A 57,671-nucleotide genomic window follows, 5' to 3' on the forward strand; every position below is an offset into this window, starting at 1 on the left:
AGGAGCCGGCATGATAATCTTTAACCCCCTCGTTCTTTTCGGCTTCGCGTCCATAATTGCGGCGACCGCTTCGGTGATATGGTCAATCAGGCGTGATCCCGGCAATCGAGAGTGAAAGTCCCCCTACTCCGCGGCCATCGCCGCCTCTCGTCCCGCGCGCACCAGGCGGCCTGGGCGCGCGTCGGTGACCTCATCGTCGCGCACCACGATTTCGCCGTTCACGATGGTTGCGATATAGCCCCGGGCCCCCTGAAGGAGGCGTTGTCCGCCGGCGGGGAGATCCTGCACCAAATGGGGCGGTTCCAGCTTCAGGCCGTCATAGTCGATGACGTTAAGGTCGGCCTTTAGACCAGGCTTGATGCGGCCGCGATCGGATAGCCCGAGATAGTCGGCGAGATCGGCGGTGAGCATCTGGATCGCGCGCGGCAGGGCAATCTGCTCACCACGCGTGCGGTCGCGCGTCCAGTAGGCGAGCAAATAGCTCGGAAAGCTGCCATCGCACACCGTGCCCACGTGCGCCCCGCCGTCGGACAGGCCGAGAATGGCGTTCGGGTGCTTCATCATGGTCAGCACGTTGTCGTAGCTGAGTTCGGTATAGTTATAGATGGGCAGGTAGATCATTTCCCGCCCGTCGCGGGCGATCACCGTATCGAAGAGCTGTTCCCAGACCGACACGCCGCGCGCCCTGGCCTTGGCGGCAATGCTCTCTTCGGGCGGCTGCTCGTAATCGGGGTCTTCGGACAGGGTGAAGAGCTTTTCCGCCACGAATTCCATGTTCTCGACGAGCAGGTCGGCGATGGGCGGGACGCTGGAGCCGGGACCGGCGAGCTTGTCCGATTTCTGCGACAGGATTTTGTTGCGGAAGGCCGGCGTCTTCATCACCGCGACTCGTTCGTCCAGGGGCAGGTGCGCGATCTCCTTGTAGGCCGGGAAGCCCATGAAGGGGTGGAAGGTGCATTGCAGGCCCAGGAAGACGCCGATGGCGCGCGGGGCGACCTGGACACGAGCATCGAAGCCCTGCGCGTTCAGGTCCTCGATCCCGGCGAGGATCTTCTTCCACTGGTCGGGCGCGAAATCGCGCTGCATCAGCGACATCGAGAAGGGACGGCCGCCTCCCGCCTTCACATAGGATTCGATGACCTCCCACTCGCCCGGGAAGCGGTCGCCTTCGCGCTCGAGATCGAAGTCGGAGACCGCCTGAAGAACGCCGTGGCCCATACCCTGGAAGGCGGACGCGATGCCGGCGAGCTCCTTTGCGGTGGCCTCGCTGGCCGGGGTCCACTCCCCGTCCGCCGTGCGGTGCAGGTCCGAACGACCGGTGGAAAAGCCGATGGCTCCCGCCTCCAGTCCCTCTCGTACCAGATCGCGCATTCTGGCGATCTCCGCGTCGCTGGCCTGCGCGTCGAAGCTGGCGCGTTCGTCCATGACGTAGACGCGAAGCGGGTCGTGCGGGATGAGGGCCGCAATATCCATGGTACGCGGCGTCTTCTCCAGCGCGTCGAGGTAATCTGGAAAGCTTTCCCAGTCCCAGGTCAGGCCTTCGGTGAGTGCCGTGCCGGGAATATCCTCGACACCTTCCATGAGACGAACCAGACGCTCGTGATCGCTCTCGCGCACGGGAGCGAAGCCGACCCCACAATTGCCCATTACGGCCGTAGTGACACCGTGCCGGATGGAGGGCTCCAGCCGGTCGTCCCAGCTTGCCTGACCGTCATAATGCGTGTGCACGTCCAGAAAGCCGGGCGTGACGATCTTGCCCGACGCGTCAAGGGTTTCGCGCGCCTCTCCCGGCGCCTCCCCCACAGCGACGATCCGCCCGCCCTGGACCGCGACATCGCCAGTGAAGGGTTCCGCGCCGGAGCCGTCATAGATCGTGCCGCCGGTAATCTTCAGATCATACATGCCTGTCTCCTCCCATTCTCTTTGGTCTTGCCGGCATTGTGCTGCCGGTCTGATAGGCGGGGCCCGGCCTACTCGGCCGCCTTGAGCGCTGCCCGGGCCTTGCGCCCGTCCCAGGCGCGGAACGCTCCGGCCAGGGTGAGCCCGCTGACCAGGTGCCAGATCGACCACGTCCCGGTCATCGCAACCGCGCCGCCGGCACCGCCGAACACCGCGATGACGATCATCAGGCCCAGGCCCGCATTCTGGATACCGACCTCGAACGTCATGGCGCGGCGGCTGCTGTCATCGAAGCCGAGCGCGCGTCCCACCCCGTAGCCGAGCAGAAAGGCGAGCGCATTGTGCCCGACGGCAATGGCGAGCACGACCAGGCCGGTGGCCATGAAGATTTGCGGGTTGCGCGCGACGCCCGAGGCCACCAGCACGATGATGATGGCCAGGGCCGCAACCATGAAGACCGGCCGGATGCGCGCCGCCCAGACCGGGTGATAATGGGCGAATGTCATTCCGGCCGCGATCGGCAGCGCCAGCAAGGCACCCATCCCCAGGATGAACGGTCCGGCCTCGATCTCCACCGCATTCACGATCCCGGCGGCAGGCGCGTACAGATTTGACCAGAACAGGATGGAAATCGGCGTCACCAGAGCCGCGGCCAGGCTGGATGTGGCCGTGAGCGAAACCGAAAGCGCCGTATTCCCGCGCGCCAGATGTGTCAGGAAATTGGACGTGCTGCCCCCCGGACAGCAGGCCACGACGATCATGCCGAAGGCGATCGATGGCAGCGGGTTCAGGATATGGACCAGTATCAGGGTCATCAGCGGCAGGCCGATGATCTGGGTGGCCGCCGCCCCTGCGAACCGGGCCGGGTACCGCCTGAGAAAGGCGAAATCCTCGACCTTCAGCGCCAAGGCAACCGCCAGCATCATGGTGACGAGCCCGATGGGCATGAAGATGTCGAAACGCGGATCGAGGGAGATCTGCCAGCTGTCGAGGGTGGTCATATCCATGGGCAGATGCGGCCTTCGCGATGTGTGAAAGAGGGTCATTGTGAACAGGCGCGAGGGCGCGTGTCGACCCCCATCACGCGGTGACGCGAGCGCGAGCCTTGCGTTGACGCGCCCGACCTGCACAGTAGCGCGCATACACGATCCTTGAGGGAGACATATTTCATGCAACGCTTGCTCTATCTTACAGGCACTGCGCTTGCCGGTCTGGCTTTGACCGCATGCGGTGAACCTGTACCGGACGAAACCGACACCGGCACCACCGATGCCGCGACCGGCGAATCGCAGACCGCGACCGGCGCGATGGCGAACGGCAGCGATGGCGGCGAATGGCCGGTCCATGAAGAGACCGCACCCGCCATCACCGAGGCCGATTTCGCCTACCGCATCTCCACGCTGGCCGATGACCGGTTTGGCGGCCGGGGCCCAGGATCGGAACGCGGAGAGCCCGCGGCCGACTGGATCGCCGAAGAAATGGACATGATGGGCCTTGAGCCGGCCGGCGAAGACGGCACCTGGTTCCAGGATGTGCCCCTGCTTCAAATCACGCTCGACGAGGAGGCCTCCAGCTTCGACGTCAGCGTCGGCGGAGAGCCGATGGGGCTCGAGCTCGGTGCGGACGCGGTCTACTGGTCGCAAAACCCCGAAGAGACAGTCTCGCTGACCGAGTCCGACGTGGTCTTCGTCGGCTACGGCATCGTGGCGCCGGAGTATGACTGGAACGACTATGAGGGCGTAGATGTCGAGGGCAAGACCGTCGTCATCCTGGTCAACGATCCCGGCTTTGCCGACCCCGATAGCGGCCTGTTCAACGGCGAGTCCATGACCTATTACGGGCGCTGGACCTACAAATACGAAGAGGCGGCCCGCCAGGGCGCGGAGGGCGCGATCATCGTCCACCAGACCGAGCCGGCCTCCTATCCCTGGGAAGTGGTCTTCTCCAGCTGGACCGGCGCGCAATCGGGTCTGGTGCCGCCGGAAGATTACGACTTCGTCGACGTTCAGGGCTGGGTCCAGCTCGACGTCGCAGAGCGGCTGTTCGAAAGCGCCGGCCTGAACTTCAATGAGCTCTACGAGGCGGCCGCCAATGCCGACTTCGAAGCGGTGCCGCTGGAGAACACCACGCTGAGCGCGGAGCTTCACCAGACGTTCGAAGAGACGGTGTCGCGCAACGTCGCCGGCCGCCTTCCGGGCACCGAGCGCCCCGAAGAGCACGTGCTGTTCATGGCGCACTGGGACCATATCGGCGAGCGGCTGAACTTCTCCGGCGAGGACCAGATCTATAACGGGGCGGTCGACAACGCGTCGGGCACTTCAGCCATGCTGGAAATCGCGCAGCGCTATGCGACGGCCGAAGAGCAGCCCGATCGCAGCGTGATCTTCGTGGCGGTGACCGCCGAGGAGCAAGGCCTGCTGGGCTCGGCCTACTACGCTGACAACCCGCTGGTTCCGCTGGATCAGACCGTGGGCGGCTTCAACTTCGACGGCATGCTGCCTGTGGGACCGACCGAAGACGTCGTGGTCATCGGCTATGGCGCGTCCGAGCTTGAGGACATCCTGGAACAGGAAGCCTCCGCGGACGGGCGGTATCTGAGCCCGGACCCGAACCCGGAAGCGGGTTATTTCTACCGTTCCGACCACGTCTCGCTCGCCCGCAAGGGCGTGCCGATGCTGTACGCGGACGGCGGCTCGGTCTCGGCCGAACACGGCGCCGACCATGTCGCCCAGATCGAGGCGGCGTATCGTGCGGACGCTTACCACAAGCCGGCCGACGAGTATGACGAAAGCTGGGACCTGTCCGGTTTCGTCGAAGACGCAACCTTGATGTATCGTGTCTCGCGTGAGCTGGCTGACAGCGATCGCTGGCCGAACTGGTATGAAGGCAACGAGTTCCGCAGCCTTCGCGACGAGATGATGGCCGAGAGCGAAGGCTAGCCCCTTCTCTCACCCGTCTGGACATGAGAAGGCCGCACCGGATCTCCGGCGCGGCCTTTTCTCTGCCGGGGTCGCTTGGGGGGGGCGAGGGCTAGCGCGCGATGCGCAGCTGGTTGATGTCGGAAGCGATCGCGTCAAACGCGGACTGAATGTCGGTGTTCTCCACGTTGTAGAAGGTCTCCGCGCGCGAGGCGCAATTGCGCATCAGATCGCGATTGGTATTTCCGCTGAGCTGGAAGGCGATGGTGTAGACGACGACACCGCGATCCTTTGCGTAGGAGCACGCCTCGATCATCTTCTCGCGGGCCGTGCGGGCGGAATAGAGCTCGTAGGCCGACCAGCTCCAGCTCCACCAGCTGCGGGTGAGTTCAGTTCTTTGCTGAGCCGTGGCGGCACCGTCGGTCATGACGACCAGAACCTTGACCGTGTCGCGATCGCCAAAATCAACCGGACGCGGGCCGAACTGGCCGCCGAGACGGCCCCGCCAGCTTGGATCAAGGGCCCGCACGCCCCAGCCGGTGGCGACATCGAGGCCGGTATTCCCGCTCGCATCCAGGCCGCCGATCAGCGATTTCAGCTGCCCCGGCGAATTGCGCAGGAAGATCGATTCCATGTGACGCTGCGGGCAATGGCTCGAACTGCGATGGCCGGTCATCTCCTCGCCGGTCCACTCCAGAGGATTGATCGTCGGCAGATCGCCGAACGGGATGACCTGCGAATGGTCCTCGCCCATGTCCGGGCAACCGGATTCGTCGAAATCCTCGTTCAGCTCTTCGTTGACATAATCGGGCAGGCGCACGCCGCCATTATACGGGATGACCGAAACGCTGGTCCGCTCCTGGCGTGAGTCGTCGAGAACCACGTCGATGAACTCGCTGGCCGCATCGCGCAGGGCAGAAATCTTCGAGCCCCCCATCGAGCCGGACACGTCGAGCACGAGCGAAATTTCGATATCGCGCACTTCTTCCACCGCTTCGCTGGTGCGCGAGATGGTGAGATTCCGGACGCCGATCAGGCCCAGCATGAGGGTGGGCGTGTCCACCGAGGCGGTGGCCTGGACACGGCGCGAATTGAAGCTGGTCGACGAGGTCACATCGAGCCGGAGCGCGCCGACCAGATCGGGGTGGTCGCTCAGGGCGGCCTCGACATAGGCACGAACAACGGTGTCCGGGTCGCGGTCCTGCGTGAGCGAGGCCGCTGCCAGCACACCGGAGTCCAGCGCATTCTGGATCTCCGTGCCCAGCATCACCCCGCGCGTATAGTCGAGCGCGCCGCCGATCGCGGTCGTGATCGGGGCGAGCGCCAGGGCATAGCTGATCGCGATATTGGCCGCGGTCGCGCGTGGAAACGCACTCAAACGCCTCGCCAGAGCCGCAATGACGCGGGCCAGGCCGGGCGTCAACGCCTTGATCGAAAAGCCGAGATTGATGCGCATGGCGAATGTTCCAAAATGGCAAAACTGCCGGGATCACTGCACTCTATACGCCAATCGGCTAAAAAAGTCATTAATTAACAATGAGTTATTGGTAAACGCGCGGTTAACAGCGCCCTCCCATCAGGCTGAGAAGAAGGGCTTGAGCTGGCGCGCGGCCTGACGAATCCGCTGTTCGTTCTCGACCAGGGCCAGGCGGACATGGCTGTCGCCGCGTTCGCCAAAGCCCAAGCCGGGTGCGACGGCCACGCCGGTCTTTTCCAGCAACAGCTTGGAAAACTCGACCGAGCCGAGATCGGCAAAGCGCTCGGGGATGGGCGTCCAGGCAAACATGGTCGCGGGCGGAGCGGGGATCGGGAAGCCGGCCCGGGTGAAGCTTTCCACCAGCACGTCACGGCGCACGCGATAGATGCCGCGCGCCTTCTCCACATTGTCCTGAGGCCCGTCGAGCGCAGCGATGGCCGCGACCTGAACCGGGGTGAAGGCGCCATAGTCGAGATAGGACTTGACCCGTTTGAGCGCATCGACGAGACGCGCCGATCCGGCGGCGAAGCCGATCCGCCAGCCGGGCATGGAATAGGTCTTGGACATCGAGGTGAACTCGACAGCAACATCGCGTGCGCCGGGCACCTGCAGGATGGAAGGCGGCGGGTCGCCCTCGAACCAGATCTCCGAATACGCAAGATCGGAGATGAGGACCAGGTCGTTCGCCTTGGCCAGCTTGACCGCCTCGCGATAAAAATCGAGATCGACGACCTGGGCCGTGGGGTTGGACGGAAAGTTCAGCACCAGCGCGGACGGGGCGGGAATCGAGCGCCGGCAGGCATGGGCGGCTTCGCGCAGGAAGTTCTCCGGGTTCTCGAACGCCACCGGCCGTACGGCCGCCCCAGCGATAATGAAGCCGAACATGTGGATCGGGTAGGACGGGTCCGGTACGAGGATCACGTCGCCAGGCGCAGTCACGGCCTGAGCCAGGTTGGCGAGGCCTTCCTTGGACCCGAGCGTGACACAGACTTCCCGATCAGGATTGAGCGACACATCGAAACGACGCGCATAGTAGCGTGCCAACGCCTTCCTGAGTGCGGGAATGCCCTGGCTGGCCGAATAGCGGTGAGCGCGCGGATCGGAAGCGGCCTCCTTGAGCTTGTCGATGATATGGGGAGCCGGCGCCAGATCGGGATTGCCCATGCCGAAATCGATGATGTCGCGGCCTTCATGGCGATAGGCCAGCTTCATCCGGTTCACCTCGGCGAACACGTAGGGCGGCAGGCGGCGCTCACGGTAGAAGGCGGTCGACTCAGTCATGGCAAGGCTACTCCGATCAAACCATTAGCCTATCGAAGCCGCAGGCTTTGTCGTCAATGGGGCAGGGACAAGAAATTGTGCGGCGCGGCAGTGATTTGGCTCAAAAGACGTGTCCGGGGGCAATGGCGGCCTTCAATAAGGTCGAGCGAGACCGGTGATCGGGCATGAGCCGGTCCAGCAGCGCGTAGAAGCGAGGCCCGTGATTCATCTCGATCAAATGACAGGCCTCATGGGCGCAGACATAGTCGATCAGGGTCTCTTCGAAGGCGATGAGGCGCGCATTCATGCGGATCGATCCGTCGCTCGAACAGCTGCCCCACCGGCTGGCATTCACCCGGATACTCACTGCGGGCGCTGGCCGGTTCAGCTGGGCCGCATAGTGGGCCAGGCGCGGCGTCATAAGCTCGAGAGCCTGGCGTCTGCGCCAGCGCTCGACCGCGCGCCTGACCGTTGCGTCGCGCAGAGAACCGGAAAGGGTGTTGTCGACGCGGACGGCGATCGCGTTCTCCTCAAGCCCGACAAGGGTGCGCGCCCGGCTATGCCCCACGACACGCAGCGTCAGGGTCCTGCCCAGATAGCCGACACCCTGACCGTCCGCACCAGTCAGCTCGGGAATGGATCGGCGCTCGGTCCACTTGTCGAGCTTGGACAGTATCCACCCGCTCTTTTCGTGCAGCGCCGACTCCGCCTCTCGGACCGCCACCCGGCGAGGCAGCGTCACGCTCAGCCCGTCCGCCCCGACGCGGAACCCGATCGTACGGCGCCGGGCCGAACGTTTCAGCGTATATCCGACCGTCCGGCCGCCCAGGATGATGCTGCGCGATTCCATGGGCTGAAGACTAGCAGGACCTACGCCCGCCCTCTTCCACAAAGATCACTCGAGGACGACGCCATGACAGGAGCGATTGACAATCGTTTGCAAAGACGACATATGCAATTGCGAACGAGTTGCCAAAGGCAGAGTGTCTTGCGGCGCCGTTTTTCGGATCGGTTGCGACAGTTACGAGCCCGCCATGTATGTCTGCCTCTGCAACGCACTGAAGTGCCGCCAGTTCAAGGACGCTGCGAAAGCAGGCGCACGCGACGTGCCCAGCGCGTTCAAGGCTTGCGGTGCCAAACCGCGATGCGGCCAGTGCTTTGAGGAAGCAGCCCGGACTATGGCCAATGCCATGCAAGCCGACACGATGGCCGTAGCGGCCGAATAGCCACCGCCCGGCCTCAGCGCCCGCGGCGCTCCAGCTCTTTCTCGATCGCGTTCAGGCTGTTCTTGTGAGCCTTGAATGCGAAGTCGAACAGATCACCGAGCAGCGGAATTGACCCGAACACGGTGTCTACCCCGGTGTAGAAGGCGATCTTCAGCTTGGTCCAGGTCGACAGACCGAGACGATGCGCGGTGAACAGCATGATGGCTCCGCCGATCAACGTCACGGCATCGCCCGCAACCGGGACCAGCCCGAGCACGCCGTCCAACCCGAACCGGAAATTGGCGATCTTGAACCGGGAATCGAGCAGATAGGCCCACTGCCGTGCGCGGTGCAGCTCGGCGGGAATATCGCCCTGACGGGTAGGTGGGCCGGGATCGTGTCTTGCCATGCACGATCCAACACCACGATGAGGCCGCCTGTTCCCGGCTCAGCGCGCTAAAGCGCTTTGGCCTTGGCCCGCCAGCACATTTCCGTATGCTCGTGGCACGCAACTCTGCGAAGCGCGCGATGGAGAATTTGTCGATGAAGGGCGATGCCGGCGTTATCGAGCATCTGAACAAGGCGCTCAAACTCGAGCTGACCACGGTGAACCAGTATTTTCTGCATGCGCGCATGTTCAAGAACTGGGGCTTTCAACGCATTGCGAAGATCGAGTACGATGAATCCATCGACGAGATGAAGCATGCCGACATGCTGATCGATCGTATCCTCTTTTTCGACGGCCTGCCGAATGTTCAGGATCTGGGCAAGGTGATGATCGGGGAAACCCTGGTCGAGTGCCTGCAATGCGATCTCGAAGCAGAACGGCGTGCACATCCGATCTATCTGGACGCGATCGAGTATTGCGAGAAAGTCCGCGATTACGGCTCCCGCGATCTGCTCGAGCACATCCTCAAGTCGGAAGAAGAGCATATCGATTTTCTTGAGACCGAGCTCGCCCTCGCCGAACAGATCGGTCACGAGCGCTACATGCAGACGCAAATCAAGGCTGGCGACGACTGATCGGGCCAGCTTCAGGCCACAAGAGCCTTGCCTTTGCGTCTCTGAGGCGTTAGCTGGACACGGCTATGAAATGTTATAATGTAACGCTTTGTACCGCATGGCGCTCCTGCCATCGCATCCAGGCTTGATCGTAACGCCGTGACCGCAATCTTGTTTACTCTGGCATTCGGCCTCGGCGCCGCGATCATCAGCTTCATCGCGCTGCTTGGTGTTCGCTTTGCCAGCCAATTCACGCGGGCGAACGAGCCGCTCTTTGCCGCTTTCGCGGCGGGCCTCGTCATCGCGATGGCGATCCTGCACCTGGTTCCTGAAGCCGTTCAGATGAGCGAACGCGCGCCGGTCTGGGTGCTGGCCGGCTTCGGCCTGGGCTTCGCAATCCAGCGCGGGATAGAGAGCTGGCCGGGCAAGGCCGCAGCCGGGCACCCCGGAATGGCGATCGCATTGGCACCGGTGCTCGCGATCGGCATGCATTCGGCAGTCGACGGGCTGGTCTACGCCGTGACGTTCTCGGTAGATTTCTTCACCGGCCTCTCAGCCTCGCTCGGTCTGATGGTGCACGAATTTCCAGAGGCGATCATCTGCTTCGTGCTACTCCAGCGCGCCGGGTTGAGCGACACCCGGGCCTTTCTGTTTGCCTTCGCCGCCGCCGGGCTGACAACGCTTGTCGCGGCGGCCATCGCCGCGCCGGTTGCCGCTACGGTGCCTGACGCGGTTCTGGGCAACCTGTTCGCCCTGGTCGCCGGAATCATGCTTCATGTGGGAGCGACCCATCTGCTGGCTCATGCTGGAGAAGCAGGCTGGCGCAGGGCCAGCCCGGTGCTGGTCGCCGGCGCACTGACCGGTCTGCTGATAACGACATTCCAAGGCAGCGGCGGTCATGTTCATGCCCCACTTGCCACGCCTACTATCGCCTTTACTGAGCCCTCCCCTTAGAGAGTGGGCCTCCGACCGAGCTGCCGCCAAGGTTTTCTCTGACGCGCCATGACCCGTTTGATCCTGATCTGCGCCTTTATCCTGTCTGTTCTGGCCGCCCCGGTTCAGGCCCAGTCGTCGGACTATCGCGAACTCGCCTGGTCCGACCTGCTGCCCGAGGGCGAAGCGGCCAACATCTCGCGCCTCATGGAAATGCAGGCACGCCAAAGCGGCTTTGACCATTTCGGCACTTCCTCCATGCCCCAGATCCAGACGTTCAACACGGTCGATGCCCTCGACGGGCAGCGAGTGCGGATCCCCGGTTATGTGCTGCCATTCGATATGACCGGACCTGGCGAAGTGACCCGCTTTCTGCTCGTGCCCTATGTCGGCGCGTGCATCCATGTGCCCCCGCCCCCGCCCAACCAGCTGGTCTATGTCGAGACAGACACAGCGGTCGAGCTGGAAGGGATGTGGGACGCGGTTTACGCCGAGGGTATCCTGCATACCCGGCGCGAGGACAACGATCTTGGCGACGCGGCCTACACGCTGGAGCTGACCTCGCTCAGCCCCTACCGGCCCGGCGGCTAGCTGAACGCCGGCTGAACGAGCACGCCGCTGCGAAGCCGCATACGCGGCAAAATTGCCCTGATACGGCAATAATATAGCCGTCCTCGAACCTCATCTTGAGAGTTGTCGAGGCGATTCTTCTTCCCGTCGAAAACGCTCCGACCACCTGCGCGGGGGCCGGCATGGCTCCCCTTGCACCTGGCCCCCGCGCAGCCTGACTTCCTGTCTCCCGGTGACGTATTGCACGCTACTTGCGTCATCGGACCCGGGGCTCGCTTCGTGTGTTCCGGCGCGGCACACTCTTCGCACTGAGGGGGGCGATGGGCGCCAGCGCGGACGCCGAAGCGAGTCCCACCAAACCGCAGACCCACTCTCGGCCGGTCCTTCATTCAGGACCGGCCGATTTTTTATGCGCGCTGACGCCAGCTGAAGACCAACAGCAAGGGCATGAGCCAGGGCACGATGCGCTCGAACGGGTCGCCCGGGGTTGCCGCCAGGCGCACCATGAGACCACGCAGGCCTTCGCCGGCGGTGGCAGGGTCGACCTGGCCGAACGAGTAGAAGATCACGGTCAGTCCAAACCCGAGCACGATTGCGGCGATGATCGCCCCGCCGGCCGGCTCGACCTTGCATACCCGCGCAGCGATAACCGGCCCGAAGGCCGCCCCGAGCGCGGACCATGAGAAGAGCACGCGGTCGAAAATCGTATTGTCGACGGTGAGGGTCAAAATCACCGCCAGCGCACAGATCAGGGCCATCACGCACCGCCCGATCAACACTTCTCGCCCCGGCAGCACGCGGGTCAGGCGCAGATCGTGCGCGGCTGCCGCCGATGCTGCCATAAGCAGGGAATCGACCGTCGACATGACGGCCGAAAGGATGGCGGCGATCACGATGCCCGCCAGCACGGTCGGCAACAGGGCGGCGGCCATCGCGTAGAAAACCGCTTCGGGATCATCGAGCGGCGCCAGCAGGGCACGGGCCGAGAGCGCCAGGATTCCCATGCCGGTGAACACCAGTACGCCCCAGCTCATGGCGATGGTGAAGCCGGCTTTCCTTGCGCGCTCGTCCTTGACCGCCATCAGGCGGGCCATGAGGTGGGGCTGACCGAGCGTGCCCAGCCCGATTGCCGCTATCCCGAAGGCAAAGGCCAGGAAGGGGACCAGGGTGCGGCCTCCGGTCGGGTGCAGATAGGCCTCCGGCATGGTCGCTGACAGGGTCTGCCAGACGCCCCCCGGACCGCCAGCCGCCATCAGAGCGCCGATGGGCAGGATCACGGCGACCAGCGCCATCACCGCGCCTTGCAGAGTATCGGTCAGCGAGACCGCCCAGAAGCCGCCGAGCAGCGCGTAAATCAGGATCACGACGGCCCCGAAAAGCACGCTTTCCGTGTGGCCGAAATCGAGCTGGCTCTCGAAGGCGACGGCGGCCGCGCCGAACTGGGCAGCGATGTAGAAGACGAAGGTGAACAGGACGAGGCTACCGGCCAGAACCGCGATGACCGACCGCGCCGCGGCGCCAGTGCCTGCGGTCATGAAATCGGTCACGGTGACATGGCCGCGCCGCTCGGTCTCTTCACGCAGGCGCGGGCCAAACCAGAGCCAGACCCCGACATAGCCGGCCCACACGCCGGGAACCATCCACAGCGCGGACACCCCGGCCGTGTACACAAATCCGGTAAAGCCGAGCAGGACCCAGGCCGAGCTGGTCGACGCGGCATAGGACAGGCCGGCCACCCAAGGGCCGAGGCCGCGCCCGCCGAGGAAGAAATCGGATTCATCCCGGTTCAGCCGTGCCGCCCAGATTCCGATCGCGATCAGTCCCAGCTTATAGGCGGCCAGCGTCGCCAGAATGACCCAGCCTTGAGTGCCTATCGTGTCCATCTGCCTCGCCTCCCCTTTTCGCCCATCTCATCAGATGGCCGCGAGCATCTCACCTGTGATGGGAAAAATCTCTATCTATCATGTCGTTAGCCGGAATGTCCGCCACCTTGCGAAAAATTTATATTGTTTTTCGATAAATTCTTATTGCAAACCGATAACTCCCTTGGTACATAAATTCTCGAGACGGCGGCCAGAAAGAGCCCCGCTCACCGGCGCCAGAGCCCACTCCCCAAAACCGGGACCGGCGCCACGGTTGGTCGAAACACTCGTAATGGAGACAAGAAATGGTCAGGTCCTTTTTCAATACCGGTTCGAGCCTGGGTGCGGTCGTGCTCAACGTGGCCCTCGTGGTCACCGTCATGGCAGGCATGTTCGCTTCGATGTCCGGCGTCATCGCCTAAGAAGCAGCAGAATGCGGGCCGGCCTCCCCTCTGGCCCGCAGACATGAGGCCCCCTCCTCTATCGCTGCTCATTGAAAGCCTCACGGCTCAGACATCCCTCGCTCGATCCCTGTGTTCGCGGCCTCCCCTCTCCCCCGGGGCGAGGCCGTGAGCCGTTCTGCCACCCCCGGCGCCTAGCTTCGTCCACCCGCAGCGAAACCTGCCAGGCCGGCGAGCACATTCTCACCGAGGCTCGCCGTGGCATAGCCGCCCTCCAGAACGATGACCGTCGGCAGATCCAGCCCGGCGATCCGCTCGCCCATCCGGGCGAAATCATCGCGCGAGATCTGGAAGGTGGAGAGCGGGTCGCCCTCGAACGTATCAAAGCCCCACGACACGACGAGCGCCTGCGCACCGAATTTCGCGATGGCCCGGCAGGCTTGACCCAGCGCGGCGGAATACCCGCTCCAGTCCGTGCCGCGTGCCAGGGGCAGGTTCAGCGTTGCGCCCTCGCCGGCGCCCCGCCCGGTCTCTCCGGCCCTGCCGAGGAAGAAGGGAAATTCGTAATCGGGATCGGCGTGGATATTGACCACCAGCACGTCGCCGCGCTCATAGAAGATCGACTGCGTGCCATTGCCGTGATGATAGTCGATATCGAGGACAGCGACCTTGCGCGCGCCTGAGTCCAGCAAGGTCTGGCCGGCGACGGCGGCGGTGTTGAGGAAACAGTATCCGCCAAACTTGCCAGCGGCGGCATGGTGACCGGGTGGCCGCGTCAGGGCGAAAGCCGCCCGCTCCCCGCCAGACACACAGGTCGCGGCCTGCGCCGCACTCGTCACGGAGGCGAGCGAGGCCATCCATGCTCCGGCGGTCAAGGGCGTCCCGGTGTCCATGGCATAGTAGGACAACTCACCGTCGATGACGGATGGCCTGACATCTTCAAGCGTCCGGACCGGAAAGATCAGCGGAAAGGCGTCGGGCGTCTCGCCCCCGTTGCCGGCGCCGATATGCGCCTCCCAACGCGGCCACGCGCCCTCCAGGAAAGCCAGATAATCGCTATCGTGGACCCTTGCCAGAGCGGACGGGACCGCCCTGGACGGCTCCTCGAAGACGAAGCTGCCCTGAGCCGCCAGCGCGTCGCGGACCAGCTCGGCGCGCGCCGGACTTTCGCGTGCCGGTATCATGCCACCGTGCTTCATTTCAGAGCGCGGGACATGAGCCAGCACATCGTCGCTGTAGAGAACACGCATGCGGCCTTTAGTCTCCGGCCTGCCAGACGACTTCGCCGTCGACGATCGTCATGACCGGGCGGGCCTCGCGCAGCTCGGCATCAGGCACGGTCATCAGATCGCGATCGAAAACGGAAAAGTCGGCCAGCTTGCCGACCTCGATCGTGCCGAGCTCGTCCTCGCGGAAGGAGGCGTAGGCCGGCCAGATCGTGAACATCTTCAACGCATCCTGGCGGCTCACGGCTTCTTCGCGATGCCAGCCCTCGGCCGAATAGCCGTCCAGATCCTGACGGACCGCCGAGGCATAAAACTCGATGCGTGCCTCGCCGCGTTCCACCGGCGCGTCCGATCCGCCGGCCACGATGGCTCCGCTATCGATCATCGACTGCCAGGCATAGGCGCCGTGGAGGCGCTCCGCACCCAGCCTGTCAGGCGCAAAATGAAGATCGCCGATGGCGTGGGAGGGCTGCATGGACGGGATGACGCCGAGCGCCGCAAATCGGGGCAGATCCTGAGGATTTACGATCTGGGCATGCTCGATACGCCAGCGCGGATCGGCGATCGCGCGCTCATCTGGCGGGACGGCTTCGAAGGCCGTTTCCATCCAGTCGAGGATGAGCCGGTTGCCCCGGTCACCGATCGCGTGAATGGCCAGCTGCACGCCGTCACGCAGCGCCGCCTGCATCATCGACACCGCTTCCTCCTCACGCGCGATCATCAGGCCTCGGGACTCCGGGGCATCCGAATAGGGCTCCAGAAGAGCTGCGCCGCGAGAGCCGAGCGCGCCGTCCGCGTAGAACTTCACCGCCCGGACGATGACGCGGCTATCCGCCGAATACGCGTCGAGGTGAGCGGCAACGTCGTCATAATTTTCGCTATTGGCCGCGACATAGTTGCGGATGGCAAACCGGTCCGAGCCAGCCAGAGATGTCATCATGGCAACCGTGTCGTAGCCGACGCTCATGTCGTGAACGCCGGTCCAGCCGTAGGACGCCATCACCTCGGCGCCGAGTTCGAGCATTTCCCGCTGAGTGCCGGCATCCGGCTCCCCGACCAGGGCCATGGCGGGCCCCATGGCGGTGTCGATCAGCATGCCCGTCGGCTCGCCGTCGGCATCGCGCAGGATTTCACCGCCTTGCGGGGCCTCACTCTGAGAGCTGATACCGGCCGCCTCCAGCGCGGCCGAGTTGACGACGACTGCATGCCCGTCGGCGCGCATCAGCACGACCGGACGGTCGCTCACGACCGCATCCAGGTCCTGGCGGTTGGGGAAACGGGCTTCAGGCCAGTGTGTCTCGATCCAGCCCCGCCCGGATATCAGGCCTTCGCTGTCCTGCGCGGCGGCCTGCAGACGAGCCTGCAGGTCGGCAACCGACGTGACCGCTTCCAGATTGAGCGAACGCTCCCGTTGACCGATCCCCATCAGATGGGCGTGCGCATCGGTGAAGCCGGGGAACATGACGGTGCCGTCCAGGTCGATCTGACGGGTCGTTTCGCCGATATAGCCGGAGCCGTCCTCGGCGCTTCCGGCAAAAACGATGCGGCCATCGCTGACCGCAACGAGCTCGACCTGAGGGGCGGTCTCCACCCCGGTGTAGATAGTGCCACCGGAAATCACGGTCTCCGCAGGGACTGGATCAGCCGATTGAGCGGTAGATGCCGTATCTTGCGAGCAGGCCGCCAGAAGCAGTGCTGCCGCGCCGAAACCCCAATAGCGCATTGCGCCCTCCCCGGTATGATCATCGTTGGCAGGGACGCTAGCGTGGTCTGGGGCAAATGAAAACGCCCGCTGGCTCAGCCAGCGGGCGCAATCGGTCGGGACGATCGTCGGTGGAAGCTCAGGCGGCGGCTTCGCCGGCCTTTTTCAGCTCACGCTTGATCTTCAGCGCGGCCGGAGACAGCACATCATTCTTGGCCTTCAGCAGGAAGGCGTCCAGCCCGCCGGCATGGTCGACGCTGCGCAGCGCCTTGGCGGCAACGCGCAGACGGAAAGACCGGCCGAGCTGCTCGGACGCCAGCGTCACTTCGCACAGATTGGGAAGGAAGCGGCGCTTCGTCTTGTTGTTGGCGTGGGATACGTTGTTCCCGGACACCGGGCCCGTCCCGGTCAGTTCGCAGCGGCGCGACATGGCTTCGTTCCTGTATCGGTCTTACGAAACTTCAAAACGCCGCGGTGGACATGCGTCCCCACGGCGCGAGAGCGGGCGTGTTACCGGAGAGCGTATATACAGTCAAGCACGCGACGTTCATGTTGCAGCCATCAACACACCTATCCCATATGGAAGAGTTGCAGAAGCCGCATCGCGGCCAGATATGTGAGAGTTCCATGTTCGCATCGATCGCCAGCCTAGCGCTTCACGCCGCGCTTGCCGCCCAGACCGCGCCGGCCCAAGCCGCCGACGCGGCCGCGCCGGTCAGCGTGCCCGAAGAGATCACGTTGAACTATTCCGGGTCGGTCTGGGTGTTGCCCGTGGCCGAGATTGCCGTCAACGCAATCTATCCCGATGGCACGTATTCAGCCTCGGCCCAGTTTGAGAGCGCGGGACTGCTGCGCTGGTTCGACGACACCAATATCGAGGCCGGGGTGACCGGCTATCGCATCGGGTCGAGCCTTCAGCCCTATCGCTACAGCCACGTGAACCATGCCAGCAACAAGGGACGCGTGGTGGGGATCGATTTTCCCGATGCCGTCGCGACGCCGGATGTCCAGCCGCCCTTCGGTTCGATGGGCGAGCCGCCCGCTGATGATGAAGAACGCGCGGGCGCGCTCGACCCCATCTCCGCCATGCTGGGTCTTACCCTGGGCATGCCGGTGGACACGCCGGGCGTCTGCAGCGGACGCCTGCCCGTCTTCGATGGCAAGGCGCGCTACGATCTTCGTTTCGAGCAAGCTGGCACCGAGCGGGTCCGTACGCGCGCCTGGAGTGGCGACGCGCTGGTGTGCGAGGCCTATCTGGAGCCCATCTCCGGCTATGACCCCGGAGACCGGCCGAGCGAAGAGGAAACCCGGCGCCCGGTCGTCATCTACCTGGCAGACTATGATGGCATCTACGTGCCGGTCCGCTTCCGCGCCAATACCCAGATCGGATCCATCAACATCCAGGCCACACGGATCTCGGTTCGGTAGCCTCGACGCCGCGGTGAAGCGCCAGATGCAGCGCGCCGCTGAACACGACGCGCAACTGGACTAGTCTTGACCCGGTTCCTTCAAGGAGGCCGCCCATGGCTCGCCTCAATACAGAGCCCGGCCAGATCACGGCCGTGCTCGGCCCGACCAATACCGGCAAGACGCATCTGGCGTTGACGCGCATGATGGCGCACGTCTCGGGCGTGATCGGCCTGCCTTTGCGCCTGCTGGCCCGCGAGATTTACGACAAGGTCGTCAAGGTCAAGGGCGAAGGCGCCGTAGCCCTGGTCACTGGCGAAGAAAAGATCGTGCCGCCCAAGGCCCGCTATTTCGTGTGTACCGTCGAGGCCATGCCGATGGATTTGCGCCCGGCCTTCGTCGCCATCGACGAGATTCAGCTGTGCGCCGACCCGGAGCGCGGACACATCTTCACCGATCGCCTGCTGCATGCACGCGGCACCGCTGAGACGATGTTCCTGGGCGCTGCCACGATGGCTCCGATCCTGAAGCGGCTGGTCCCTGAGGCAACGCACGATTTTCGCGAACGCTTCTCCGAGCTGACCTATGCCGGGTCGAAGAAGCTGGCCAAGCTGCCGAGGCGCTCGGCCATCGTCGCCTTCTCGGCCGAGGACGTCTACTCGATTGCCGAACTGGTCCGGCGCCAGCGCGGCGGCGCCGCTGTCGTGATGGGCGCGCTGAGCCCGCGCACGCGCAACGCGCAGGTGGAACTCTACCAGTCGGGCGAAGTCGACTATCTGATCGCGACCGATGCGATCGGCATGGGATTGAACATGGATGTCGATCACGTCGCGTTCGCCAGCTACACCAAATTCGACGGTCGCCGGCGCCGGCGGCTTTACCCGCAGGAGATCGGCCAGATCGCCGGGCGGGCCGGCCGTTTCCGTTCCGATGGCACGTTCGGAGAAACCGCCGACGCCCGGCCGCTGGATGCCGAGATCGTGCACGCAGTCGAGAACCACGAATTCGAGCCGGTCCGGCGCCTGACCTGGCGCAATGGAGAACTGGATTTCTCCAACCTCGATGCGCTGCGTAACTCACTCAACCGGCCAAGCCCCGACCCGGTTCTCAATCGAGTCGTGACCGCCAGCGACGAGCAGGTTCTGGATATCCTCGCTCGTGACAATGATGTCCGCGACCGCGTGCGCAACCGTCCTAACCTGATGCGGCTCTGGGATGTCTGCCGCACGCCGGACTTTCGCAAGGTGACAATCGACGAGCATGCAAGGCTGGTCTCGCGCATATTTCACTATCTGACCAGCGGAGACAGCTATCTGCCCGGGGCCTGGCTGGAGGGCCAGCTGGAGCGGGTGTCCAAAACGGCGGGGGACGTGGACACGCTCTCCCAGCGACTGGCCCATGTGCGCACCTGGTCCTACGCAGCCAACCGGCCGGACTGGACGCGCGATCCCGAATTCTGGCGCGCACGCACGCGCGAGGTGGAAGACCAGCTTTCCGATGCGCTGCACGAGCGGCTGATGGGGCGCTTCATCGACAAGCGCACGACCAGCCTGATGAAGGGGCTGCGCGAGAAGGATTCCCTTGAATCCGGCCTGGATGCCCAGGGCGAGGTGACGGTAGAGGGTCATTATGTCGGCCGCCTCACCGGTCTCAGTTTCAAGCCGGACCATTCCGGCGGACCGCTCGCCCAGCGCGCCGTCGCTCACGCGGCCCTCAAAGCCGTACGGCCGGAGGTCAACCGGCGGCTCGGCGCACTCGCTCGCGCTGAGGACGCCGCCCTCACCCTGACCGATCTCGGCGTGATCGAATGGGAGGGCGAACGCATCGCACGCCTGGCGCCGTCGCCCGATCCCTATGCGCCGGCAGCGGTGCTGATCGGCGGCGAGCTGGGTGCATCCGAAGCCCAGGCACGGGCCGAGCGCAGGCTGGAACGCTTCGCCGCGGCCGAGGCCGAGCGCATGCTGGGCCCGCTTCTGGCGCTCAAGCGCGATGCGGGCAGTACAGGCGCACTTGGCGGTCTGGCGCGCGGCATTGCCTTTCGCCTGGTAGAGAACGCAGGGGCCGCGCCGCGAACCGCGCTGGCCGAGGACATCGACCAGCTCTCGGTGCAGGAGCGGCGCCAGCTTCGCCGTGCCGGTGTGCGCATCGGGGAGCACGCCGTCTTCATGCCCGCATTGACAAAGCCCGGGCCGGCCCGGCTGAGCACACTGCTCAAGGCGACCGCACGCGGAGACGCGCAGGGTGCGTTCTCGCCGGCGCCCGGACGCATGTCCCTGCCGGCCGAACCCGGCATCGACGATGCAGATTATGCGGCGGCCGGATTTCAACGCTGCGGTCCGCTGGCCGTACGCCTCGACATTCTCGAACGCCTCGCCGACCTGATCCGCGAAGCCCGTCAGGCTCATCCGAAACGCCAGTTCGAACCCGCTCCGGCCATGACCAGTCTTTTGGGCTGTTCGGTCGAGGACTTGCGCGGCGTGCTCAAATCATTGGGCTACAAGCGTGTTCAGAAGGGCGATGATCCGGCGAAAGCCCAGGGCGAGATGTGGGCCGGCCGTTCCCGGCGCAAGCCGGATCGCGCGCCGCAATCACGGACGCAGAGCGCGCCGGTCGCCGACACGCCGTTTGCAAAACTCGCAGAACTGGATCTCGACCGGCCCGCGACAGCGCGCGAAACCCGGGCCCGGTCAGAGCGAAAGGCGAGGACCAAGCCGACCAGGTCCGGTTCTGAAGCGGAGCCAGGCAAGAAGGCGCGCAAACCCAGATCCCGCAAGCGCTCGGCATCCAGCCCGGCCACCGGAGACGGGAAGGCGTGAGTGAGGCGGGACTTGATAAACCGAGCAGCCAGCGGTGCGATCTCTGGCTGTTCCGCGCCCGCTTCTTCAAGTCGAGAGCCGCGGCGACCCGCTTTGTCGATGCCGGACACGTGCGCGTCGACCGCTTTGGCCAGATCCAGCGCATCGAGCGAGCCAGCTTCGCGGTGCGCCCGGCGGATATCCTGATCTTCGTCATCGGGCAGACCGCGCTGCGCCTGCGTGTCGAGGATCTGGCTGACCGCAGGGGTCCCGCTCGCGAGGCTCAGGCCCTATATGAACGTCTAGACCAGACCATGTAAGGATTTTTGAGCGATGTTCGATTCCCTCAAGTCGCTGTTTTCGAGCGATGCAGCCGAGAAGCCGGCCGACGAGACGCTATCGGCCCAGACGGCCACCGCCGCCCTGATGGTCGAGGCCGCGATGGCGGACGGTGTGTTCACCCAGGACGAGGAAGCGCGCATTCGCCGGCTGCTGGCCAGCGGTTTCGACCTGAGCGCGCAGGAAGCGGGCCAGGAACTCGACCGCGCCAAGGCGCTGGCCGACACGGCGGTGGATCACCACAAGTTCACGCGTGTCGTCAAAAACCTGCCCAAGGACGAGCGGCTGAAAGTCGTCGAGGATTTGTGGTGCGTCATCCTGGCCGACGACGAGAACACATCCGAGGAGGATTCCCTGATGCGTCGTCTCGGACCGCTTCTGGCCATTACCGACCGCGAGCGCGGTGAGGCGCGACACCGCGCGCAAGCCCGCCAGCATTGACAAACGCGAGCGCAGGTCTCATGTCCGCTGCGCCCAATTCGATCTCCCAGTTCAAGGACCGTTCCGGCCGATGACCTACATCGTCACCGATGCGTGCATTCGCTGCAAATTCACTGATTGTGTTGAAGTCTGCCCGGTGGATTGCTTCTACGAAGGCGAAAACATGCTCGTCATCCATCCCGACGAGTGCATCGACTGTGGCGTGTGCGAACCTGAGTGCCCGGTGGAAGCGATCGTCCCCGACACCGAGGATGATCCGGACGGCAAGTGGCTCGCCCTCAATTCCAAGTATGCGGAAGCCTGGCCGAACATCACGGTCAAGAAGGACCCACCCCCCGATTACCAGAAATACGAGACCGAGACCGGGAAGCTCGAGAAGTATTTCTCGCCAGAACCGCCCAAGGGCTAATTAACCAGCGGTTTACGGATTCCGGCCTGTCCAGACGAGCAAAGCAGGCAACATTTGAAATATTGTCAGTGTTGTGATAGCTTTATCGTCTTCGAACCCGCGTGTGCGGAACCCTGAGACGGACCTGCTCTTGATCTGACAGCTTTCTCGACGGCGTTACTTTCGCCCTTCCTGCCAAGGGCGGGAGACAGCTGTGTTGCGTGCGGTCAGAGCGGCAATCGAACCGGGATGGACGAGAGGGTGTATATGACCAAGAAAACAGCCAACGATAATGTGAAGTTCAAAAAAGGCGATCACATCGTCTATCCGGCGCACGGCGTAGGCCGCGTCATCGGGGTGGAAAAGGAAAGCGTGGCCGGCTTCGACATCGAGGTCTATGTCGTTTCGTTCGAGCAGGACAAGATGACCCTGCGCGTCCCGACCGCGAAAGCCGTCGCCTCCGGCATGCGTCCGCTCGCCAGCGACACCGTCCTGAAGGACGCGCTGAAAACCCTTACCGGCAAGGCCAAGGTCAAGCGGACCATGTGGAGCCGCCGGGCACAGGAATACGAAGCGAAGATCAATTCCGGCGACCTGATCTCGATCGCCGAAGTCGTTCGTGACCTGTATCGCCACGAAGATCAGCCCGAGCCGTCCTATTCCGAGCGCCAGCTCTACGAGAGTGCGCTGGACCGGATGGCGCGCGAAGTGGCTGCCGTCGAGAAAGTCGATCGCGACAAGGCGATGGAAATCCTGTCCGAAACGCTGCAGTCGAAAGCAGCCTGATCTGATTTGAGATTTTCACGGCCCGATACAAAACGCCCCGCCACACCGGCGGGGCGTTTTGCGTTCGGATCGCGCCGTCTGAAGAAATTGTGGCCGAAAGGTGAACCAGCGACAGCCCCGGCGCGTAGACCGAGGACAAGCAAGTCATCGCTGTCTGGAGCTGCTTCCATGCCATCCGCCTCCCCCCGCCGTACCGCCGATCCCGATCGCCGCTATATGAAAACGGCCATGGATGCGCCGCTGCTCGAACGCGAGGAGGAGCTGGCTCTGGCGACCGCCTGGAAAGATCATCAGGACGAGGACGCGCTGCACAAGCTGACGACCGCCTATATGCGCCTCGTGATCGCGGTCGCGGCGAAGTTTCGCCATTACGGTCTTCCCTTTCCCGATCTGGTTTCTGAAGGCAATATCGGCCTGATGCAGGCTGCCGCGCGCTTCGAGCCCGAGCGCGGGGTGCGCTTCTCCACCTACGCCAGCTGGTGGATCCGATCGTCGGTACAGGACTATGTGCTGCGCAACTGGTCGATCGTGCGAACCGGTACGACCGCGTCGCAGAAATCGTTGTTTTTCAACCTGCGCCGCCTGCGCGCCCTGATCAATGACGTCTCGTCGGGCGCCCTGACGCCGGAGAACCGCGCCTATGTCGCCCAGGCCCTGCGGGTCGGGGAGGACGATGTCGAGCGCATGGCCGCCCGTCTGGCGGCGGTCGACCGGTCCTTGAACGCGCCCTTTACCGAGGAAGGCGATGGCGAGTGGCAGGACTTGCTGCCGGCTGAATCGCCGACGCCCGAGGCCGAAGTCATGAAGGGCCGGGACGGCGAACGCCGTACCGCCTGGCTGCAGGACGCGCTCTCGACCCTGTCAGACCGCGAACAGCTGATCATCCGCGAACGCCGCCTGCGCGAGGACAGCGTCACGCTGGAAAAGCTCGGTGAGCAACTGGGCATTTCCAAGGAGCGGGTCCGCCAGATCGAACATCAGGCCTTGGGCAGGTTGAAGAACGCCTTGACGGAAAAGGTCGGCGATCCGGCAGACGCGGGGCTTATTCCGGCGGGATAATCACAGCGATCAGTCGAACTGCTCGATGGCCTCGGGATGATCGAGCGCGATCATCGGACCGTTTTCCCGGTAGAGCCATCCGCGCACGCGTACTTCGTGTCCGGCCAGCGCCATCGGATCGAGCCCGGCTTCCTGGAACCGCTCCAGGTGGGCCGGACTGATCGACACGGTAAAGTCGGTTCGCCAGTCCAGGCCGAAATTGAGATAGACGCGCCCATTGCGCGCCGCGCCTGTATCGATGACGCGGCCCCGAACGATCTGGTAGCTGTCCAGGTGCTGAGCCAGGCCGTTCGGATCGGGATCGCGCACGACAAGCTGCCCACTCGCCCACAATCCACTCCGCATAGCCCGGGCGCGCTCCTCGAGTTCGAGTAGCCGCCCGATGCGCGCGCGGCTGTCCGCGCGCCCGGCCGCCATCAGCCAGCCTGCTGAGACCAGCTCGCCCTGGATCCAGACCCGCCCGGCCTCGCGGTCGAACTCGGCGTGCCCGACATGGCGGCCATAGCGGTCTTCCCCGGTACCGGTCTCGATCAGCTCCAGATTTGCGCCCGCTTCCTCCAGCAGAGCGGCAAGTGCCGCGCGAGTTCTGCGGCGGGCGGGCTCGTCGTTGGGAGCCTCCACTTCGGCGAGCCGGATTTCGAACGAACCCTCAATGGTTTGAAGGTGAAAGGAGACCGGACTGTATGTGGCCAGCCCCTCTCCAGTCCGCGTCGGCGACACGGGGACGCTGTCCGAACCGCATGAGAACAAGAAGAACGAAATAAGAAAAGTAAATACTACCCGAAAATTGTAATACATATATCAAATTTTCCGCAATAAAATTTTTTATATTCCAACTATTTTAAATAGAAATATATTTCTATATTTCTTTTGTTGAAATACATATTTCTTACATATTGCGAATTTGCGGCCACGTGCTTTCATTTTCATGACTCCTCGCCTAAGATCGAGCCATCCAATTGATGATGGCTTCGAGAGGGACCGGCTGCACCCAGCGCAGCGCTGTCTTCGTGCGGCCCGGTTCCGCTCGAATGTCTCGCAAAAGGGCAGGACGTAGATTTATGACCGACACACAACCCACCGTAGCAGACGGATCTCCTGCGGGCACGCGAAACGAGACGGAAGATCCAGCGAAAATACGCCGGACCGACCACTACAAGAAGGAATATGTGCAAGCCTTCGTGGAGAAGTGGGACGAACTCATCGACTGGGAAGGCCGGGCCAAGAGCGAGGGCCGGTTTTTCATCGATCTCCTCAAGAAGCGCGGCAAGGTCCTCGTTCTGGATGCCGCGACGGGCACCGGATTTCACTCGGTCCAGCTGCTCAAGGCCGGGTTTTCAGTCACCAGTTGCGACGGGTCGGCGGAAATGCTCGCCAAGGCCTTCGAAAACGGGCGCCAGCGCGGTCTGATCCTGAACACCGTTCACGCCGACTGGCGCTGGCTGAACCGCGATCTGGCCGGCAAGTTCGACGCGATCCTCTGCCTCGGCAATTCCTTCACCCATTTGCACGAGGAGCGCGACCGGCGGCGTACGCTGGCCGAGTTCTATGCCGCGCTGAAGCATGACGGCATCCTCATCCTGGACCAGCGAAATTACGACAAGATTCTCGACGAGGGCTTCTCCACCAAACACAAATTTTATTATTGCGGAGACCAGGTCAGCGCCGAGCCGGAATATGTCGACGAAAGCCTGGCGCGCTTCTGTTACCGCTTCCCGGACGGATCCGCTTACCACCTCAACATGTTTCCCCTTCGCCGGGACTACACGACCGGCCTGATGAAGCAGGTCGGCTTCACCAGCGTGAAAACCTATGGCGACTTCACCGAGGATACCGGGGACGCTGATTTCCTGATCCACGTTGCGGAGAAATCTTATGGCGAATGACTATCGTGCCGCCGCCAGGACGGCCGAGGATTATTATGACAGCCCGGACGCGGATGCGTTCTACGAAGCGGTCTGGGGCGGCGAGGATATCCATGTCGGCCTGTACGAGACTCCGGACGAAAGCATCAAGGACGCCAGCGCGCGCACCGTGCGCGATATGGCCGGGCGCCTGCCCGATCTGACGCCCGAGACCGGCGTGCTGGATCTGGGCGCGGGCTATGGCGGCGCGGCGCGCTATCTGGCGCGCACCCATGGCTGCCACGTCACCTGCCTGAACCTGTCGGGCAAGGAGAATGCGCGAAACCGCGTGCTGAACGAGGCCCAGGGACTGGTCGACAAGATCGAGGTCGTGCACGGCTCGTTCGAGGACATTCCCTTCGAGGACGGTCTGTTCGACGTGGTGTGGAGCCAGGATGCGATCCTGCACTCTGGTGCGCGCAGCCGGGTCATCGGCGAAGCCGCGCGCGTGCTGCGCCCGGGCGGGCATCTTATCTTCACCGACCCGATGCAGACCGACACCGTCGAGACCGAGGCCGACCGCCAGGCGCTGCAGCCCATCTACGAACGCATCCACCTGCCCGATCTCGGCTCCATCTCGTTCTACCGGGAGGTGGCGAAACAGGCCGGACTGGAAGAGGTCGCGATCGACGCGCGCCCCGACCAGCTTCGCAACCATTACAACCAGGTGCGCACCGTGCTGACCGAGGAGCGCGAGACACTCTCCCGGCGGATTTCTCCAGACTATATCGACCGCATGATCGCAGGCCTGAAGCATTGGGTCGACGGTGCCGATGCCGGCCGCCTGACCTGGGCCATCATGCAGTTCAAGAAGCCGGGCCAAGTTCGTTGACAGGGGCTTACTCGCCCGCGACCGGGTGATAAAATCCTTGAATTCCGGCGCCCGGACTGGCCATCTGCACCCTGACGTCCCCGTAGCTCAGCAGGATAGAGCATCAGATTCCTAATCTGAGGGCCACTGGTTCGAATCCAGTCGGGGACACCAGTTTCGTGCCGGATCGGCTTGCGCGGCAGGCGTGGGCACGACTGGCTGCGATCCCGGCAGTAGATCTATGCGCGAAGACCGCTATGTGCGGTCAAGTTCGCATCAACTTTGTGCGCATTTCCGCTAATATTTGCGATGTGACGACTGGACCGCGATCCGGCTCGATTTCGAGGCGGAGGCGGCCCGATTGCGCCCGGTTGCGTCCGATTTATCCCCGGGCGTGCGGACCGGGTTATTCTGGCTGGAAAGGATCTGCTCATGGCCCGCCTCGTGACATCGGCTTTCGCCTCGCTTCTGACCCTGGCCGCGACCGGGCTGGTCCTGGCGGCGTGTTCGCAGCCCCCCGCCGGACAACAGCCGGCCGCTGAGCGGGCAGAGACCGCGCAGACACAGGTCGCCCCGGCGGTGACGATCACGCTGACCCCGGTTGCCGCCGGACCGGGCAGCTTCGAGACGGTTCGCGTGGCGCTGCGGCTCGAGGGCGTGAGCATTGCGGCCGGCGAGGCCCTGCTCGGCCTGCCGCTGGTAACCGGCAATGTCGACACGGTGGCCACGGTGCTGAGCGGTCTCACCGCGCGCGACGAGGACGGCGTGCTGAGCCTGGAAGCGCGCGATGCCGCCCCGGCGATGGAAGACGGGTATGGCGACGACGCGCAGGCGCGCGAATGGGTCACGAACCGCGCCACACGCGGCACGATCGAGGTCGAGTACTCCGTCCCGGCCGAGGCCACCCTGCCGCCGCGCGGGCCGGCCCCGCCCTATTCCTTCCTGCAGGACGGGGGCGGTGTCTCCGCCGCCGGCCATGTCTTCCTGCTGATGCCGCCGGGCGACACCCAATACCGCACCACGATCGACTGGGATCTGAGCGAGGCCACGCCGGACAGCCGGGCGGTCAGCTCGCTGGGCGAAGGGCGGGTCGAGGCCGGCGATGCGATGACCGCAAACACGATCCGCAGCGGATTCTACATGGCCGGCGATATCGAGACCTGGCCCGAGGACGTGCCGAGCGGCGGCTTCTTCGGCGCCGTCCAGGGCACGCCGCCCTTCGACGCGGCCGAGCTCCTGTCCTGGTCCGGCGACCTCTATGAGCAGTATGCGGAGTTTTTCGGGCAGGAGGATATTCCCCCCTATGGCGTCTTCCTGCGCCACAATCCGGTCAATGCCGGGGGCGGGGTCGGGCTGCACCGCTCCTTCGTCACCACGTTCGACGAGGACAGCACGCCGGAAGGGCTGAAATCGACGCTCGCCCACGAGATGTTCCACACCTTCCAGCCGCGCCTGGACGAGCCGGGCGGGCTCGCCTCCTCCTGGTTCACCGAGGGGCTTGCCGTCTTCTACCAGAGCCGCCTGCCGCTGCGCTTCGGCCAGGTGGCGCCGGAGGACTTCCTGGAGGATCTGAACTCCCACGCGGCGCGCTACTACACCAGCGCGATGGCCGAGGCGCCCAATAGCGAGATTCCCGCCCGCTTCTGGGCCGATACGCGCATCCGCACCCTGCCCTACGATCGCGGCATGCTCTATTTCGTCACCGTCGATCACGCCGTGCGCACCGCCTCGGAGGGGCAGCGCTCGCTCGACGATCTGATGCTGGAGATGCTGCGCCGTCAACAGAGCGGCGAGACGCTCACCCCCAACGACTGGGAGGAGGTTCTGCGCGCCGAGTTGGGCGAAAGCGCCGTGGAGGATTTCCGCTACTTCATCGACGGGGCGAAGCCGGTCCCGGCCTCTGACGCGTTCGGCCCGTGCTTTACACGGACGACCGAAACCCTGCGCCGCTACGAGCTGGGCTTCGACCCGGCCGTGCTGGCCGAGCCGGTGCGCATCGTGCGCGGGCTCGACCCGGACTCCAACGCCGCCCGGGCCGGCGTTCAGGACGGCGACGAGATCGTGCGCCCCGTGCCCCAGGACTCCATCCAGGGCCAGCAGGACGCCGAGCTGACCTTGCTGCTGCGCCGCAACGGGGAGGAGTTCTCTGTCACCTATCTGCCGCGCGGCGAGACGGTCGAAGCCTATCAGTGGGACCGCGTCGAGAGCGTGCCCGCGAGTGCGTGTGGGTTGTGATGCGGGGCTCTTCGGGAGGCCGTCATCCGACCCTTCGAGGCTCGCTAGGCTCGCACCTCAGGGTGAGGGGGATGGGTGACACCAGGGTATTGTTTTTAAACTTATAATTTTATCGGACGTCCAGCCCTTTCCCTCATGCTGAGGCGGCTGCGCAAGCGGCCCTTTAAAGCATCGGAGGGCGGGCGCGCACCTCTCGCACCAGGCCCCGGATCGGCCTTCGGCGTCCGGGGTTTCAGCTTCTTATTTCAGCCAGCTGCCTGTCCTCTCTGGGTTCCGGGGCTCGCTTTGCTCGCCCGGAATGACGAAGGGTTGGGGTTATTTCTAAGCATTGAAGAGTTCGTCATCCCGGACTTGATCCGGGATCCAGAGAGCGTGGAGCGGTGTTACCGCCCCGTCCTCTCCTGGGTCCTGACTTTCGTCAGGAAAGAGACGCAGGCAAGCTGTGGGCCTCGGCTCTCCCCAGAACAAAAAAGGCAGGGGAGCGTGCGCTCACCTGCCTTTTTCGTTGCCTTGGGGAGGCAGTTTAGAAGGTTTAGAACGTGTAATTCACACCCACGAAGTAACGGCGGCCGAGGATGTCGCCGTGGCTGAGCGAGGGGTAGGAGGGCGGCTCGTCGGTGAAGTTGACGATGCCCGCGCGCACGCTGAGATCCTCGGTCACGTCGTAGATGCCCGACAGGTCGTGGGTGATGTTCGCATCCAGAACCGGGTTCGGGTTGTTCTCGATGGTGGCGCCTGGCGCGGCGAGCACCTCGTCGAGATAGTAGGCCTGGTAGGTCAGGCGCATCGGACCGCGCTGCCAGGCTGCGTCGAACCGGCCGACCCATTCGGGCTGCTGGATCGTGCCCTGGGTCTCGATGAAGGTCGAACCCGTGGCCGAGGTGCTGAGCAGGCTGGTGTGGGTGGCCTGGAGGCCGACCACGAGCGAGCCCGGATCGAAGCTGGTAAACCAGGCATCGATCGGAACCGCGTAACGGGCGTGGTAGACTTCGCCCTCGAAGCGGATCTCGCCGGCATTGACCGTCGTGGTGCGTCCCTCGACCACCGTGCCGGCCGGGTTGCCGTTCGTCGGCGCGGCCAGGCGGGTGAAGGCCGAACAGATGTCGGTCGGCTGGGGATCGCTGTCATAGCAGGTCGCCATGAAATCGGCCGTGGTGAAGGCGGAAAGCCCATCGGTCAGGTCGATCTCGATGCGGTCTACCGTGACCGTCAGGCCGGGAATGAATTCCGGCTCGAACACGATGCCGTAGGTCCAGGTTTCCGAGACCTCGTTCTTCAGGTCCGGATTGCCGCCCACCGTGACCTCGGTCAGGGTGAAGTTTTCGGCCGGGTTCTGGAAGGTGGCCAGGTCGCCATAAGCCGGGTTGGCCGCCCATTCCGCTTCGCAATTGGCGCGGCGGATGGCCGGGTTCGGGCCGGCATTGATCCGGTCAGCATCGCACGGATCGACACCGGAGTTGGACAGGACGGTATTGGTCGGCGCGAAGAGCTGGGTCAGCGTCGGAGCGCGGAAGTTCCGGCTGCGCGAGGCGCGCAGCATGACGCTGTCATTGACCCGCCAGCGCAGGCCGGCGCCCCAGACGCTTTCCGCCTCGGTGATCGAGTTGTCGACATAGCGGTAGGAGCCGGAGAACTCGACTTCCTGGGCCAGCGGCAGGGTCACGCCATTGCCGAGCACCGGGACCAGGACCTCGGCGGAGAATTCGTGCGTGTTGTAGTCGCCCGACTGGGGTTCGGTGGTCGAGCCGGTGCCGACCAGACCGAGCTGATTGGCCTCCAGCGGCGTGAACTCGGCCGATTCAGAGCGGTGCTCGTAAGCCAGCACATAGTCGATCGGTCCGGCCGGCAGCTCGAACAGCGTGCTGCCGAGCGTGGCCAGGATGTCGACCTGTTCGTTAGTGAAATTCTCACCGGTGCGCACCGAGACATAGTCCCGGGCCGCGTCGGAGACATTGCCGAAACCGAACGGGTTGAGCGGCGCGCAGGCCGGATCGTCATTGGACGGATCGCCATCCACATTGATCGAGCAGACCGCATTGCCCGAACCGTCATCGACGGCCGCAAGCGCGTTGTTGAAGTGGGCGTTGTGCGCACCCCAGGAGCGGACCTCGCCCTCCACCCGGGCAAAGCTACCCGAGAGGTTCCAGTAAAAGTTGCGGTCGCCGGCCGCGAACTCGCCCTCGGCGCCGAGCAGGGCGCGAAGCGTCTCGGTATCGTGGGTCTGGGTGTCGGACGGGAAGAGCTGGCCGTCAAAATGCTTGGACAGCCACATCGGCGCGCCAAAGGCGAAACTGGGATTGGCGGTCGTCAGCGAGGCGATGGCCGCATCGGTCAGGAAGGGGTTGTTGACGTTGAACATGATCGGGCCGGCACCGCTGGCCGCGCTGTTCAGCACGGTGCGCGACGCGCCCTGGGCGCGCTCCTCGGCCTGGGTCGAGCTGTACATCAGCTCGGCGTTCAGGCGGACGGTGTCGCTCACGTCGTAATGGGCGATGGTGTTGACCGTGAACCGGTCGACCCCGGTGCGCAGACCGGCAAGCTCGCTGTAGCGGAAACCCTCCCCGCCCTCGGCAAACGGGATGCCGAGGATATTGCCGGGATCGTAGGGCGTGATGTTGCCATCTTCGCCGAACTGGATCGGGCTGCCATTGAGGCGGGCCAGGAAGTTGGGCGGCGGGGCGGGAATGGAAAACACGATGCCGGACGTGTTGAAGTTCCAGAAATGGGCCGGAATGATTTCACGCACCGAGGGGATGCCGTCATTCGGGCCGGTATCGGCCGGGTTGCCCTGGGTGATGCGCGCCAGGTTGGAGCGCTCGCGGTCGGAGAATTCCAGACGCGGCGAGGAGGACCATTCGGCGTTCAGCGCGACATTGCCGCGCCCGTCGGCGAAATTGGTGCCGGCAGTCAGGCGGATGGCCGGCTGCTCGTAGTCGCCATGCTCCAGCGAATTGCCGTATTGCAGGTCGATCTCGACGCCTTCGAAATCGTCTTTCAGGATGTAGTTGACCACACCGGCAATCGCGTCCGAGCCGTAGACGGCGGCGCCGCCGCCCTGGACGATTTCGACGCGCTCGATCAGTCCGGTCGGGATGATGTTGGCATCCACCTGCGCATCGCCAAGACCGCTGGAGGTCGTCACGAAGCGGCGTCCGTTGACCAGGGTCAGGGTGCGGCCCGTGCCGAGGCCGAACAGGGCGGGGTATTGCTGGCCGGAGCCGCTGGACTCCCCGCTGCCATCGGCCTGGTTGAGCTGGGGCGCCATCGAGGGCAGGTCGTTGAGCGCGTCGGCGGCGGTCACGTAGCCGCGGTCCTCGATCTCCTGCTCGCCGATCTCGGCGACCGGGGCCGGCGTGGACGACACGGAGCGCCGGATGCGCGAACCGGTGACGACGATGGTGTCGCTCGACGCGGCGGCGGCAGGCTCCCCTTCAGCCTGCGCGAACGCGCCGGGCGCCGCGGCGAACAGCGACGCGGTGACCATGGCGGTGGTCGTGTACAGTCTTGTCAGCGTGGTCTTTCTCATGACTTTTCCCCTGTAGGCCTCTGTGATGCCGGGCTGCATGTTGTTCTACTAGCCAGGCAATCGGATCCTCATGCTCTGAATTTTATGCATTCCGTCTGGATATTTTTGTTCTTTTCATGGGCAGTCTCAGGAGAAGGCCATAAGTTTTATGCGGGCTATTCCTGAGTTGCGCATTTTTCGTTCGCTCGTTTTCAAGGGCCTCACTCGCCGCCCGTGACAAAGGCGCGCAAGTCCTCGCTCAGCGGCCGGGCGCTGTCGTCGCCGAGATAGGGCATGTGTCCGGAGGGGTAGCGCCGCGAGATCACGCGGTCCTGCGCGAGCCCGCCATGGCGCACCAGATAGTCGGCCGAGCCGGTATGGGTGACGAGGTCCATCTGGCCGGTCGCCACCATCACGCGCAGATCCCGGTTGGCGCGCATGACGCCGGCCAGCGCCTCGACCGCATCGGAAGCGGGCGGACGGACCGTATAATCCCAGGCGCTGTTCACCCCGAAGGCGATGGCTTGGTAGGGCGCGCCGATGGCCACGCCGGTTTCGTCGAGATACTGGCGCAGGCCCGCGACGTAGGACGGGGTGTATTGCGCCATGGCCGGATCGTCGCCGACCGGGTCGGGACGGCCGGGCTCGCCGGTGGCGGGCAGCGTGAAACGTGCATCGTAGGCGCCCAGATGCAGACCGTCCTCCTCCAGGAGCGCGCTGCGGAAGACCGCGGTGGAGGGGCGCAGTTTTTCGGCCTGCAGCCGGGCGGGGCTCAGTCCGGTGAAGCGGGAGAGCTGCGCCGCGATGCCGGCGCGGGCCTCGCCCTGAAGTGCGTCGCCAAGATAGAGCGCGGGCAGATAGTCCTCGACCGCAAAGCGCTCGGCCTGCGCCACGAAGGCGTCGAGCGTTTCGCCCTCGCCTGCCTGGCCGTGATACCAGGCCGCGGCCGCCATCGCGCCGAGGCCGGCGGCCTGCTCTTCGTTCGCGCCATCCGGAGACAGCAGGGCCTGGCCGATCAGCACGATGCCGTCCAGGCTGATGGCGGTCATGCGCTGGGAGCGGTTCATCGGTCCGCCGGCGAGGTTGCGCGCCGTCATCGCCGCGCGCGTGGTGCCGTAGCTCGCCCCGACGAGGTAGCGCGGCGAGTTCCAGCGCTCATGCTCGATCAGCCAGGATTCGATGAAGGCCGCGGTCGCCGCCGCGTCGGCCTGCGTACCATAGAAATCGGACGGGTCGCCGCCGGGCAGGATCTCGCTGAAGCCGGTTCCCGGCGGGTCGATCAGGACCAGGTCGGCCACGTCGAGGATGGAATACGGATTGTCCTCCAGCGCGAAGGGCGCGGTGACCGGCGGATTGACCGGGTCGTCCATCGCGATCCGGCGCGGCCCGAACAGGCCCATATGCATCCAGATCGACGCCGAGCCCGGTCCGCCGTTGAAGATGAAGACGACCGGGCGGGACGCGGTGTCGCCCCCATCCTCGCGCAGATAGGTAAAGCTGAAATAGCGCGCGCCGGGACGCCCTTCCGGAGCCGGGACGAGCGTGTCTTCGGCGATCATGCGGTAGGCCACCGCCTCCCCGCCGAACACGCCCTCGCCCTGGAATTCGAACCGGCGGGGCGCGGCGGGCGGAGCGGGCGGTTGTGACGGCGCGGCGGCCGGAGCAGCCTCCTGAGGCGCGCTCGCAGACGGGGTCTCAGGCGCCGGGCCGCACCCGCCGAGAGCGAGAACGAGGCCGGTCAGCCCGGTGGTCAACAATGCCCGCATACCTGCCTGTCCCTTGTGTCGCGTCTGCGGTCTTCAGCTCCGGTGTGACCGGCGACCGACAAGAATGTGTTTCTCAAAAAGCCTATCCGGGCTCCGGCGCCATTTCTTTTCCGAGTTGCGCGACAGGAGGGGCAGGCGCGAAGCGACCTGCTCAAAATCACCCGTATGCTGAATAAAATTTGCGCGCCCCGCCGGGAGGCCTGAGGCGAGCAGGCCCTCCGGCCAAGCGGGCGAGTCCCGGCTCCTGCGAATTGAAACGACGCGATTTCGCGCCTATTCGCATAGATTATCCTCAAGCCCGCCCCTAGGCTGGGATCCATTCATCCAGAAGATCCGAAAGGCGCCGAGCCATGTCCCCAAAGCGTTCCGCACCCTTGCCCGACCAGGCGCTTCGCACGTTTCTGATGGCCGGCGCAGCGCTGACCTTGCCGCTCTACGGCGCCGCGAGTGCGCAGGAGGATGTCACGACGCGCCATGAGCTGGAGGCCGGATCGCTCGATCTCGACTACACCGCGAAGGCCGGACGGCTGGCCATCCGCGACGTGGAGACCGGCGAGGCGCGCGGGCACATGTTCTATGTCGCCTACCGCGTGCCGGGCGAGGAGAACCGGCCGGTGGCCTTCATCTGGAATGGCGGCCCCGGCGCGCCGGCCACCATCCTGCATTTCGAGATTGCCGGGCCGGTCAGGGTCGAGAACGCGGCGCTGGTCGACAATGCGCAGAGCTGGCTGAGCGATATGGACCTGGTCTTCGTCGATCCGATCGGAACCGGCTTCAGCCGCCCGGCGAAGGCCGAATACGCGGCGGAGTTCTACGGCACGCTGGGCGACATCGCCTCGGCCGCCGAATTCGTGCGCGCCTGGCGGATCGAGAACGAGGCGGTGGACGCGCCGGTCATCCTGGCCGGGGAAAGCTGGGGGGCGGTACGCGTGGCCAGCGTCGCCCACGCGCTGGAAGAACGCGGGATCGAGGTCGACGGATTATCGCTGATCTCCGGCGGGTCCGGACTGTCGGCCGCCCCGGATGCCGAGACGCTGATCGGCGCGCTGCGCATCGTCAATTTCGCGCGCACGGCCTTTCATTACGGGCTTACAGCCCCTGAGACGGGCGACACGCGCGAGGCGGTCGAAGCGCGCGCCGAGGCCTGGGTGCGCGACACCTATGCGCCCGCGCTGGCGCGTCTCGAGACCCTGACGCAGACCGAGCGCGAGACGATCGCCGCCGAGCTGGCGGCCCTCATCGGCCTCGCCCCGGACGCGATCGACACCGCGACATTGCAGATCACCACGCGTGCTTTCCGCGAACGCCTGCTGGACGGGGCGCGGCTGAACATTTTCGACATGCGGCTGAACACCGGCCAGGACCGCGCGCCGGCGGGCGTGGATTCGGCCGGGGACGAGATTCTCGACTATCTGCGCTACGAGCTGAATTATACCAGCACCCTGCCCTATATCGGGCTGGAAGACTGGGCGGACGGCTATGCGCCGGGCGGCGAAACCCCGGCAGGTCCGGGTGCGCGCTGGAATTACGCGACCGGCCCGGTGACCGAAGCCGAGTACCAGGCCGCCATCGAGGAGGCGATCCGCCGGGGCGACGGACCGCCGCGCATCGGCCCGCCTCTGCCGTCCACCGCCGATGCGCTCGCGCTCAACCCGTCCATGCGCGTTCTGGTCGCCTCGGGCGCCTACGACTCGCTGGCCAATTGCGCCGGGTATGAAGAACTCGCCGCGCAACAGAGCGACGCGGTCCGCGCCTCGGTCACGTTCAATTGCTATGATGGCGGCCACATGATGTATCGCGATGGCCCGGTGCTGGAAGCCTTCAGCGAAGACATGCGCGCGCTGGCAAGGCGCCTGAACTAGAGCGGGCAGCGCTCGTCTGCGACGCCGGGCTTGCGGGCCCAGAGATAACCCTCGACCGGCTCGGCGCGCGGCAGGTATTCGATCTCGAACTCCTCCTCGCCGCGCCGCACTGCGAGCACAAGCGTGTCTTCCGGGTTGCTCTGCACGCTTTCCAGCGCCACCGGGCGCAGGATTTCGTCGCCCTCGCGCAGGCCGGCCTGCGCGGCTTCCGAGCCCTCGACCAGGCCGGCGACGATGCGCGGCGACGCGGTCAGGATATCGGGGTCGAAGCCGAGCTCGAAGGCGCGCAAGCCTGCCTCGACGCGCTCGAAACACGGGCCGAACGCGCCCTCCGCGGGAATAACGATCAGATTGCCTTCGAGCATGGCGTGGAAATCCTCGCGCGCGGCCTCGCCGAGTTCGGCCGCCACCATGTCGGCCCAGATTTCGGCATTGATCGGCTCGCCGGCTTCGGCGCGGGCATTCATTGCGGACAAGAGATCCTCGATCGAGCGCTCGCCGTTCGATGCCGCGCGGACCTTCGCATCGACATCGGCGAAATACATCGATCCGCGATCGTAAGGCAGGGAGCGCACGCGCGTGTCTTCCCAGAACAGGGCCGCGATCTCGTCATTCGGCAGATCGTTCAGCGCGTTCGTGTAGTAGCGCGTGGCGTGATCGTTCACGTCGGCCAGGAAGGCGTCCGGCGTCATCAGACCGGCCGCCAGCATCAGCCGGCGCGTGAACAGCACCGTCATGCCTTCATTATACCAGGAGGTCGAACCGGGAGCGCCGCCAATCGTCGTCACCCAGTTATGGGTCATCTCGTGGGCGATGGTCGTGTACAGGCCGTCAATATCCTCGGCATCGTGGGCATAGGACAGCATGAAGGAGTTGATCAGCGCCGCGCCGCCGCCACCGGGATAGGGGTTGCCGCGCGCAAGGAAGAAGAAGGGCGGCGGAGTTTCGTCGCCGAAATAGTTGGCGAGATAGGCGTAGGCCTCTTCAGACCAGGGAAACACGCTGTCGGGGTCGAAGGGCGGCTCGCCCACCCAGTAGGCGCTGAACTGGCTTTCCTCACTGCCGCGATACCGCCCGACCGGGCCGGCCATCACATAGCTCGCGATGAGCATGTCGATCGGGCCGACCGTATTGACCGTGCCTTCGCCGTGGCTGGAGACGCCGACCGAGTTTTCGGCCATGCCGGACAAATCCCAGTCGAGCTCGATCGCGAAGGGCCGGGAGGTGTCGGGCAGGACGAGGAAATTGTTCGCCGCCGCGCTGACGGCACCGGCATCCGAACGCAGGTCGAAGGGCGGGCCGGCACCGAGGCGCGGCACGACAAGTTCGATCGGGGCGCGGTATTCGACCGTCAGATCGCCCTCGACCGCACGGCTCGCCTGCCAGCGGCGCCAGTAGAGGAAGCCGCCCTCGTCCGGCTCGTCGACCGATTGCGTCAACTCAAGCGGGCCTTGCGCGTCGCGGGCACGGATCGCGGCGACATCGCCCTCCCCGTACGCGACACCGGCCACGCCGGCGAAGACCACCGCCGAGCGCAGCAAGGGCTCACCGGCCTCTGGCGCATAGCCGGTCACGGTCATGGTCACGTCGATATGATCCGGAGAGTCGCCCGGTCCCGGTGCCAGCTCGATGGTGAGGCCGGGCAGCTGTGCCGATGCGTCCTGCGTCACCGTCACGGCACCATAGGCGCGGGGCATCAGGAAGAGGATGAGGGCCACCAGAACGGAAATGGCAAGGGCGGCCAACGCGGTACCGAAACCGGACTTGTTCATGCGAGACTCCTGTTCTTGACGCAGAGTCTAGCAAGATCGATCTGGCAAGACTTGCCGAAGTTGAGGCGTTCGGCGGCATGATCTTGCAGAGGACTGCCCGCGCGGCAGCCTCGTATGAATGAATCTGCTCTCCGCGTACGCTCATTCTGGTGCAGGATTCCCCCGATATTGAACGCAGAGGTTTTACCAGGCCTCTGGAAGAAGCCTGTTTCGCAATCTGTTCGATCTGTGGATAGGCAATGCGCGCTGCTTCGCGCTTCACGGTGAGAAGGGCAAAAATGCGTTCGCCGATTGCTCTAGCCTTTCAGCACAATGCAGAGTCTTCGATGGCCTCGATAGGACAGCTCATGACAAACCGACGCGAATCTTCCGGCCTGACGCGGCGCGCCTGCCTCACCGCCGCCGCGACGCTCCCTCTATCGGCAGGCATGGCCGCGCAGGCTCGCGCAGGCACTCAGGCTGCCGCTCAGGACAACGCCGGGCCGGCACCCGCCGCCCTGCCGGCGCGCGAGGAGTTCGGCGATATTGCCGGGACCTATCTCAATTCCGGATCGGTTCACCCGGTCGCCCGGGGCGCACGGCGCGCGGTCGAAGACTATCTGCAATCGCGCACCATGTCGGGAGAGCCGGCCGGCTATTCCATCGGCGCCAAGCGGCGCAGCGTGATGGAAGCCTTTGCCCGGCTGATCAATGCCGAGACCGGCGAGCTGGCCTACATCCAGAGCACGTCCGCGGGCGAGCAGATGGCCGTGCGCGCGCTGGGCATTCCCGAGAGCGGCGGGCGGATCGTGACCGATGCGCTGCACTTCTTCGGCTCCTTCCACCTCTACCAGGAGCTGGAACAGGCCGGGATGGAAGTCGTGATCGTACGCCCGCGCGAGAACCGGATCATGATGGAGGACCTGGAAGCGGCCGTGAATGCGGACACGAAGCTGGTCGCGATCTCGGCCGTCTCGACCATCAACGGTTTCCAGCACGATCTGAAGGCCGTCGCGGACCTGGCCCACGCCCATGGCGCGCATGTCTTCGTCGATGCGATCCACGCGGTCGGGGCCGTGCCGCTGGACGTGCGCGCGACCGGCATCGATTTCCTGTCGACCAGCAGCTATAAATGGCTGATGGGCGATATGGGGCTGGGCTTCATGTTTGCCCGCGCCGACCTGATCCCGCAATTGCAGCGCCCGCGCGCAGGCTATTACCAGATCGGCGCCTTCCAGAGCCACGTCTACCCGTATGACGAGCCCGGCGAGCGCGCGTTCGAGATCGAGGCGCGCGACGATGCGCAGGGCCTGTTTGCCATGGGCACGTATTCCAATACCGGCGTGGCCCATCTCGACTGGTCGCTGAACTATATCCACGCGCTGGGCGTGGAGACCATCCAGGCCTACCGCCAGCCCATCATCGAGCATGCCCGCCGTGAACTGCCGCGCTTCGGGCTGGAACCGATGACGCCGGAAGACAGCACGAGCGCGCTCATCAGCTTTGCCCGGCGCGATGCGCGCTCGGTGTTTGCCGAGCGGCTGGAGGCGGCGGGGGTCGAGGTGTCGCTCTGGCCGAACCGGCTGCGCGTGTCGGTCTCGGTCTTCAACACGATCGAGGATATAGACCGGCTCGTCGAAGCGCTGGCATGAGCGTCGCCCTGAAGGTGTTCGACGCCAGGGCCGTGCGCGAGGCGCTGACGGTCACCGATGCGATTGCGGTGGTGCGCAAGGCGATGATCGCGCTGTCGTCCGGCCAGGTCGAGCAGGCCCTGCGCAGCTTCATCCCGCTGGGCGAAGAGCAGACCTTTGCGCTGATGCCGGCAGCGCTGGGCGGGGGCGAGCCCTTCGGCGCCAAGCTGATCAGCGTGTTCGCCGATGCAGATCACCCCGGCCGCAAACGCCATCAGGGCCTAGTGGTGCTGTTCGATGCCGAGACCGGCGCGCCGGTGTGCGTCGCCGACGCCGAGGAAATCACCCGCATCCGGACCGCCGCGGCGAGCGCCGCCGCCACCGACGCCCTGGCGCGGCCCGAGGCGGCGCGCTTCGCCATGCTGGGCCTCGGCGCGCAGGCGCGCGCCCATATCGAGGCCATCGCGCAGGTCCGGAACATCCAGACGATCCGGGTCTGGGGGCGGGACTATGCGGCCGCGCAGGCCTTCGCCCGCGAGATGGACGCCGCGCACGGCCTGACCGTTCAGGCGTGCCGTACCGCCGCCGACGCGGTGAAGGAGGCCGACATCGTGTGCACCGTGACCGGCGCGAGCGATCCGGTCCTGCAAGGTGACTGGCTGGCGCCCGGCACGCACGTGAACCTGGTGGGGTCGAGCGGACCGGCCAAGGCCGAGGCCGACACTACGCTGGTCGTGCGCAGCCGCTTCATCGCAGACCATGCCGGGCATGTGCGTGCCCATGGCGGCGAGTATCTGCGCGCCCTGGAGGCCGGGGTCATCGACGACACCCACATTGCCGCCGAAATCGGTGCGGTGTTCGCCGGCGATGCGCCGGGCCGGACCGGGCCAGACGAGATCACCGTCTACAAATCGCTGGGCCATGCGGTGCAGGACCTGGCCGCAGCCGCCTGGCTGTATGCGAATGCGAAGGAGAAAGAGAATGGCCACTGATGCGCATCTGAAGAAGGGTATCGGCCTTCTGTCCGTGATCGCGCTGGGTCTGGGCACCGCCATTGGCGTCTCGATCTTCTCGGTGATCGCGCCGGCGTCCCAGATCGCCGGTCCGGCCATGCTGCTGGCCGTTCCGCTGGCCGCCGTGCCGATGTTCGTGATTGCGGTGACCTACGCCTTCATGGGGTCGGCCATGCCCACCGCCGGGGCCTCGTATGAATGGCCGCGCCGCTTCCTGTCGCCGGGGATCGGCTTCATGATTGCCTGGCTGCGCATTGGCGGCAGTGTCGGGGCGATGCTGATCCTGGCGCTCGTGCTCGTGCGCTACGTCTCGATGATGATCCCGATGCCGGTCAAGCCGGCCATGTTCGCGATATTCGCGCTCGTCTTCGGGCTGAACCTCTTCGGCGTGGCGATTGCCGCGCGGGTGCAGACCGTACTGATGGCGGCCCTCATCGTGTTCTTCTTCGTCTTCGCCGGCTGGGGCGCGGGCAGCGTCGAGCCAGCGGCCTACACGCCCTTCTTCCTTGAAGGCTGGGCCGGGGTGCTGGCCGCCGTGCCGCTGCTTGTCGGCCTGTTCTTCGGGATCGAGGCGGCGACCGAAGTCGGCGACGAGGTGCAGGACGGACGCCGGGCGATTCCGCTGGGCATTGCCGGCGCGATCGTGTCGGCCGTCGTGCTCTATCTGATGGTGGCTGGCGTCTCGATGGGATTGCTCGGCTCGCAGGGGCTGGCGCAGAGCGAAGCGCCGATCCTGGACGCGGCGCGGGTCTTCATGGGCGACGGGCTGGCGGTGCCGCTGGTCGTGCTGGCCGCTGTCGCCTCCATCGGCACCTCGCTGAATGCGCTGTGCATGGTGTTCAGCCGCTATCTCTTCGCGATGGGCCGGGCCGGAGCGCTGCCGGGCGCGCTGGGCCAGGTGCATGCGCGCTTCGGCACGCCGCACGTGGCGCTGGGCGTGGCGTTTGCGGCCTGCTGCCTGGGACTGGTCCTGCCGATGAGCCTGACCGCGCTCTTCCTGGCGGTGAACATCCCGACATTGCTCAAGTTTGGCGGCACCTGCCTGTCGGCAACCCGGGTCGTGCGCCATCACCCCGACATCTACGAGGCCGCGCAGTTCAAGCTGGGCAAGCGCTTCACCCTTGTCTGGGCCTGGCTCGGCGTCGTGGCCGCCATCACGGTGACCGCGCTTGGCTTCACGACCGACTGGCGGCCCTACCTCGCCCTCGCCATCTGGGGTGCGATCGGCGCGGCCTACTACGTCATCAGCCAGCGCCGCAAGCTGGCGTAATCTCGTCCCTGAACCGGAGGTTCTCATGACCCGTCCCCTTCACGCCTGCCTCGCCGCCGCAATGGCGAGCTTCGCCCTTGGCGGCGCGCCCGCGCTGGCCCAGGAGCTGGCCCAGGACCAGGACACGCTGGAAATCGGGCGGAGCGCGCAGACCGCTCACTCCGGCGCGTTCAACGGCGAAGAGGTGCGCTACGACGCGCTGGTCGAAGAGAGCCTTCTGCCCGGCCCGGACGGCGCGCCGGGCGCCGGGCTGGTCACCACCAGCTATGTGCGTACCGATAGCGGCGAACCGGCCGGCGAACGTCCGGTCCTGTTCCTGTTCAACGGCGGTCCCGGCGCCTCGACCACGCCGCTGCATTTCGGCGCCTTCGGGCCGAAGCGCCGCGTGGAGCTGGACGAGGGCGAGCAATACATCGTCGACAACCCGTTCAGCCCGCTCAACGATGTCGACCTGGTCTTCATCGATCCGGTCGGCACCGGCTACAGCCAGCCGGTCGAGGACGGGCAGGCTTTCTGGAGCCGCACCGGGGACGCGCAATCGGTCGCGCGTGTGATCGGGTCCTGGCTGGAACGCCACGGGCGGACGGATTCCCCGCGCTACCTGCTCGGCCAGAGCTACGGCACGATCCGGGCGGCGGAGATTGTTCGCCTGGCGCCGGAACTGGAGTTTGACGGCGTGCTGCTGTTCGCGCTGGTGGGCGGCGGACGGGACGAACTCATCGGCCATGTCACCGATCTGCCGAGCATGGCCGCGACGGCCTGGTATCATGAGCGCGCCGGGCGCGACGGGCGCCCGGTCGAAGAGGTCTATGCGGATGCGGTCGAGTTCGCGCGCACCGACTATGTCACCGCGCTGATGCTGGGCGGCGCCCTGCCCGAAGCCCGGCGCGAGGCGATGGCCGAGCGGCTAAGCGCGATGACCGGACTGGAAGCGGATGCGATCGCGGCGCAGAATCTGCGCATCTCCAAGCGCGATTTCATCTTTGGCCTGCTCGAAGACGAGGGTTTGCGCACCGGCCGGCTCGATACGCGCGCGACGGCGCGCCTGGACGCGCCTGCGCAGCGCCCGCCCTATGACGATCCGGGGCTGAGCTATGTGCCGGCGGCCGACATTCCCGACATCGCCTGCCCGGCGCCGGACTGCCTTCAAGCACCCGGCGAGGAGTCCATCGTCGACGTCTATTACCAGGACGTGCTGGGGTATGATGCGCCCGGCGACTACAATGCGCTCAATCTGGAGGTCAACGGGGCCTGGGATTACGAGGATCGCGGCGATCCGATCCCGGCGCTGGCCGAAGCGATGCATGCGCGGCCCGATTTGCGCCTGTTCTGGGCGGCGGGGTATTTCGACCTGGCCACCACAGCCTATGGCGGACGCTTCACGCTGGATCAGGCGGGCATTCCCGCCGACCGGCTCACGGCGGCCTATTTCAAGTCCGGACACTCGGTCTTTGTCGGTGAGGACAATCTCGAAGCGCTGTCCGAGGCCGTGCGCGACTTCACCGCGCCGTCCGAGTAGCAAAGCCGCATACGTTGCAAGAAGCCTCCGGCGGGACAGCCCTGCCGGAGACTTTTTTCTAGAACTCCGAGGCCTGGACGCCTTCCTCGAGCGCGCGTTCGTAAAGGTGTTGCGCGCTGGCGAGGTCCTGGACCACGTGGCCGAGCGATTTATAGACGGTGACCTGGTCGGGGGTTTCGCGACCGGTCAGGCTACCCGCATAGACCTGGCCGATCTCGCCCACGACATGGCTGTCGTCGATCAGGCCGGCTTCCCTGGCCGCGAGAAACTCCGCGCCCTGGGCCAGCACGCCCTCGCGGTGGTCGGCGAAGAAGCGGGAATTGGCGACCAGATCGTGATCGACCTCGACCGGGCCGGCATAGCTCGATCCGACCAGGTTGACGTGCGTGCCCGGCGCCAGCCAGCTGCCCAGCAAGACCGGGTCGGCCGACGAGGTTACGGTGCACACGATGTCGGCATTGGCCACGGCATCGCGAGCCTGTTCTACAGCCTCGACGGCATGGCCGGTCCGCTCGCCCATGCGCCGGGCGAAGGCCTGCGTGCGTTCGAAGGAGCGGCCCCAGACCGTCACCTCGGACAGGGTACGGATTTTCGAGATCGCCTCTATGTGAGCCGCCCCCTGCTCCCCGCATCCCAGCACGGCGAGCCGGCTGGCGCCGCGCCGGGCGAGCGCATCGGTGGCGGCGGCGCTGGCCGCGGCGGTGCGGATCGCCGTGACCTCGCCGGCATGAACGAGCGCGACGGGGCGTCCGGCCTCGGGTTCGAACAGGAGGATTCCGCCCTGGTGCGATTGCAGATCCTGCTCGGCATTGCCGGGAAAGACGCTGACCAGCTTGGCCCCGAAGACGCCTCGCGGACCGAGCGCGCCGGGCATGACGCCGAACATGCGCCCGGCCTCCATGCGCAGAATGGAGCGCAAAGGCTGGATCGTCTCGCCGCGAGACAAAGCCATCATGGCCCGACGCATCAGGGGGATGGTGTCCTGGTGCGTGAGGTGGGTTCGAACGAAGTTCCGGCCGAGAACGATCATGCAGACTAGCCTTCCGAGTGGGCTTGCGGCGGCCGGATCGCGACCGGCTCGGCGAAGGGTTCAATCCCCAGCCGCGTGTGAATCTCGCTCGGCAGGTAGGCCACACCGTCCTTCATGACCAGGCGGATGCGGCCGATTTCCGTGATGTCCTGTGTCGGGTCGCCGGGTATGAGGAAGAAGTCGGCCCGCTTGCCGCGCTCGATGCTTCCAAGCCACTGGTCGCGGCCCAGATACTCTTCCGCGCGCAGCGTGCCCAGCGCCAGGGCCTCGCCCGGCGACAGGCCCGCCTCGACATAGAGGGCAAGTTCGCGATGGACGGGGAAGCCCGTGCCGGAATCGGTGCCCGGCAGGAGCTGGATGCCGTTCTCGTGCAGCAGCGCGAACGTATCCAGGATGCGCTGGAAGCCCGCACGATAAGCGGCATCCTGTTCCTCGGTCTCTACGGTGACGAAGGCGCGCTTGCGGTTGCGCCGGTAGCCGATGGGCATGTGCTCGACATAGGCCATGGCCGTTTCGGGATACTCGCCGGATCGGCTGAGCATGAGCAATTCCAGCGTCACGCCCGTGGTATCGAGGGCCACGTCATGCTCGCGCATCAGCTCGACCGTGTGGCGCACCGGCGCCGTATCGAGCTCTAGCGCGGCCGCGCGCTGCATCCCGGTCAGACGGATCGGGGTGCGTGTGTCCTCATCGGGTTCGAGCAGCCAGCCGAGCATGAGCTGGTTGACGTGAGCGATCTCGTCATAGCCCGCCTCGATCGCCTCGTCGGGCGTGACGAAGGCGGGGATATGGCCGGTGACGCCGAGACCGAGCCGGCTGGCCTCGGCGGCCACAGGCTCGACCCATTCAGGATGAAGCGAGTTGTAGATCTTGATCTGCCAGTAGCCGTGAGCGGCGTACCAGCGCACCGCTTCAAGCGCTTCATCCAGCGTATCGGCGGTGATGCCGGTATGGACCGAGTAGGGGCTGCGCCCTTCCAGCATGCCGGCGCGCACGATGCGCGGTCCGGCGAGCTCGCCTGACTCGATCAGCCCGATCAGGTCTTCAAGCCGGTCCGGCGAATTGCCCATGTCGCGAACGCTGGTGACGCCGGTGCCGATATAGTTGAGCGCGTCGCTCATGCCGACATGGGCATGCATGTCGTGCAGGCCGGGCACGAGCGTGCCGCCCTCACCGTCGATGACATGGACGTCGTCGCGCAGAACGGCCGTGTCCGCGGTCTCGATCGTGGCGATATCCCGACCCGACACGGTGACGACCGAAAGCGGCCCGAGCTGGAGGCTGACCGGATCGAAAATCCGCACATTTCTGATCTGGACCGGCGCGTCGAAGCCGTGCGCCAAGTCTGCCTGAAGCTCGCGGAAGCGCGCGGCCTCCAGATCGCTGTGCAGATCGCGCAGGGCCGGAGCCTCGCCGCGATATGCATCCAGGATGGTCACCGAGCCCGAGGAGAAAGATGCGATCAGGCGGTAATCCTCACCCAGCAGGATGTAGGAGCCGCCGCTGGACAATCCGGTCAGGCGGTAGATGGCCGCCGAGGGCTCGCCCTCAAGCGCATAGGGCTGGACGGTCTCGATGCGCAGCGTGCCGCCGGGCACGACCGGCGCTTCGCTCAGGCCGTTATTGAGGAGGGCGCGGGCATAAAGACCCTGGCTCCACGGGCTGTCATCGGCGGCAATATAGAGACGCGGGCTGTCGACGCGGACCTCGCCGCTATCAGGCTGGCTCGACCAGGTCAGGACGCCATCCGACAGGCGCATGGATTCCTCGACCGGATCGCCGAACAGGCTGCTGCCCTCGATCTCCCAGCGGCGCGGGATGAAATCGTCGCCCAGCACCAGGGTCTGGGTATTTTCTGCGCCCCGGCCATTACTGTCGACCTCGTAGTCGATCTCGACCCGGTCGCCATCCCGGCGGGCGATGAGATGGCCGGCCTCTTCGCCGCCGCCACTCAGAATGACGTAGCGATCTTCTCCAGATGGCTGCGCCTGCGCGCCCCCGGACGAGACCATGACCAGCGCGGCGAGGGACAGCGCACCGAGCGCGGCACCTTGAAGACAGCGGACCAGGACCATGTTTCCTCCCTGCGGGGTATACCCCCGAGCATGTTTGCACTTGCAGGTCAGGCTAGCGGCCGCGGCCGGGAATTTTGTATCTGACTCATCGATGCGGGCGGGAAATGCGCATGGCGTTTCCCGCTTCATCGCCATGCGCGGATATTCTATTCCTTGGTCACGCGCACCGGCAGGGCGGTGGTGTGCTTCATCTCGGACAGGGCCACGATCGAACTGATGTCCTCGACGCCGGGAAGCTTCAGGATCGTGTTGAAGATGAACTCCTGATACCATTTGATGTCAGGCGCGATGACCTTGATGAGCACGTCGCGTTCGCCGAGCACCGAATAGCATTCCACAACTTCGGGAATGGACGCGACCGAACGAATAAATTTTTCGCGATCGCTGTCGGCCAGGTACGAGGTCTTGAGCTGGGCGAAGACATGCAGCGAATAGCCGAGCTTCTCGGCATCGAGCAGTGCGACCTGTGCGCGGATGAAGCCGTCTTCACGCAAACGCTGGATGCGCCGCCAGCAGGGTGACTGGGACAGCCCGACCCGGTCGGCGAGTTCGGCCGTGGAAATCGAACAGTCTTCCTGGAGCGCCTTGAGAATGCGGACGTCGATCTCGTCTAAACCTTGGGGCAACGAAATTTCCTCCTGGCGGATGGATGTGCAAGTCCTATCCAACTTCTATGCAATTTCGGGAGAGAAAACAAAAATTTCTCCAGCCCGTGGCGGGTAGGATGCAGATCAACGATGGCGCTTTCACGGTCTAACCGGAGGTTGCGCATCTCTTCTGGCCGGACTTGTCCGGATTCTGCCTGCGATGATCGGTCCGAACGGACCGTGCGACCCGGGAAGCTCCATGTCCTCACATCCTCTTGCGCTACCCGATACGCTCTTCGACATCGAGAGCTTCGCCGCCTGGAGCCGCGCGCTCTACCGGATGATGCCCCTGCCCGGTCATGTCCGCACCCTGTTTGAAAGCACGATCGAGGAGCCGACCGATCAGCTCGCCGCCGTCGTGCGCGATGTCTTCACCACGCCTGTCAGCGACCGGTTCGAAAGCGTTTTCGGGCGAGGCAATGCGTATGTGATCGCCGCGCTGGCGCAGCGCTATGGTGTGAACGAAGACCAGATCGTCTGCACCACGGGCGCTTCGACTGCGGTCGGCATGGTACTGCATACGCTAGTGAAGCCCGGCGACCACGTGCTGGTCGAGACGCCGCGCTTCGATGTGCTGGATTCCCTGTCCCGCGACCGCGGCGCGCGCGTGGACACGCTGACGCGCAACGGCGCGGGCATGAAGATCGATCCGGACCATCTCGCCGACAAGCTTCAGCCCGATACGCGGCTGGTGCTGATCAGCAATCTGCATAATCCTTCCGGCTATCTCATGCGCGAGGCGGAGCTGGCCGAGCTTGCCGCCGTGGCCGAACGCAACGGGACGCTGATCCTGGTCGACGAGGTCTATGGCGATTTTGCCGGCGAATCCGGGGAGACGTGTGCAGCGCGCGTGGCTCCCAATGTGATCACGGTCAACAGCCTGACGAAGGTGTTCGGCCTGTTCGCGCTTCGCTGCGGCTGGATCGTGTGCGACCCCGCTCTGGCCCGGCGCATTTCACGCGACAATGCCGACCGCGAGTTCGGCGTGTCCAAGCTGACCCACGCCGTGGCTGCCCATGTCCTCGAACGGCCCGAACCGTTCGACAGCCATTGGCGCACCATTCTGAACGCGACACGCCCGGTGCTCGAACGCCATTTCAACGCCATGCGCGATGACGGGCTGATCGACGGAATCCTGCCCGATTACGGGTGTATCTGTTTTCCCGAAATTCTGGGCGTGACGGACACGCGCGCCCTGGCACGTGACATGTGGAAGCAGCAGGGGCTGGTCCTGGCGCCGGGGGAATTCTTCGGCCAGCCCGGTCATATCCGGCTCGGTTTCGGGGTCGCGCCGGACCGGCTTGACGAGGGCCTCGCCCGCCTGCACGAGGCGCTCTATGCGCGCCGCCGGGCGGTCAGGAGCGCCTGAAACCCAGGCGCGCCCGATGCGGCAAGGCCGGCGCTAGTCCCGGCTGACGAGCGCGCGCACGTCGTCGGTCAGGCGCTCGAGCACGGCTTCATTGGTATAGGCCATGTGCCCGCCCTCATATTCTCGCAGGATGATCCGGTCGCGGTCATAGCCCGCCTGCGCCGCGAGGTAGCGGGCCGGCCCCAGCGTCGTCGTGGTGTCGTAGATGCCGGTTCCGATCATCAGCATGAAGGCGTCGTTGGCCTCCATGGCCTGCGCGATCGAGGCATCGTAGTTGAAGTCGTCGAACGGACCGCCCATGCCGCCGGTCGGCTCGTAGATCCAGTCGCCGCTATGCGGCGCGCGGATCGCGTAATCATCAAAATCGAGCGTCACGCCAAGGGTTTCGGAGAGGTGGGTTTCAAGCGCCAGCGGCAGGAGGTCGAGTACCGGGCCGTAGGGGGCAGAGCCCCGGCTGCCCTCTTCCGGCACTGGCCCGGAATAGCGCGCATCGTACATGTCCAGCATGAGGCCTTCGTCGGCGAGAAGCTCCATGACGAAGGCGCGCTTGGTGATCCTGAGCTGGTTCTCGAGATAATAGGCAGCATCGATGCCGGTCATCGCTTCCAGCTGGCGCGCAATGGAGACGCGCGCGTCCTCGCTCAGCCCATTGCCGCGCACAAGCGCGTCGAGATAGGTCGTCATGGCGTAGGCGTGCACGTCGTCGACGAACTCGGCAATCGAGCGGCCGTCCGTGTCGGCCTCGCCGTGAAACGCTGCGATGGCGGCAAGCGCGGAGAGATTGGTGGCATAGGAGAGCGTGTTCTGCGCGCGCTGGCTGGTCTCGATCATGTTGACCGCCTGACCGAGCAGGATGAGCCCGTCGAGCGGCATGGACTCGCTGAGCAAACCGGCCATCACCGCGCCGCGGATCGTGCCGTAGCTTTCCCCGACCACGTATTTGGGCGAGGCCTCCCGGCCGTGCTCGCGGCTCCAGACCTCTACAAAGCGGGCGACGGCCCGGGCATCGCCGGACACGGTATGAAGGGCCTGGCTGTCGGCGGCGTCGAGGATTTCGCTGAAGCCCGCCCCCGGCGGATCGATGAAGACCAGATCGGCCACGTCGAGGACGGTGTAGGGGTTGGGCACCGGACGGTCGGTCTGCGGCACCGGCGCGGTGACATCCTCGGGCGGGTCGATGCGCACCGGGCCGAACGCGCCCATGTGCAGCCACATCGAGGCGACGCTCGGGCCGCCATTGAACAGGAAGATGACCGGGCGTCCGGCGCGATCCTCGACATCGAGGCGCGTATAGGCGGTCGACACGAAGCGGACTGCCGGTGCGCCGGTCTCTGTCTCGATCACCGTATCGTCAAGCGCCGCGCGGTAGCGCACGCGCTCACCGTTGAACGTGCCGGTATGTTCGCTGAAGAAGCCGAAGCCGTCCGTCGCTTCCTGAGCTGACGCAACCGCGGCGCCGGCCAGCGCGAGAGACGCCAGCGTCATGGCCGCAAGACCGGTTTTCATGATCGGCTTCATTCGCGATCCCCTTTCAAGCGCAACACCTGTCCGTGCCCGGATACCCGGGAACGGGCTGCCTGAAGTCTAGCCAAAACGCGCAGATAGTCCGTTTCGAAATGATGCCGTGAGAGCGGATTCGCGTATCAGCTATGCACGATATTGCGGGATCGGCACATTTTTCAGCCGGGTTCTCCATCCGGGCAAGTCCGCCGGGCATCGCCCGCCCGCTTCGCCGATCCAGGGATAAACATCCCCGTCCTCACATGACTATCGGCTTAGTCAATGGCTCGCATCATAACTATTAATTTTGAATATGGGTTCGGTTGCCCCATCTCTACATCCAAGCAACCTTGAGGATTTCGACCATGAGCCATGAAAGCGGATGCCCCTTCTCCGGCAAGCGCGACCCGATCCAGAGCGAGCGCGTCGGCGGTGCCATCGGCACGCGGCCGACCAATGCCGACTGGTGGCCGGACGCCCTGCCCGTGCACTTGCTGCACAGCCAGTCCGGGCGGGCCAACCCGCTGGGTGCCGATTTCGACTATCAGAGCGCATTTGCCGCCCTCGATCTCGAGGCCGTCAAGGCGGACATTTTCGAGCTTCTGACCACGTCGCACGATTTCTGGCCGGCCGACTACGGCAATTACGGACCGCAAATGATCCGCATGGCCTGGCACTCGGCCGGGACCTACCGGGTGGCGGACGGCCGCGGCGGATCGGGCGAAGGCCTGCAGCGCTTTGCGCCGGTCAATTCCTGGATCGACAACGGCAATATCGACAAGTCGCGCCGCCTGCTCCAGCCGATCAAGCAGAAATACGGCGCGTCGATCTCCTGGGCCGATCTGATCATCCTGACGGGCAATTGCGCGCTGGAACTGATGGGCTTCAAGACCTTCGGTTTCGGCGGCGGGCGCATCGACGCCTGGGAACCGGACGACACGGCCTACTGGGGCCCCGAGTTCGAGATGGAGACGCAGGACAAGCGCTGGACCGGCGAGCCGGGCACGGACAGCTACGATCTGGAGAACCCGCTGGCGGCCTCGCAGGCCTCCCTCATCTACGTCAATCCAGAAGGCCCGTTCGGGAACATGGATCCGATGTCCTCGGCGCAGGAAATCCGCATCACCTTCGGGCGGATGGCGATGAATGACGAGGAGACCGTCGCGCTGATCGCCGGCGGGCACGCCTTCGGCAAGAGCCACGGCGCCTCGCCCAAATCCCATGTCGGGCCGGCCCCGGACGGCGCGCCGATCGAGGCCCAGGGTCTGGGCTGGATGAACACGAACGGTTCGGGCAATGGCGCGCTGACGACCACGAACGGGATCGAGGGCGCCTGGACGTCCAACCCGATCCGCTGGGACCATGAATACTTGCAGAACCTGTTCAGGTTCGAGTGGGAACAGACCGTCAGCCCGGCTGGCGGCCGCGCCTGGAAGCCCAAGGACGGACAAGGCGCCGACATGGTGCCCGACGCCCACGTGGAAGGCCTGCGCCACCCGCCCATGATGATGACGACCGACATCGCGCTGATCACCGACCCGGCCTACCGGGAAATCTGCGAGCGCTTCGTGAAGCATCCCGAGCGGCTGGACGACGCCTTTGCCCGCGCCTGGTACAAGCTGACCCACCGGGACATGGGGCCGAAGAACCGCCTGCTCGGCGAAGCCGTGCCGGAAGAAGAACTGATCTGGCAGGACCCGATCCCGCCGGTCGACCATGAGCTGGTGAACGCGTCCGACATTGCCGGTCTGAAAGCGAAAATCCTGGCCTGCGGCCAGCCGCTGTCGGCGCTTCTGGGCGCAGCCTGGGCTTCGGCCTCCACCTTCCGCAAATCCGATTATCGCGGCGGGGCGAACGGCGCCCATCTTCGTCTGGAGCCGATGAAAAACTGGACGGTGAACAACCCGGAGCAGCTTTCCGGCGTGCTGTCCGCGCTGGAGGAGATCCAGCAGGACTTCAACGCGGCCCAGAGCGGTGACACGCGCATCTCGATGGCCGACCTGATTGTCCTTGCCGGGTGCGCCGTCGTCGAACGCGCCGCCAAGGGCGCGGGTGTCGACATAGAGGTGCCGTTCACGCCGGGACGCATGGATGCACTTCCAGAACAGACCGATGCGCAGAACATCAACTATCTCGAGCCGTTCGCCGATGGCTTCCGCAACTACAAGAAGGGCCGCTATTCGGTGAAGTCGGAACGGATGCTGATCGACAAGGCCCAGCTTCTGGACCTGTCCGCACCGGAAATGACGGCGCTTGTCGGCGGCCTGCGGGTTCTGGGAGCCAATCATGACGGCTCCTCGCATGGGGTCTTCACCGACCGCCCGGGCGTTCTGTCCAACGACTTCTTCGTCAACCTGCTCGATATCGACACGATCTGGAAAGCCGTCGACGAGGACGAGGAAGTCTTCGAGGGCCGCGATCGAGGCACGGGCGAGGTCAAATGGACGGCGACGCGCGTCGATCTTGCCTTCGGCTCGAATGCCCAGCTTCGCGCGCTGGCCGAGACCTACAGTTCGAGCGACGGTCATGAACGCTTGGTGCAGGCGTTTGTGAAGGCCTGGGACAAGGTGATGATGCTCGACCGCTTCGAGCTGAAACATCCGCTTTATCAGGACAGCTGATCGCGTCAGATCGCGGGATTGAAAAAAGGGGCGGCTCGCAAGAGCCGCCCCTTTGTCATTTCGTCATGGGCCGTGCCGCGACGCGGATCAGGAGAAGGTTTCGACCTTTCCCGCCCGGACCGCACTGACCTTGTGAATTTCTATCAGATTGGCCAGGGGCATGGCCTTGCCGAAGAACCAGCCTTGCAACCGGGCGGCGCCCATGCGGCGTGCCAGGGTGGCCTGCTCCTCGGTCTCCACGCGTTCCATGGTGATCGAATGGCCGGTCGTCGTGAGCATCTTGCACTGCATGGCGGCGATCTGATAGGCGCGCCGCGACGTCGCGGCGGCATCCAGAAAGGCGGTTTCCAGCTTGACCTGCTGAACGGGGAGCTTCTGCAGATAAGAGACGCCGGACGCACCTTCACCGAAATCGTCGAGCGCCACCTGGCATCCCAGCCGGGTCAGATTTGCGATCAGGTTTGCCGCGGTCGAGAGATCGGAAATCCGCGCTGTCTCTGTCACCTCGAACCAGATGCGGGACCGGTCGAAACGCGCGGCCTCGACCCGCTTGCAGATCTGTGACATTGCGCCGAGATCCGTGAGCGTGCGGCCGGACAGGTTCACGGCCAGAGGCGGACGTTCCTCCCCGTTGTTCAGAAACCCCATGGCAAAGTCGAACATGGCCAGGTCGAGGTCGCGGACCAGGCCTTCGCGTTCGGCCATCGACACCCCGGCCTCGAAAGGCTTGCCGCCCGGGAGCCGGGCCAGCAATTCATAGGCGACCTCTTCGCCCGTCAACGCATCAACGATCACCTGGGCATAAGGTTCGAACCGGCGATTGCGGATCACGGTGGTCAGCGCGGTGAGATTCTTCTGACGGTCGCGCGCGATCGCGACGGCCGCTTCGCCGAGCGTGACGCGGTCGGGCATCTGACCCGTGGCGTTGACCCGCTCGGCAACGGTTCGCAGGGCCTCAGATACCTGTTCTCCGGTCAGTGTGAGGTCGTCCTCGAAGGTGATCGTCTCGATGGGGCCGCTGCCCAGGCCGAACTGACCGCAAATCGCGGCCACGGCAGAATCCACTTCGACCGTCTCGTCCATGCCCTTCTGGGTGGTCAGCAGAAGTGTCTCGCCGACCAGGCCGCCTGCGCCATCCAGCGCACTGGCGCGCACCAGTTCGGAGAGGGTTGAAAAGAACGCCTTGTCTACCGCATCCGCCGCGCGGCTGACATCAAGCAAGGTGAAGGTCAGAGCCTCCTTGGAGGCGCGCCGGCTCTCGACCAGGGCGCCGAACTCCTCATCGAGGACGTTGGCCGGCGTCTCGCGTTCCTGCGCGCGGCTGAAGCTTATGGTCCAGCCGATCGCGTGGGAGTCTTCCAGCTGCCAGCCGGAGAGCTGAACCGGGCTGCCTGCGAACTCCAGCGAAACGGGCCCGATCCGGCGTCCCTTTACATGATGGGCAACGACGAGGCTCAGGATTGTCCGGTAGGCGGGCTCAACCAGCGAAACGAGCGGCTTGCCGACGAGATCGTCCCGGACATTCAGCGCGCCGACCGCCCCGGAGGCAAAGGTGATCGTGCCCTCCTCGTCCGTCTCGATGAGAATGTCGGCCGCGGCAAAGGCAAATGTGACAAAGCGAGAGAGCATCCCCGGCCTCCTCCAAGCAGGAGGCGAACCTACCTATTTGCTGTTAGCGAATAGTGAAGGCATTCGGCGAAACAGGTTGCGCCGGAATTGCCGTTCGAGTCAGAGCGCTCCCCATTTTAGGTTCTTTTGCGCAAGTGAATTATATTCAATATGACACCTTTTTGTCGCACACAGGCATCATCCGGAAGGTGATTTTTTATACGAACGTCACTTGCATTGACGAACCTTAGAACTCGGGTCTACCTTTTGATCTCGAAAGCGACGCTGAAAACCGGTCCCGCAAAGAGGACAAGGGGCGCGCTCAACGGGGAGGAAGACCGTGAAAGCATTCAAGCAAGGCAGTGCGCTCGCCCTGGTTCTGGGCCTGGCGGGCATGACTGGCGCAACCGCGCAAACCGAATCTCAGACCAGTGACGGCCCGGCTCTGGACGTCATCCAGGTAACGGCCCAGCGACGCGAGGCCAGCGTGCAGGACTCCGCGATCGCGATTTCGGCCATTACCGGCGAGAATCTGGAAAAGGACCGGATCCTGAGCTTCGAGGACCTGGCGTCCTCGGTGACGTCGCTCTCCTTTACCGCGCTGTCGCCGCTCGACCAGGAGTTCAACATTCGCGGGATCACCAATACCCGCCTGGATTCGCCTTCGGCGGACCAGTCGGTCGGCATATTCCTCGACGAGGTCTATGTCGGCCGGTCCGGCTTGTTCAATGCCGATCTCTACGATGTCGAGCGCGTCGAGGTCGTGCGCGGCCCGCAGGGTGTGCTTCTGGGGCGCAACGTGGTCGGCGGAGCGATCAGCATCATCACCGCAGCGCCGGAATTTGAAGAAGGCGGTGCGGTCTCGGTCTCCATCGGCAATTACGACGAGGTGCTGGTGCGCGGCCATGTGACCGGACCGCTGACCGACACGATTGCCGGACGCATCTCCTTTCAGTCGCGCAATCGCGGCGGCTTCAACCACGACATCCTGCACGACCGGGAACTCGACAATCTGGAGAGCCTTCAGGCGCGCGGGCAGTTGCTCTTTCAGTCGGACGAGACCGACCTGAGTGCCCGCCTGATCGTGGACTACATGAATGACGAGTCCAACGGCTTCCATTCGGTCGCGATCAACGGACCCGATCCGGCAACGCAAGGCCCGTGGAGCGCCGCACGCGAGGCGGTCGGCGCCGCACGCGGGCGTCCGCTCGATCTGCGCGAAAGCCTGCCCGAGCATCCGCGCTACGCCGGAGACGCGAATGAAAGCCCGCAGGCCCTGCGGCGCGAGGCCTGGGGCGTGGCGCTGGATATCGACAAGGGCATTGGCGATATCGCTACCCTGACCAGCATCACCGGCTACCGCCAGGGCCATGCCTTCAACCTGTACGACCAGACAGGCATGGGTCCGGACAATGGCTATGGCGTGCTGTCGCCGACCCTGTTCAGCTTCCCGGTCAACGAGCGCGAGGAAATCAGCCAGTTCACGCAGGAGCTGCGCCTGGTCTCCAACATGGAGAACAGCCGCTTCGACTGGATCGTCGGTGCCTACTACCAGAAAGACGATGTCGAGAAGTTCGACCGCTTCTGGGCCGAGGTGCCGCTGCCCGTGCTGGTCACGCTCTCGGGCGAGTCTCACTGGGACAATTATGCGGAGACGACGAGCATGGCCGTGTTCGGCCAGCTCGGCTACCAGTTCACCGACTGGCTGCGCGTGGTTGCCGGCGTGCGCTATACCGAGGACGAAAAGACCGGCACGGTGTTCGCGCGCGCGGTGGAAGGCGGCGACCAGTTCAACCCGGCCGACCAGGTTGCGCTGACCCCGCTGGCCGCCACCTACCGGGAGGGCGATAGCTTCTCCACCGATTACGGCCAGGAGTGGGAGGAGATCACCCCGCAGATCACGGCCGAATTCTCTCCCATGGAAAACGCCTTCTTCTACGCGACCTGGTCGCGCGGCTATAAAGGCGGCGGCTTCGAGGACGACCCGGCAAACCCGGCCGCCGCGCAGGCGGGCTATGACCCCGAGACGGTGGAGAATATCGAGATCGGCGCAAAGCTCGACTTCCTCGATGGCCGTGCCCGCCTGAACGTCGCCGCCTTCATGATGGACTATCAGGACCTGCAGGTGACGCAGACCGACGATGGGTGCCTGTGCAACATCACCGATAATGCGGCCGATGCCGAGATTTCTGGCGTCGAGGCCGAGTTCACCTTCGCCGCGAGCGAGCGGCTGCTGGTGTGGGCCGGCGGCACGGTGCTGGAAACCGAGTATATCGATTTCATCGACGGCAACGGCCTGGACAATTCGGGCAACCAGCTTCAGCGCACGCCGGAGACACAGTTCAATGTCGGCGCGGAACTCACGCTCGACTTCATGGACTGGCAGGACGCGCTCTCCCTGCGGGCCAACTACACCCACTCCGGCGAGATGTACTGGGCACCGGACAATGCGCAGACCGAAGATGCGTATGGCCTTCTGGACGGGCGGATCTCGCTGGCACCGGCCGATCGCAACTGGAGCGTCTCGGTCTGGGGCAAAAACCTGACCGACGAGACCTACCGCACCAACATCATCGCCTTCTTCGGCGACGAGGTGTCCCGCCTGGGCGCGCCGCGCACCTACGGGATCGAGTTGTCGACCACCTTCTAATACCCAACGGGCCCGCCAGTTCTGGCGGGCCCGCTATTGCTCCCTCCGAGCATCGCCCTGCCGGGCTGCGTCACGCAGCCCGGCTTTTTCTTGCCCCTATGCGTCGAGACGCGCCGCCATCGCAGCCGCCAGCCCGGCTGGATCGCGTGCCAGATTCGCACGCACGGCGACGGAATGGGGATCGGTGTCATGCTCGGCCACGTTGTGCGCCACGGCCCAGAGCCCGGCCTTGCCGATATCGCGCGGCTGGGACTTCTTGACCTTCACATGCTCGGACATGCGGGTCTCGACCGATCCGACAATCAGCGCCGTAACGCCGACATTCATCGGCGCCAGCTCCGCACGCAGGCAGTCGGACGCCGCGCGGGCGGCAAATTTCGACGGGCTGTAACCGCCCATATTGGGCACGCCGACAATGGCTCCGGCCGACAGCACGTTGACCACGGCGCCGCCGCCATTGGACTCGATGACCGGCGCGAAGGCCCGCGTCATGGACAGGAGGCCAAAGAAATTGACCTCCATCTCGCGGCGCGCCGCGTCCGGGTCGTCGGTCTTGTAGAGCCGCTCGTTGACGAACATGCCGGCATTGTTGACCAGCAGGGTGACATCGGAGCACGCGCTCGCCGCCACCCGGACCTGATCTGCATCGGTCACGTCAAGCTGGATCGCCTTGAGACGGTCCGGGTCGCGCGCCGCGATCTGCTCGCCGTCTTCCTTGTCGCGCGAGCCGATATAGACGCGCCTCGCGCCGTGATCGAGCAGCTCCTCGACGAAGCCGAGCCCGATACCCCGATTGCCACCGGTCACGATGGCCACGCAGTTTTCGATTTTCATGTCAGCTCCATTTCCAGGTGTAGAGGAGATCGTCAGGTTTCTTGGCGCCGCGCACCAGGATGCCGGGATCGGGGGCAATGGCCCCGCGCCCCCAGGTCTCCTTCAGCTCCATCTCGTGATTCCATTCCCAGGCGAGGCGGCGGTGCGCGATGGCCCAACGTCCGCCGCGCTTCTCGAACCGGTCTATAACCCGCGCCATGGTCAGGCTGTCGAACGGTTCGCCTTCGCCCTCCTCGCGCCGGGAGAAGGTCAGGATATAGCTCTCCGCGCGGGCCAGATCGCCATCGAGCTCGATCAGCAGGTTGGTGGTCGCATGAGTCATGCGCGGCGCGTGGGGCAGCACCTTGCGCAGCATCGTCACATAGTCGGCCGCGGGGCCCTTGAAGGTCCCGCCATGATC

At 64.9% G+C, this 57,671-nt stretch carries 45 protein-coding genes and 1 tRNA gene (2 of these 46 only partly in view); 25 read left to right on the forward strand and 21 right to left on the reverse strand.

What is annotated here, in order from left to right; genetic code table 11:
• Positions 1 to 14: the end of a helix-turn-helix domain-containing protein gene (locus E5162_RS07515; protein WP_135944500.1), read on the forward strand. It extends 463 nt beyond the left edge of the window; 14 of the gene's 477 nt are visible here — the last part of the coding sequence; its start codon lies beyond the left edge, outside the window; the stop codon is at positions 12 to 14.
• A gap of 109 nt (positions 15 to 123) precedes the next feature.
• Here the strand turns inward: E5162_RS07515 and E5162_RS07520 are convergent, their stop codons facing one another.
• Together E5162_RS07520 and E5162_RS07525 are read right to left on the reverse strand one after the other, a co-directional pair.
• Positions 124 to 1,902: an N-acyl-D-amino-acid deacylase family protein gene (locus E5162_RS07520; RefSeq protein ID WP_135944502.1), complete on the reverse strand. Its 1,779-nt coding sequence runs from the start codon at positions 1,900 to 1,902 to the stop codon at positions 124 to 126.
• 68 nt (positions 1,903 to 1,970) lie between these two features.
• The gene (locus E5162_RS07525; RefSeq protein ID WP_135944504.1) at positions 1,971 to 2,906 is read right to left on the reverse strand and encodes a bile acid:sodium symporter family protein; all 936 of its coding nucleotides are present in this window, start codon (positions 2,904 to 2,906) and stop codon (positions 1,971 to 1,973) included.
• Between the two features lie 162 nt (positions 2,907 to 3,068).
• Here E5162_RS07525 and E5162_RS07530 point away from each other — a divergent pair, with 162 nt between their 5' ends.
• Positions 3,069 to 4,838, forward strand: coding sequence for a M28 family metallopeptidase (locus E5162_RS07530; protein ID WP_135944506.1), 1,770 nt, complete (start codon positions 3,069 to 3,071; stop codon positions 4,836 to 4,838).
• Between the two features lie 91 nt (positions 4,839 to 4,929).
• Here E5162_RS07530 and E5162_RS07535 read toward each other — a convergent pair whose 3' ends face one another.
• The 3 genes from E5162_RS07535 to E5162_RS07545 all read right to left on the reverse strand — a co-directional run bounded on the left by E5162_RS07535 (position 4,930) and on the right by E5162_RS07545 (position 8,404).
• Positions 4,930 to 6,273 carry a TadE/TadG family type IV pilus assembly protein gene (locus E5162_RS07535; RefSeq protein ID WP_135944507.1) on the reverse strand — a complete coding sequence of 448 codons (1,344 nt, stop codon included), beginning with the start codon at positions 6,271 to 6,273 and terminating at the stop codon, positions 4,930 to 4,932.
• 120 nt (positions 6,274 to 6,393) lie between these two features.
• The gene (locus E5162_RS07540; protein WP_135944509.1) at positions 6,394 to 7,575 is read right to left on the reverse strand and encodes an LL-diaminopimelate aminotransferase; all 1,182 of its coding nucleotides are present in this window, start codon (positions 7,573 to 7,575) and stop codon (positions 6,394 to 6,396) included.
• Between the two features lie 100 nt (positions 7,576 to 7,675).
• Positions 7,676 to 8,404, reverse strand: coding sequence for a M48 family metallopeptidase (locus tag E5162_RS07545; protein ID WP_135944511.1), 729 nt, complete (start codon positions 8,402 to 8,404; stop codon positions 7,676 to 7,678).
• A gap of 184 nt (positions 8,405 to 8,588) precedes the next feature.
• On the opposite strand from E5162_RS07545, the gene E5162_RS07550 reads away from it, so the two are divergent.
• A complete protein-coding gene (locus tag E5162_RS07550) occupies positions 8,589 to 8,780 on the forward strand; it encodes a (2Fe-2S)-binding protein (protein ID WP_135944512.1) in 192 nt (63 codons plus the stop codon).
• 13 nt (positions 8,781 to 8,793) lie between these two features.
• On the opposite strand, the gene E5162_RS07555 is transcribed toward E5162_RS07550, so the two are convergent.
• Complete coding sequence (locus tag E5162_RS07555) at positions 8,794 to 9,168, reverse strand: DUF4112 domain-containing protein (RefSeq protein WP_135944514.1); 375 nt, start codon at positions 9,166 to 9,168, stop codon at positions 8,794 to 8,796.
• Between the two features lie 134 nt (positions 9,169 to 9,302).
• Here E5162_RS07555 and bfr point away from each other — a divergent pair, with 134 nt between their 5' ends.
• The 3 genes from bfr to E5162_RS07570 all read left to right on the forward strand — a co-directional run bounded on the left by bfr (position 9,303) and on the right by E5162_RS07570 (position 11,285).
• Complete coding sequence (gene bfr / locus E5162_RS07560; protein WP_135945101.1) at positions 9,303 to 9,782, forward strand: bacterioferritin; 480 nt, start codon at positions 9,303 to 9,305, stop codon at positions 9,780 to 9,782.
• A gap of 138 nt (positions 9,783 to 9,920) precedes the next feature.
• Entirely contained in the window at positions 9,921 to 10,715 is a 795-nt protein-coding gene (locus E5162_RS07565; RefSeq protein ID WP_135944516.1) for a ZIP family metal transporter, read from the forward strand.
• Between the two features lie 48 nt (positions 10,716 to 10,763).
• Positions 10,764 to 11,285 carry a DUF3299 domain-containing protein gene (locus E5162_RS07570; protein WP_135944518.1) on the forward strand — a complete coding sequence of 174 codons (522 nt, stop codon included), beginning with the start codon at positions 10,764 to 10,766 and terminating at the stop codon, positions 11,283 to 11,285.
• Positions 11,286 to 11,671: 386 nt separating this feature from the next.
• Here E5162_RS07570 and E5162_RS07575 read toward each other — a convergent pair whose 3' ends face one another.
• The 4 genes from E5162_RS07575 to rpmB all read right to left on the reverse strand — a co-directional run bounded on the left by E5162_RS07575 (position 11,672) and on the right by rpmB (position 16,885).
• Complete coding sequence (locus E5162_RS07575; RefSeq protein ID WP_135944520.1) at positions 11,672 to 13,147, reverse strand: sodium/proline symporter; 1,476 nt, start codon at positions 13,145 to 13,147, stop codon at positions 11,672 to 11,674.
• Between the two features lie 574 nt (positions 13,148 to 13,721).
• Positions 13,722 to 14,777: a histone deacetylase family protein gene (locus E5162_RS07580; RefSeq protein ID WP_135944522.1), complete on the reverse strand. Its 1,056-nt coding sequence runs from the start codon at positions 14,775 to 14,777 to the stop codon at positions 13,722 to 13,724.
• Between the two features lie 7 nt (positions 14,778 to 14,784).
• Positions 14,785 to 16,476: an amidohydrolase gene (locus E5162_RS07585; RefSeq protein ID WP_135944524.1), complete on the reverse strand. Its 1,692-nt coding sequence runs from the start codon at positions 16,474 to 16,476 to the stop codon at positions 14,785 to 14,787.
• 118 nt (positions 16,477 to 16,594) lie between these two features.
• A complete protein-coding gene (gene rpmB, locus E5162_RS07590) occupies positions 16,595 to 16,885 on the reverse strand; it encodes a 50S ribosomal protein L28 (protein ID WP_135944526.1) in 291 nt (96 codons plus the stop codon).
• 197 nt (positions 16,886 to 17,082) lie between these two features.
• Here rpmB and E5162_RS07595 point away from each other — a divergent pair, with 197 nt between their 5' ends.
• From E5162_RS07595 to E5162_RS07625, 7 genes are all read left to right on the forward strand, one after another.
• Positions 17,083 to 17,883, forward strand: coding sequence for a DUF3108 domain-containing protein (locus E5162_RS07595; RefSeq protein WP_135944528.1), 801 nt, complete (start codon positions 17,083 to 17,085; stop codon positions 17,881 to 17,883).
• 95 nt (positions 17,884 to 17,978) lie between these two features.
• Entirely contained in the window at positions 17,979 to 20,678 is a 2,700-nt protein-coding gene (locus tag E5162_RS07600) for a helicase-related protein (protein WP_135944530.1), read from the forward strand.
• Positions 20,675 to 20,977: a S4 domain-containing protein gene (locus E5162_RS07605; RefSeq protein WP_158291231.1), complete on the forward strand. Its 303-nt coding sequence runs from the start codon at positions 20,675 to 20,677 to the stop codon at positions 20,975 to 20,977. Before E5162_RS07600 ends, E5162_RS07605 begins: the two co-directional genes overlap by 4 nt.
• 13 nt (positions 20,978 to 20,990) lie before the next feature.
• Entirely contained in the window at positions 20,991 to 21,437 is a 447-nt protein-coding gene (locus tag E5162_RS07610) for a tellurite resistance TerB family protein (protein ID WP_135944534.1), read from the forward strand.
• 70 nt (positions 21,438 to 21,507) lie between these two features.
• On the forward strand, positions 21,508 to 21,846 hold the full coding sequence (gene fdxA, locus E5162_RS07615) for a ferredoxin FdxA (RefSeq protein WP_135944536.1): 339 nt from the start codon (positions 21,508 to 21,510) through the stop codon (positions 21,844 to 21,846).
• Positions 21,847 to 22,092: 246 nt separating this feature from the next.
• Positions 22,093 to 22,611, forward strand: coding sequence for a CarD family transcriptional regulator (locus tag E5162_RS07620; RefSeq protein ID WP_135944538.1), 519 nt, complete (start codon positions 22,093 to 22,095; stop codon positions 22,609 to 22,611).
• A gap of 168 nt (positions 22,612 to 22,779) precedes the next feature.
• The gene (locus E5162_RS07625) at positions 22,780 to 23,670 is read left to right on the forward strand and encodes an RNA polymerase factor sigma-32 (protein WP_135944540.1); all 891 of its coding nucleotides are present in this window, start codon (positions 22,780 to 22,782) and stop codon (positions 23,668 to 23,670) included.
• Between the two features lie 9 nt (positions 23,671 to 23,679).
• Here E5162_RS07625 and E5162_RS07630 read toward each other — a convergent pair whose 3' ends face one another.
• The gene (locus E5162_RS07630; protein WP_158291232.1) at positions 23,680 to 24,390 is read right to left on the reverse strand and encodes a thermonuclease family protein; all 711 of its coding nucleotides are present in this window, start codon (positions 24,388 to 24,390) and stop codon (positions 23,680 to 23,682) included.
• A 341-nt stretch (positions 24,391 to 24,731) separates the two neighbouring features.
• Here E5162_RS07630 and E5162_RS07635 point away from each other — a divergent pair, with 341 nt between their 5' ends.
• From E5162_RS07635 to E5162_RS07650, 4 genes are all read left to right on the forward strand, one after another.
• A complete protein-coding gene (locus E5162_RS07635) occupies positions 24,732 to 25,556 on the forward strand; it encodes a glycine/sarcosine N-methyltransferase (RefSeq protein WP_135944543.1) in 825 nt (274 codons plus the stop codon).
• Positions 25,546 to 26,406 carry an SAM-dependent methyltransferase gene (locus E5162_RS07640; protein ID WP_135944544.1) on the forward strand — a complete coding sequence of 287 codons (861 nt, stop codon included), beginning with the start codon at positions 25,546 to 25,548 and terminating at the stop codon, positions 26,404 to 26,406. The genes E5162_RS07635 and E5162_RS07640 overlap by 11 nt, the downstream gene beginning before the upstream one ends.
• Before the next feature lie 76 nt (positions 26,407 to 26,482).
• Positions 26,483 to 26,559: transfer RNA gene (locus tag E5162_RS07645), tRNA-Arg, on the forward strand.
• 258 nt (positions 26,560 to 26,817) lie between these two features.
• A complete protein-coding gene (locus tag E5162_RS07650) occupies positions 26,818 to 28,620 on the forward strand; it encodes a M61 metallopeptidase family protein (RefSeq protein ID WP_206751073.1) in 1,803 nt (600 codons plus the stop codon).
• A gap of 532 nt (positions 28,621 to 29,152) precedes the next feature.
• Here E5162_RS07650 and E5162_RS07655 read toward each other — a convergent pair.
• Together E5162_RS07655 and E5162_RS07660 are read right to left on the reverse strand one after the other, a co-directional pair.
• Positions 29,153 to 32,146: a TonB-dependent receptor domain-containing protein gene (locus tag E5162_RS07655; protein WP_135944546.1), complete on the reverse strand. Its 2,994-nt coding sequence runs from the start codon at positions 32,144 to 32,146 to the stop codon at positions 29,153 to 29,155.
• A 200-nt stretch (positions 32,147 to 32,346) separates the two neighbouring features.
• On the reverse strand, positions 32,347 to 33,891 hold the full coding sequence (locus E5162_RS07660; RefSeq protein ID WP_135944548.1) for a S10 family peptidase: 1,545 nt from the start codon (positions 33,889 to 33,891) through the stop codon (positions 32,347 to 32,349).
• A 350-nt stretch (positions 33,892 to 34,241) separates the two neighbouring features.
• Between E5162_RS07660 and E5162_RS07665 the strand changes: the two genes are divergently transcribed.
• Positions 34,242 to 35,753, forward strand: coding sequence for a S10 family serine carboxypeptidase-like protein (locus E5162_RS07665; RefSeq protein WP_135944551.1), 1,512 nt, complete (start codon positions 34,242 to 34,244; stop codon positions 35,751 to 35,753).
• On the opposite strand, the gene E5162_RS07670 is transcribed toward E5162_RS07665, so the two are convergent.
• Positions 35,750 to 37,525 carry a M61 metallopeptidase family protein gene (locus tag E5162_RS07670; protein ID WP_135944553.1) on the reverse strand — a complete coding sequence of 592 codons (1,776 nt, stop codon included), beginning with the start codon at positions 37,523 to 37,525 and terminating at the stop codon, positions 35,750 to 35,752. The genes E5162_RS07665 and E5162_RS07670 overlap by 4 nt on opposite strands.
• Before the next feature lie 347 nt (positions 37,526 to 37,872).
• Here E5162_RS07670 and E5162_RS07675 point away from each other — a divergent pair, with 347 nt between their 5' ends.
• Genes E5162_RS07675 through E5162_RS07690 form a run of 4 tightly spaced genes read left to right on the forward strand, consistent with a single transcriptional unit; the run spans position 37,873 to position 42,937 of the window.
• Positions 37,873 to 39,156 (forward strand): aminotransferase class V-fold PLP-dependent enzyme, encoded by a 1,284-nt coding sequence (locus E5162_RS07675; RefSeq protein ID WP_158291233.1) that lies wholly within the window; start codon positions 37,873 to 37,875, stop codon positions 39,154 to 39,156.
• Entirely contained in the window at positions 39,153 to 40,127 is a 975-nt protein-coding gene (locus tag E5162_RS07680) for an ornithine cyclodeaminase family protein (RefSeq protein WP_135944557.1), read from the forward strand. The genes E5162_RS07675 and E5162_RS07680 overlap by 4 nt, the downstream gene beginning before the upstream one ends.
• Complete coding sequence (locus E5162_RS07685; protein ID WP_135944559.1) at positions 40,117 to 41,418, forward strand: APC family permease; 1,302 nt, start codon at positions 40,117 to 40,119, stop codon at positions 41,416 to 41,418. The genes E5162_RS07680 and E5162_RS07685 overlap by 11 nt, the downstream gene beginning before the upstream one ends.
• A 25-nt stretch (positions 41,419 to 41,443) precedes the next feature.
• On the forward strand, positions 41,444 to 42,937 hold the full coding sequence (locus tag E5162_RS07690; RefSeq protein WP_135944561.1) for a S10 family peptidase: 1,494 nt from the start codon (positions 41,444 to 41,446) through the stop codon (positions 42,935 to 42,937).
• A 58-nt stretch (positions 42,938 to 42,995) separates the two neighbouring features.
• Here E5162_RS07690 and E5162_RS07695 read toward each other — a convergent pair whose 3' ends face one another.
• The 3 genes from E5162_RS07695 to E5162_RS07705 all read right to left on the reverse strand — a co-directional run bounded on the left by E5162_RS07695 (position 42,996) and on the right by E5162_RS07705 (position 46,668).
• Positions 42,996 to 43,967 (reverse strand): ornithine cyclodeaminase family protein, encoded by a 972-nt coding sequence (locus E5162_RS07695; RefSeq protein WP_135944563.1) that lies wholly within the window; start codon positions 43,965 to 43,967, stop codon positions 42,996 to 42,998.
• Between the two features lie 5 nt (positions 43,968 to 43,972).
• Positions 43,973 to 46,042: an amidohydrolase family protein gene (locus E5162_RS07700; protein ID WP_158291234.1), complete on the reverse strand. Its 2,070-nt coding sequence runs from the start codon at positions 46,040 to 46,042 to the stop codon at positions 43,973 to 43,975.
• 146 nt (positions 46,043 to 46,188) lie between these two features.
• Positions 46,189 to 46,668 carry an Lrp/AsnC family transcriptional regulator gene (locus E5162_RS07705; RefSeq protein WP_135944566.1) on the reverse strand — a complete coding sequence of 160 codons (480 nt, stop codon included), beginning with the start codon at positions 46,666 to 46,668 and terminating at the stop codon, positions 46,189 to 46,191.
• A 220-nt stretch (positions 46,669 to 46,888) separates the two neighbouring features.
• Between E5162_RS07705 and E5162_RS07710 the strand changes: the two genes are divergently transcribed.
• Positions 46,889 to 48,058, forward strand: a complete 1,170-nt coding sequence (locus E5162_RS07710) for a pyridoxal phosphate-dependent aminotransferase (RefSeq protein WP_158291235.1) — start codon at positions 46,889 to 46,891, stop codon at positions 48,056 to 48,058.
• Between the two features lie 33 nt (positions 48,059 to 48,091).
• Here E5162_RS07710 and E5162_RS07715 read toward each other — a convergent pair whose 3' ends face one another.
• Complete coding sequence (locus E5162_RS07715) at positions 48,092 to 49,564, reverse strand: S10 family peptidase (RefSeq protein ID WP_158291236.1); 1,473 nt, start codon at positions 49,562 to 49,564, stop codon at positions 48,092 to 48,094.
• Positions 49,565 to 49,923: 359 nt separating this feature from the next.
• Here E5162_RS07715 and katG point away from each other — a divergent pair, with 359 nt between their 5' ends.
• Positions 49,924 to 52,179: a catalase/peroxidase HPI gene (gene katG, locus E5162_RS07720; protein WP_135944572.1), complete on the forward strand. Its 2,256-nt coding sequence runs from the start codon at positions 49,924 to 49,926 to the stop codon at positions 52,177 to 52,179.
• Between the two features lie 87 nt (positions 52,180 to 52,266).
• Here katG and E5162_RS07725 read toward each other — a convergent pair whose 3' ends face one another.
• The gene (locus E5162_RS07725; protein ID WP_135944574.1) at positions 52,267 to 53,808 is read right to left on the reverse strand and encodes an EAL domain-containing protein; all 1,542 of its coding nucleotides are present in this window, start codon (positions 53,806 to 53,808) and stop codon (positions 52,267 to 52,269) included.
• 319 nt (positions 53,809 to 54,127) lie between these two features.
• Between E5162_RS07725 and E5162_RS07730 the strand changes: the two genes are divergently transcribed.
• The gene (locus tag E5162_RS07730) at positions 54,128 to 56,437 is read left to right on the forward strand and encodes a TonB-dependent receptor (RefSeq protein WP_135944576.1); all 2,310 of its coding nucleotides are present in this window, start codon (positions 54,128 to 54,130) and stop codon (positions 56,435 to 56,437) included.
• Between the two features lie 96 nt (positions 56,438 to 56,533).
• Here the strand turns inward: E5162_RS07730 and E5162_RS07735 are convergent, their stop codons facing one another.
• The gene (locus E5162_RS07735; RefSeq protein ID WP_135944578.1) at positions 56,534 to 57,271 is read right to left on the reverse strand and encodes an SDR family NAD(P)-dependent oxidoreductase; all 738 of its coding nucleotides are present in this window, start codon (positions 57,269 to 57,271) and stop codon (positions 56,534 to 56,536) included.
• 1 nt (position 57,272) lies between these two features.
• Positions 57,273 to 57,671, reverse strand: partial view of a nuclear transport factor 2 family protein gene (locus E5162_RS07740; protein WP_135944580.1) — the 3' portion only. It continues 144 nt past the right edge of the window; the window shows 399 of its 543 coding nt (coding positions 145–543); the start codon falls outside the window, past its right edge — the gene reads right to left on this strand; the stop codon is at positions 57,273 to 57,275.

Origin of the sequence: Marinicauda pacifica (genome assembly GCF_004793635.1) — a bacterium.
GTDB lineage: Bacteria > Pseudomonadota > Alphaproteobacteria > Caulobacterales > Maricaulaceae > Marinicauda > Marinicauda pacifica.

Excerpts from the sequence above, each read along its gene's own strand:
- E5162_RS07520 (WP_135944502.1), bottom strand. The coding sequence starts at position 1,902 with ATGTATGATCTGAAGATTACCGGCGGCACGATCTATGACGGCTCCGGC.
- E5162_RS07525 (WP_135944504.1), bottom strand. The coding sequence starts at position 2,906 with ATGGATATGACCACCCTCGACAGCTGGCAGATCTCCCTCGATCCGCGT.
- E5162_RS07530 (WP_135944506.1), top strand. The coding sequence starts at position 3,069 with ATGCAACGCTTGCTCTATCTTACAGGCACTGCGCTTGCCGGTCTGGCT.
- E5162_RS07535 (WP_135944507.1), bottom strand. The coding sequence starts at position 6,273 with ATGCGCATCAATCTCGGCTTTTCGATCAAGGCGTTGACGCCCGGCCTG.
- E5162_RS07540 (WP_135944509.1), bottom strand. The coding sequence starts at position 7,575 with ATGACTGAGTCGACCGCCTTCTACCGTGAGCGCCGCCTGCCGCCCTAC.
- E5162_RS07545 (WP_135944511.1), bottom strand. The coding sequence starts at position 8,404 with ATGGAATCGCGCAGCATCATCCTGGGCGGCCGGACGGTCGGATATACG.
- E5162_RS07550 (WP_135944512.1), top strand. The coding sequence starts at position 8,589 with ATGTATGTCTGCCTCTGCAACGCACTGAAGTGCCGCCAGTTCAAGGAC.
- E5162_RS07555 (WP_135944514.1), bottom strand. The coding sequence starts at position 9,168 with ATGGCAAGACACGATCCCGGCCCACCTACCCGTCAGGGCGATATTCCC.
- bfr (WP_135945101.1), top strand. The coding sequence starts at position 9,303 with ATGAAGGGCGATGCCGGCGTTATCGAGCATCTGAACAAGGCGCTCAAA.
- E5162_RS07570 (WP_135944518.1), top strand. The coding sequence starts at position 10,764 with ATGACCCGTTTGATCCTGATCTGCGCCTTTATCCTGTCTGTTCTGGCC.
- E5162_RS07575 (WP_135944520.1), bottom strand. The coding sequence starts at position 13,147 with ATGGACACGATAGGCACTCAAGGCTGGGTCATTCTGGCGACGCTGGCC.
- E5162_RS07580 (WP_135944522.1), bottom strand. The coding sequence starts at position 14,777 with ATGCGTGTTCTCTACAGCGACGATGTGCTGGCTCATGTCCCGCGCTCT.
- E5162_RS07585 (WP_135944524.1), bottom strand. The coding sequence starts at position 16,476 with ATGCGCTATTGGGGTTTCGGCGCGGCAGCACTGCTTCTGGCGGCCTGC.
- rpmB (WP_135944526.1), bottom strand. The coding sequence starts at position 16,885 with ATGTCGCGCCGCTGCGAACTGACCGGGACGGGCCCGGTGTCCGGGAAC.
- E5162_RS07595 (WP_135944528.1), top strand. The coding sequence starts at position 17,083 with ATGTTCGCATCGATCGCCAGCCTAGCGCTTCACGCCGCGCTTGCCGCC.
- E5162_RS07600 (WP_135944530.1), top strand. The coding sequence starts at position 17,979 with ATGGCTCGCCTCAATACAGAGCCCGGCCAGATCACGGCCGTGCTCGGC.
- E5162_RS07610 (WP_135944534.1), top strand. The coding sequence starts at position 20,991 with ATGTTCGATTCCCTCAAGTCGCTGTTTTCGAGCGATGCAGCCGAGAAG.
- fdxA (WP_135944536.1), top strand. The coding sequence starts at position 21,508 with ATGACCTACATCGTCACCGATGCGTGCATTCGCTGCAAATTCACTGAT.
- E5162_RS07620 (WP_135944538.1), top strand. The coding sequence starts at position 22,093 with ATGACCAAGAAAACAGCCAACGATAATGTGAAGTTCAAAAAAGGCGAT.
- E5162_RS07625 (WP_135944540.1), top strand. The coding sequence starts at position 22,780 with ATGCCATCCGCCTCCCCCCGCCGTACCGCCGATCCCGATCGCCGCTAT.
- E5162_RS07635 (WP_135944543.1), top strand. The coding sequence starts at position 24,732 with ATGACCGACACACAACCCACCGTAGCAGACGGATCTCCTGCGGGCACG.
- E5162_RS07640 (WP_135944544.1), top strand. The coding sequence starts at position 25,546 with ATGGCGAATGACTATCGTGCCGCCGCCAGGACGGCCGAGGATTATTAT.
- E5162_RS07650 (WP_206751073.1), top strand. The coding sequence starts at position 26,818 with ATGGCCCGCCTCGTGACATCGGCTTTCGCCTCGCTTCTGACCCTGGCC.
- E5162_RS07655 (WP_135944546.1), bottom strand. The coding sequence starts at position 32,146 with ATGAGAAAGACCACGCTGACAAGACTGTACACGACCACCGCCATGGTC.
- E5162_RS07660 (WP_135944548.1), bottom strand. The coding sequence starts at position 33,891 with ATGCGGGCATTGTTGACCACCGGGCTGACCGGCCTCGTTCTCGCTCTC.
- E5162_RS07665 (WP_135944551.1), top strand. The coding sequence starts at position 34,242 with ATGTCCCCAAAGCGTTCCGCACCCTTGCCCGACCAGGCGCTTCGCACG.
- E5162_RS07670 (WP_135944553.1), bottom strand. The coding sequence starts at position 37,525 with ATGAACAAGTCCGGTTTCGGTACCGCGTTGGCCGCCCTTGCCATTTCC.
- E5162_RS07675 (WP_158291233.1), top strand. The coding sequence starts at position 37,873 with ATGACAAACCGACGCGAATCTTCCGGCCTGACGCGGCGCGCCTGCCTC.
- E5162_RS07680 (WP_135944557.1), top strand. The coding sequence starts at position 39,153 with ATGAGCGTCGCCCTGAAGGTGTTCGACGCCAGGGCCGTGCGCGAGGCG.
- E5162_RS07685 (WP_135944559.1), top strand. The coding sequence starts at position 40,117 with ATGGCCACTGATGCGCATCTGAAGAAGGGTATCGGCCTTCTGTCCGTG.
- E5162_RS07690 (WP_135944561.1), top strand. The coding sequence starts at position 41,444 with ATGACCCGTCCCCTTCACGCCTGCCTCGCCGCCGCAATGGCGAGCTTC.
- E5162_RS07695 (WP_135944563.1), bottom strand. The coding sequence starts at position 43,967 with ATGATCGTTCTCGGCCGGAACTTCGTTCGAACCCACCTCACGCACCAG.
- E5162_RS07700 (WP_158291234.1), bottom strand. The coding sequence starts at position 46,042 with ATGGTCCTGGTCCGCTGTCTTCAAGGTGCCGCGCTCGGTGCGCTGTCC.
- E5162_RS07710 (WP_158291235.1), top strand. The coding sequence starts at position 46,889 with ATGTCCTCACATCCTCTTGCGCTACCCGATACGCTCTTCGACATCGAG.
- E5162_RS07715 (WP_158291236.1), bottom strand. The coding sequence starts at position 49,564 with ATGAAAACCGGTCTTGCGGCCATGACGCTGGCGTCTCTCGCGCTGGCC.
- katG (WP_135944572.1), top strand. The coding sequence starts at position 49,924 with ATGAGCCATGAAAGCGGATGCCCCTTCTCCGGCAAGCGCGACCCGATC.
- E5162_RS07725 (WP_135944574.1), bottom strand. The coding sequence starts at position 53,808 with ATGCTCTCTCGCTTTGTCACATTTGCCTTTGCCGCGGCCGACATTCTC.
- E5162_RS07735 (WP_135944578.1), bottom strand. The coding sequence starts at position 57,271 with ATGAAAATCGAAAACTGCGTGGCCATCGTGACCGGTGGCAATCGGGGT.